The organism is Sphingomonas sp. RS6 (assembly GCF_054489705.1).
The window spans coordinates 57,672-113,525 of the sequence record NZ_JBTMWM010000003.1 but is presented as its reverse complement, the minus strand read 5'-3'; the positions used below and the strand labels follow the sequence as shown (position 1 = coordinate 113,525).

Sequence of the window (55,854 nt, the reverse complement as noted above, 5' to 3'; positions counted from 1 at the left end):
TCCTCGACCGCAGTGTTGCCGCCGCCGATCACGGCAACCTTCTTGCCGCGATAGAAGAAGCCATCGCAGGTGGCGCAGGCGCTGACGCCCTTGCCCTTCAGCAGTTCCTCCGAATCGAGGCCTAGCCAGCGCGCCTGCGCGCCGGTGGCGATCACCAGCACGTCGCCCAGATAGACCGTGCCGCTGTCGCCCACCATGCGGAACGGCCGCTGCGACACGTCGACCTCGACGATCGTGTCCCACATCATCTGCGCGCCGACATGCTCGGCCTGCGCCTGCATCTCCTGCATCAGCCACGGCCCCTGGATAACCTCGCGGAAACCCGGATAATTCTCGACGTCGGTCGTGGTGGTCAGCTGGCCGCCGGGCTGGATGCCCTGGACGACGATCGGGGCGAGTCCGGCCCGGGCGCCGTAAATGGCGGCGGACAGCCCGGCGGGGCCGGAGCCGAGGATGAGCATGCGCGTGGAATGAGTGGCGGTCATGGTGCTTTCCGAAATGTCTTCGATGCGCCTTCTAGGCAGGGCATCACAGGAAGCAACATGGCGCGCGCGATCGCGGATGCAATGCGTGCCGCGACAGCAAAAGCTGTGCGGCCGCAAAGCGCAATTTCACGGCTCAGTTCAGACGATCAGTACCGCGATCGTCGCCCAGAACAGCACGCTCGCCATCGCCATGATGAGCAGGCTGCGCGAGGCGCCCGGATCGACGCCTTCGTCCTCGACCCGCTCGCGGGGCAGTTCATGCAGTGTCCGCATCGTCCGGCACTCCGTTACAAGTCGCCCCTGCCCCTCCCCCCCTTATAGAGCGGCGGGGGCGCCAAGAACTTCCGGTAAAATGCCTAAGACGATGCGGGATCAGATACTTGTCGGCGTCGTAATGTGACAGATGCGCAGCGCGTTCACGAGCGCGATCTGCACCGCATTGGTGATCAGCAGCCGCGCTTCATTGACGCCGCCGTCGCTCAACACGGGCGCAGCCGTGTAATAGGAATTATAGGCCATCGCAATGTCGAGCAGATGGCGGATCAGATGCGTCGGGTTCGCCCGCGCCGCCGCTTCGGCAACCTTCACCGGCGTCTGCTGGAGCTTGAGCAGCAGCTCGACTTCCTGGTCGGTCAGCTCGAACGCGCCGATCGCGTCGACCGGCTTGGAGGGCTGGCCATGGCGCCGCAGAATCGATCGCGCGCGGCAGGCGGTGTAGACAGCATAGGCGCCGCCCGCCTTTTCGAACCCCTGAATGGTGTTCTCCAGGCTCGACACGTCGATATCGACCGAGCCCTTGATGTCCTGCTTGAGGTCGTTGAACACCAGCGACCCGACGGTCAGCTGCCGCGCCGCAAGGTCACGATCGGCCTCGGTCACGCCGTCGCGCTCGGAAAGACGCGCGCGGAAATACTGCTCGGACATTTCGAGCAGCGTCATCACGTTCGACACGCTCTGCCGGCTCGAAAGTTTCTTTCCCGTCTTTTCATCGACATAGAAGCCGAAGTAGAGGTGCTCCAGCTGCGGAATGCCATCCTTTACCAGCCCGATCACCTCGGCCGCCGCGAACAGCCGCTCGAAATGCGAACGCTGTTCCTGCCCCACGACATACTGAACGAGCGTCGGCGCGAACAGCGCATTGCGGCGGGCGATCGCGCCGATATCGCGCGTGGCATAGATGCTGCGGCCGTCGGTGCGGAGCAGCACCAGCCGCTCGCCGCTGGGAAGCCGTACGATCGTCGCGCCGATATCCTTGCGCACCGCCTGGATGCGAACCTGTGCCTCGGCGTCGCTGATCTCGCCGGCGTCGCGCAGCGCCCCGACGGCGGCAATCTCCGCCTCTGCCTGCGCTTCGGAGAACACCTCAGCCGTGCCATCGGCCAGCGCCCTGGCGATGACGTCGAGCCCGTCCTGATAATAGAAGCTCTCGCCGATGACGAAATCGATGTCGATGTTGAGCAGGCGATAGAATTCGTCGAACGCCGCCATGCTCCAGTCGACCATCTGTTCCCACAGCGCGACTTCGTCGGCGTCGCCGGCCTCCAGCGCGGCGAAGCGCGCATCGGATGCCGCAGTGAAATCGGCGAATGCCGCCCGCGCGCTCGCCAGATCCGACACCTCGGGGAAATAGCGATCGAGCACCGCGCGGTCCTCGTCCGTCCAATCGGCCGCCTCGATATTGCCCTGGACGATGCGTTCGAGCGTCCGGCGGATGCCATAGAGCGCCAGCAGCCGATCGTTCGGCGAGAATTCGGCCGGCATGCGATCGGCGAAGCGGCGATAGCCTTCGAGCGTGAAGCCGAAACCGCCGAAATCGTTGATATGGTTCAGCCGGAACACCGTCGCCGCACACGCATCATAGAGGTTGGCGAGCACATGGCCGGTGATCGTCGAGCGGATATGGCCGGCGTGGAGCACCTTGGCGACGTTGGGCGACGAATAGTCGACCACCACCCGCTGCGACGCCATCGTGTCGTTGAGGCAGAAGCCGGTATCGAGCCGCACCACCGATTCCGCCGTGCGCAGCAGCCAGTCGTCGGTGAGCACGAGGTTGATGTACATGCCCTTCAGCTCGATCGAGCGGATCACGCCCGAAAGCGCCTCGCTTTGCAGCGCCGCAGCGATCGCCGGCTGGAACTCGGCGACGAAGCGCTTCGGCCCGCCCTGCTTGAGCAGGCTCGGCACCTTGAGCGCGATGTCGCCGCCGAACTTGTCGCGCGCGATCAGGTCCAGCTGGATCTGCGCATCCGCCACCCCGGTCGCCTCGCGCACCGTCTCGGTCAGCAGCGCCTCGAGTGCGGGCAGCGCATAGTCGCGCATTGCCGGAAACGCGGCCGCATCGTGCGCCGCCACCAGCGCATCACGCTTCGCCTCAACGGCTTCCTGACGCAGCCTCACTGCGCGCTCTAGCTGGGACATCCCGATATTATCCTTGTTGGACATAGGGCGCAGCCTCGGCGGTGCCGCGATCGACGCGGCCGCGATGCGCCTGTCCGGTTCATCATTCAGTGCGCGCGTCCATATCACGGCGCCCAGCAGCCTCCAGCACTTTCTTTGGCGGCGCTCAGAGGTGGCGCTTGTCCAGCTTGCGCGCAAGCGTGCGGCGGTGCAGGCCCAGCCGCCGGGCCGCTTCGGACAGGTTGTAATTGGTGTCCGCCAGCGTCTGGTGGATATGCTCCCATTCCAGCGTGCGGATCGATGTCGGCCGCGCGACCAGCGCCGTGTCGGCATCGCCTTCCACCCGGTCGAACGCCGCCTCGATATCGTCGGTATTCGCCGGCTTCATCAGATAGTTGTTGGCGCCCAGCTTCACCGCCTCCACCGCGGTGCTAATGCTGGCGAAGCCGGTCAGCACCACGATCCGCATTGCCGGATCGCGCTCGTGCAGTTCCTTGACGCAGGCGAGGCCTGATGTGCCGCCCAGGCGCAGGTCCACCACCGCCCGGGTCGGCGAAAAGCGCTCGACCACCGCCGCCAGGCCCTCTGGTGAATTGAGCACCTCGACGCTGTAGCCGCGCCGCTCGAACGATCGGGCCAGCGTCCGTGCGAACACGACATCGTCCTCGATGATCAACAGCTTTTCGCTACTCACGACTCGTTCTCCTCCAGCGCCAGCGCCGTTACCGGAACGCGCAGCACCACCTCCGCGCCGCCGCCCTCGCGATTCCATGCCTCGATCGTCCCGCCCAGCGTGCGCAACACATTGTGCGCCAGAAACAGGCCCAGCCCGGCGCCCTGTCGGCCCTTGCTGCTGTTATAGGGGTGGCCGATCCGCGGCAGGATCGCCTCTGGAAAGCCACGGCCGTCATCGCGCACCGCCAGCGCCAGTTCCTCGCCGTCACGCGAAATGGAAAGGCGGATGCGTTCGGCCCCAGCCTCGACTGCATTGTCGAGCAGGTTCACGATCGATTGCCCCAGCGCCCGATCTGCAACGATCGGCAGGTCACTCTGCACGCGATAGTCGAGCGTCACGCAATCGTTGCGCGACCATCGCTCGAGCAGGCTGGTGATGAAGCGGCGCAGCGTCGTGCGCTCGGGCGCCTCGCCGCTCACCTCGCCCGCGGCGAACAGCACGCCCGCGACGATCGATTTGCACCGTGCGACCTCGGCCTGCATGTCGGCCACTTCGGCGCTCAGCTGTCGGTCCTTGCCGATCCGCGGATCGGCGCGCCAGTCGCCAAGCGCCACCGAGATCGAGGCGAGCGGCGTGCCGAGTTCGTGCGCCGCCCCGCTGGCGAGCAGGCCCATGCGCACGATATGCTCTTCCTCGGCGGCACGCTGCCGCATCGTCGCCAGCCGCGCGTCGCGATCGCGCAGGTTGCGCGCGATCCGCGTCACGAACTGGACGAGCAGCGTCGCGGTGAGCGTGTAGTTGAACCACAGCGCGAACACGAACGGGCCGGAAAGGCTGCTCGCCAGCGGCTCGGGCAATGCCAGCGGCCGATGCACGATCGCCAATCCCGCAAACGCGCCGCTGGTTAGCGCCACCAGCGCCCAGCTCGATGCGGTGTCGAGCAGAACCGCGCCGAGCACGACCTGAAGCAGATAAAGTGCGACGAACGGGTTGGTCGCGCCGCCGCTCAGGTACAGCAGCGCCGTCAGGCACGCGACGTCGACCAGCAGACCACCCAGCACCTGCGCATTGCTCGCCGGTCGGATCGCACGGGTCGGCACCATCAGCAGGTTGAGCGCGATCAGGATGCCGATCGTGATCAGCATCGGCACCAGCGGCAGCCGTACCCCGAGGATGAGATGGACAATCAGGATCGTCGACAGCTGACCGGCAACGGCGAGCCAGCGAAGCTGTGCCAGCAGCAGCAGATTGCGCCGGGCGGCATCTTCCGGTGCGGTCACGGCGGCGGCCATGGTCATTCGCTGCCCTTGCCGCGAACGGCCCGCCACGTCATCCAGCCAAACAGCCCGGCCAGCGAGAACCAGGTGATCGCATAGACCAGATGATTGTTCGGGAACTTCACCACCGTCATGCCGCCACGCGGCCAGCCGTCGCCGGTGCGATCCGCATCGATGAAATAGGGCGCGAGCGGTCTCAGTCCCTCACCCATCGCCGCCACGTCGCGGGAATACCAGCGGCCCGCCGCGGGGTCGTTGCGCCGCAGGAAGCCGCCGCGCGGTTCGCTCAGCCGCAACAGCCCCGTCACGGTGACGGACGATGGATCGGCCTGCTGGCACGGCGGGAGCGTCTTGCCGTCAGGCAGGAAGCCGCGATTGATGAAGATGATGAAGCCACGGTCGCTCACCAGCGGCGTCATCACCCATTTGCCCGGGCCGATCGATGTCACCGCCTGGGACAGGCGGGTGCGGCAGGGGAGATAGCGACCGGTGATGCGCAGCCGGCGATAGCTGTCGTCACGGCCGATTGCGGCCCAGTCGGCGGGTCCAGGGGCGGGAACCGGCATCGCCGCCAGTCCCCGCTCGACCCGATCGATCAGCGCCAGCTTCCAACTGCGGCGCTCGATCTGCCACACGCCCAGCCCGATCAGCAGGATCACCGCCGCCAGCAGCAGCGCGATCGCCAGCCCTCGGCGGAGCCGCCGGTTCACATGCCTGCGCTCGGGTCCATCCCGGGCATCATGTGGAGGTTCATGTTGTACATGACCCATAGCGAACCGATCAACGCGATCACGACGATGATGACCGTGAAGATCAGCGCCATCAGCGTCCAGCCCTGCTCGGACTTGCTGTTCATGTGGAGGAAGTAGACCATGTGCACGATGACCTGAACGAGCGCCATCGCCATGCAGATCCCTGCCGCCAGATGCTTGTCGGCGATATAGCCGCCCATGACGATCGCGAACGGGATCGCCGTGAGCACCACAGACAGCAGGAACCCCATGAGGTAGCCGCCGCGCGTCGAGTGCGGCGCGCCGCCGTCGTGATGGCCGTCATGATGATCGTGGTGGCCGGCATGGCCGTGGACATCCGCGCTCATCGCAGCACTCCAAGCAGATAGACAAAGGTGAACACACCGATCCAGATCACGTCCAGAAAGTGCCAGAACAGCGACAGGCACTGCAGGCGGCGCACATTTTCCGGCACCAACCCGCGGCGCGCAACCTGTACCATCAGGACGGAAAGCCAGATGATGCCGAAGGTCACGTGCAGGCCGTGCGTGCCGACCAGCGTGAAGAAGGCGGAGAGGAACGCCGACCGCTGCGGCCCCGCGCCCTCGTGGATCAGGTGCGAGAATTCGTAGAGCTCGATCGCGAGGAAGGCCGCGCCGAACAGCGCGGTCGCCGCCAGCCAGGCCTGCATCGCGCCCTGCCGCTCTTCCTGCACCGCGATCATCGCGAAGCCATAGGTGATCGACGAGAACAGCAGCATTGCCGTGTTCACCGCGACCAGCGGCAGATCGAACAGCTCGGCGGGGGTCGGTCCCCCCGCATAGCTGGCGCCATAGACGCCCCAGGCCGCGAACAGCATCGCGAAGATGAGGCAGTCGCTCATCAGGTACATCCAGAAGCCCAGCAGCGTGCTGCCGCCGCCTTCGTGATGATGCTCCTCGGTCTGGTAGAAGACGGGCGCCTCGCCCGCCGTTGCCGTTTCGGCGCTCATCGCGTCATGCTCCCAGCCGCGCCAGCATCTGCGTGCGCGCATTCTCGGTTTCGGTCACGGTCTCCACGGGGATGTAGAAATCGCGGTCGTAATTGAAGGTGTGGACGATCGCCGCGACGATCAGGCCGACGAACGAGGCTGCGGCGAGCCACCAGATGTACCAGATCATCGCCAGGCCGCAGACCATCGACAGGCCGGCCAGGATGATGCCGGCGCCGGTGTTCTTCGGCATGTGGATCGGCAAGAAGCCGTTCACCGGCCGCACCGCGCCCTTCGACTTCATGTCGTACCACGCATCCAGGTCGTGGATCACCGGCGTGAAGGCGAAGTTATAGTCCGGCGGCGGCGACGAGGTCGCCCATTCCAGCGTGCGCGCGTTCCACGGATCGCCGCTCTCGTCCTTCAGCGCCTCGCGATTGCGGACGCTGACGAAGATCTGCATCAGGAACGCGGCGATGCCGACGGCGATGATCGCGGCGCCGATCGCGGCGATCACGAACCAGATCTGCAGGCTCGGATCCTCGAAGTGACGCAGACGGCGGGTCACGCCCATCAGGCCCAGGATGTAGAGCGGGGTAAACGCGACCCAGAAGCCCACGACCCAGCACCAGAAGGACACCAGGCCCCACTTCTTGTCGAGCTTGAAGCCGAACGCCTTGGGCCACCAGTAGTTGATGCCGGCGAACAGGCCGAACAGCACACCACCGATGATCACGTTGTGGAAGTGCGCGACCAGGAACAGCGAGTTGTGCAGCACGAAGTCCGCAGGTGGCACCGCGAGCAGCACGCCGGTCATGCCGCCGACCACGAAGGTCAGCATGAACGCGATCGTCCACATCATCGGCAGCTCGAAGCGGATGCGACCCTTGTACATGGTGAACAGCCAGTTGAAGATCTTCGCACCCGTCGGGATCGAGATGATCATCGTGGTGATGCCGAAGAAGCTGTTCACGCTCGCGCCCGAGCCCATCGTGAAGAAGTGATGGAGCCAGACGAGGTAAGACAGGATCGTGATGACCAGGATGGCGTAGACCATCGACGTATAGCCGAACAGCCGCTTGCTCGAGAAGGTCGAGGTGACTTCGGAGAAGATGCCGAACGCCGGCAGGATCAGGATGTAAACTTCCGGGTGGCCCCAGATCCAGATCATGTTCACGTACATCATCGGGTTGCCGCCGGCGGTGTTCGTGAAAAAATGCGTGCCGACATAGCGGTCGAGGCTGAGCATCGCCAGCACCGCGGTCAGCACCGGGAAGGCGGCGACGATCAGGATGTTGGTGGCCAGCGCGGTCCAGGTGAACACCGGCATCTTCATCAGGCCCATGCCCGGCGCGCGCATCTTGACGATGGTGGCGACCAGGTTGACGCCCGACAGCAAGGTGCCGACGCCGGCCACCTGCAATGCCCAGATGTAATAGTCGACCCCCACATCGGGCGAATAATCGAGCCCCGAAAGCGGTGCCATCGCCAGCCAGCCGGTGCGCGCGAACTCGCCGACGAACAGGCTGGCCATCACGATCGCCGCGCCCGCCGCCGTCATCCAGAAGCTAAAATTGTTCAGGAACGGGAAGCTGACGTCGCGCGCGCCGATCTGCAGCGGCACCACATAGTTCATCAGGCCGGTGACGAACGGCATCGCCACGAAGAAGATCATGATGACGCCGTGGGCGGTGAATATTTGGTCGTAATGGTGCGCGTTCAGATAGCCCTCGTTCGGGCCGAACGCCATCGCCTGCTGGAGGCGCATCATGATCGCGTCGGCGAAGCCGCGCAGCAGCATGACGAGGCCCAGCACCATGTACATGATGCCGATCCGCTTGTGATCGACGCTGGTGAACCACTCTTTCCAGAGATAGCCCCAGACGCGGAAATAGGTCAGCGCGCCGACCAGCGCGGCGCCGCCGAGCGCCACCGCGGCAAAGGTCGCGACGACGATCGGTTCGTGCAGCGGCAGGCTCTCGAGCGAGAGCCGGCCGAAGATCAGGGAAGTTGCTGTGTCAGACATGGGTGCTCACGCCTTGCGCGCGGTCGGGCGGCCGGGCGATACCGGACGATCGACGCTCGTCATATTACGGTTCGCATCGCTGCCGGGCGCGGTCTTGCCCGCGGGCTCGCCATGCGGATGCGTCAGATGGGGGCTGTTCTCGATCTCGTCGGGCGCCTTCATCAGCGCGCCCTCGGCGCCGTGGCCGGGATGATTGTTGACCGGCGGCACCGGCGCGCCGTGGCCCTTCATCGAATGCCCGTCCATATGGCCCATGCACGGCGTGCCGGGCTGGACGCACATCTGGACGATGCGATCGAACAGGCCGTTGTCCACCGCGCCATAGCGGATCATCGGCACCTTCTCGCTCGGCGCTTCGAGCTTGAGATAGGTGGCGCCGTCGAGGCGACCGGCGACGCCCTTGGTCTGCGCGACCCAGCGGTCGAAGCCGGCAGCATCGGTGGCGATCGTCGGGAAGCGCATGTCGGAGAACCCGGCGCCGCTGTAATTGGCGCTCACGCCTTCGAACGTGCCCGCCTTGTTCATCACCGCGTGGAGCTTGGTCTCCATGCCCGGCATGGTGTAGATCATGCCCGCCATCGCCGGCACATAGAAGGTGTTCATCACCGACGAGGAAGTCAGCCGGAACCGCACCTGGCGGTCGGTCGGCAGCACCAGTTCGTTGACGGTGGCGATACCCTGCTCGGGATAGATGAACAGCCACTTCCAGTCGAGCGAGACGACCTGGATCTCGAGCGGCTTCGCATCCGCCGCGATCGGCTTGCCCGGCGCGATGCGGTCGAGCGGGCGATAGGGATCCAGCTTGTGCGTCGCCAGCCAGGTGATCGCGCCCAGCGCGATGATGATCAGGAGCGGCGCCGACCAGATCACGAGTTCGATCCGCGTCGAATGATCCCATTCGGGGTCGTAATCGGATTCGGTGGCGCGATTTCCGGCGCGATATTTCCACGCAAACAGCACCGTCAGCATCATCACCGGAACGATGATCAGCAGCATCAGAAAGGTCGACCACAGGATCAGGTCGGCCTGTTGCCGGGCGACGTCGCCTGCGGGGTTCATCACGACCATGTCGCACCCGCCCAGCAGGACCGGCGCCGCGAATGTGGCGAGGATCGCCGGCAACCGGAAAGTTGCCCGACGCAAAGTGGGTATGGATCGATACATAGCGGCCGCGAGTTAGGGATCGTTCTGCGGGTGCGAAATAGGACAATTTGTCCCATGGCTGCAACTCGCGTCTTTCCCTAGGTGCTTTTCCCAAAGCTTTGCAGTACAGGTATCCCATGGCCAATGCATCGCTCGGTTCGACTCAAATCGAACATGACGCCCGCCTGATCAACACCTCCAAGGGTGACGATCATCTCCGCCCCGGCGATATCGCCATCGGGGTGATCATCGGGCGAACGTCCGAATTTTTCGACTTCTTCGTCTATGCGATCGCGTCGGTGCTGGTGTTCCCGGCGCTGGTGTTCCCGCATCTCGATCGCGTGACCGGCACGCTCTGGTCCTTCGCGCTCTTCCCCCTCGCCTTCATCGCCCGCCCGATCGGCACGCAGATCTTCATGCGGATCGATCGACGCCACGGCCGCGGTGCGAAGCTGACGCTCGCGCTGTTCCTGCTCGGCACGTCCACCGTGTCGATCGCCTTCCTGCCCGGCTATGCCCAGGTCGGCCTCTGGTCCGCCGTGCTGCTTGCGCTGTTCCGCGTCGGCCAGGGTCTCGCGCTCGGCGGTGCGTGGGATGGCCTCGCCTCGCTGCTCGCGCTCAACGCGCCCGCGGACCGGCGCGGCTGGTATGCGATGGTGCCTCAGCTCGGCGCCCCGCTCGGCCTGATCGTGGCGAGCGGCCTGTTCGCCTATTTCCACGCGCTGCTGGCGCCTGCCGACTTCATGTCCTGGGGCTGGCGCTATCCGTTCTTCGTCGCCTTCGCGCTCAACGTCGTCGCGCTGTTCGCGCGGCTGCGAATGGTCGTCGCGCCCGAATATGTGAAGCTGTTCGAAAGCCGCGAGCTCACGCCTTCACGCGTCACCGCGACGATCAAGGCGCAGTGGCGCAACATCATCCTCGGTGCCTTCGCGCCGCTGGCCAGCTTCGCGCTCTTCCACATGGTCACCGTGTTCCCGCTGTCCTGGGTGTCGCTCTACACCGAAGAGAGCCTGACTCGCTTCCTCCTGATCGAAATGGGCGGCGCCGCCTGTGGCGTGGTCGCGATCGTGATCTCGGGAATTCTGGCGGACCGGATCGGGCGTCGCTCGCTGCTCGGCTATACCGCCGCCGCGATCGCCGCCTTTTCCGGTTTCGCGCCGCAGCTGCTCAGCGCCGGCGGCCTTGGCGAGTCGATCTTCATGGTCGTCGGCTTCATCCTGCTCGGCCTGTCGTTCGGCCAGTCCTCGGGCGCGGTGACGAGCAACTTCCCGAAGCGGGCACGCTATACCGGGGCGGCGCTCACCTCCGATCTGGCCTGGCTGTTCGGCGCCGGCTTCGCGCCGCTCGCCGCGCTGCTGCTCGCTAGCAATTTCGGCCTGCTTGCCGCCGGCGGCTATCTGCTCTCGGGCGCGGCGGCGACGCTGATCGCGCTCTATCTCAATAAGGAACTTGCCCGCCGGCTCGATTGAGCGGGCACCGGGCGGCTTGCATGCGCCGCCCGGTCGTTGCACGGGACGGCGGTGGCCGTCCCGCGCTGCGCAAGGAAGCTGTTGCATGACCTCCCCCACCGGTATCGATCGCCTCGTCGCCATCATGGCTCGCCTGCGCGACCCCGATCGCGGCTGCGAGTGGGACGTTGCCCAGACGTTCGAGACGATCGCCCCCTATACGATCGAGGAAGCCTATGAAGTCGCCGACGCGATCGAATGCGGCAACCTTGCCGAGCTGAAGGACGAGCTCGGCGATCTGCTGCTCCAGGTGGTCTTTCACAGCCGCATCGCCGAGGAATCGGGCCAATTCGCCCTCGCCGATGTCGTCGCCTCGATCAGCGACAAGATGGAGCGGCGCCATCCCCATATTTTCGGCGACGTTGCCGAGGGCGGCCATCACCTCTGGGAAGTCATCAAGGCCGAGGAGCGTGACGCCAAGGGCGCCTCGAGCGCGCTCGACAACGTGGCGATCGGCCTGCCTGCCCTGCTCCGCGCCGAAAAGCTCCAGAAGCGCGCCGCGCGCACGGGCTTCGACTGGCCCGATCCGGCGGACGCCCGCGCGAAGATCCTCGAGGAACTCGACGAAGTCGATGCCGCCGAAAACGACGCCCATCGCGCCGAAGAAGTGGGCGACCTGCTGTTCGCGGTGGTCAATTATGCCCGCAAGCTGGGCATCGAGCCCGAAGCGGCCCTGCGCGCAGCCAACGGCAAGTTCGAGCGCCGCTTCAAGGCGATGGAGGAACGCGCCGGCGAAGCCTTTCTCGGGCTGGATCTGGAGGGCAAGGAAGCGCTCTGGCAGGCGGTGAAGCGAGGCGGCTGAGGGCGTCGGTCACCCTCGCCCTCCCCGCTCCCCCAAAGGGGGTAGCGAGCAGCGAAACCGCGGAAGGATGAGGATGAACGAAGGTGCGGCGGAGACTAGCCCCGCGTCGCGAACCGCTCATAATCGCGCGGCGCCATCCGCACTTCATACACCGCTTGATCGTCCTCGATATGCTGGTCGATCACTTCGCCATGCTGGTGCAGCCATGCCGCCGCCGCGCCGTCCGCCGGATTGAGCCGCAGCGTGTATCGCCGATGCCCCTGGGTCAGCCGTGCCGCGACGCCTTCGACCAGAGCGTCGACGCCCTCGCCGGTCAGCGCGGAAATCACCCGAACGTCCGGTCGCCGCGCCGCATCCGCCAACGCTTCCTCGCGCCGTTCGTCGTCCAGCAGGTCGAGCTTGTTCCATGCCTCGAAACGCGGCGTCTGCGGCGAAACGCCGATTTCCTCCAGCACCTTCTCCACATCGGCCCGCTGCGCCTCGCTGTCGGGATGGGCGATGTCGCGGACATGGATCAGCAGATCGGCCGACACCACTTCTTCCAGCGTCGCCTTGAACGCGGCGACCAACTGGGTCGGCAGTTCGGAGACGAAGCCAACCGTGTCGGACAGGATCGCCTTGTCGATACCGGGCAGCGAAATCTGACGTAGCGTCGGGTCAAGCGTGGCGAACAGCAGGTTCTCCGCCATCACCCCGGCGCCAGTCAGCCGGTTGAACAGCGTCGACTTGCCGGCATTGGTATAGCCGACCAGCGCTACCACGGGCCACGGCGCACGCTGGCGCCGGTCGCGGTGCAGCGTGCGGGTACGGCTCACCTGATCGAGCTCACGCCGAAGCCGCGCCATCCGATCGCGGATCAGCCGGCGGTCGGCCTCGATCTGGGTTTCGCCCGGGCCGCCGAGGAAGCCGAAGCCGCCGCGTTGCCGCTCCAGATGGGTCCAGCTGCGCACCAGCCGGCCCGCCTGATAGTCAAGATGCGCGAGTTCGACCTGCAACCGGCCTTCCGCGGTGCGGGCACGCTCGCCGAAGATTTCGAGGATCAGGCCGGTGCGGTCGATCACCTTGCAGCCGAGCGCGGTTTCAAGGTTGCGCTGCTGCACCGGCGTCAGCGCCGCGTCGAACACGGCGAGCTGCAACTCACCGTCGCGCACCGTTTCGGCCAGCGCGTCCACCTGCCCCGATCCGATCAGCGTGCCGGGCTTTGGCTGGCGCAGCCGGACCGCGACGCGCTCGACCACGTCGACGCCGATCGCCGCGGCAAGCCCGGCGGTTTCCTCCAGCCTTGCCTCGGCATCCCGCGAGCTTGCGCCCATATCGGGATAGACGACGAGCGCGCGTGCGCCCCGCGCGAATTCGTCGGGGTCGCGCTCGAAACCTGTGCTCATGCGAACGTCAATCGTCGTCGCCGCTATTGGTTTCGTCGGCGAGGTTGAGCGGGTGCGCGGGCTGGATCGTCGAAACAGCGTGCTTGTAGACCAGCTGGGCCATGCCCTCGCGCTGGAGCAGCATGCAGAACAGGTCGAACGCGGCGATCTGGCCCTGAAGCATCACCCCGTTGACGAGGAACATCGTCACATTCTCTTCCGCCTTGCGCACAGCATTGAGGAAGATTTCCTGAAGCACGGGATTCTTGTGCTGATGCTCGCCCGCGGCATCGAGCAGCGCGGCGATATCCACCGGGCCAGACGGCATCACCGTCGAAATCGCGTGCTTGTAGATCAGCTGCGACTGGCCGTCGCGGCGGAGCAGCACCGAAAAATTGTCGAACCAGGTGACGATGCCCTGCAGCTTGACGCCTTTGACGAGGAACATGGTCACCGGCACCTTCGACCGGCGCAGCGAGTTGAGGAACAGGTCCTGAAGCGAGGTTTGCTTTTCAGCCACCACAAGGGCTCCTTCTATTCTTGGCGGGATTTGTCCCGCGGCGCGCCGTTCCCGGCGTCGGGTGGCGCCACCTTGGCGCCGCCGCCAATCTAGGCGGTCGGCGGCGCGACGTCCATAGCGGCGCTCAAACGCTCGCTCAGTCCTCGCGCGTGTCGGTGATTCCCAGCAGCTTCAGCTTGCGGTGCAGCGCCGATCGCTCCATCCCGATGAAGCTCGCGGTGCGAGAGATATTGCCCGAAAATCGGCGGATCTGGACGCGCAGATATTCGCGCTCGAAGCTCTCGCGGGCCTCCTTCAGCGGCGAACCCATGATCGCGCTCGATGCGACGCTGCTGCCGCTTTCGCCGGGGCGGCCGAGCACTTCGGGCGGCAGCAGGTCGATGTCGATCCGGCCGATCCGGTCGCCCGGGGCCAGGATCACCGTGCGCTCGACTGCGTTGCGCAGCTGGCGGACATTGCCCGGCCAGTCATAGCTTTGCAGCGCAACCATCGCATCGGGTGCGATTTCGGGCGTCGGCACGCGGCGTTCGGAGGCATAGTGCGCGACGAAATGCTCGACCAGCACCGGGATGTCCTCGCGGCGCTCGGTCAGCGGCGGGATCGCCACAGGCACGACGTTCAGTCGGTAATAGAGGTCTTCGCGGAAACGGCCTGCTGCGATCTCGGCCATCAGGTCGCGCGCCGTCGCCGAAACCACGCGAACATCGACCTTCACCGTGCGGGTGCCGCCGACGCGGTTGAAGCTCTGGTCGGTCAGCACGCGCAGGATCCGCGCCTGGGTCGCGACGGGCATGTCGGCGATCTCGTCGAGGAACAGCGTGCCGCCATGCGCCTGTTCGAGCAGGCCGGTACGGACCAGATCGCCGCCTTCCTCAACGCCGAACAGCTCTTCTTCGACGCGCTCTGGGGTCATGCGGGCAGCGCTGACGATAACGAACGGCGCCTCGGTGCGCTGGCTCCAGCCGTGCAGCAGCCGTGCCGCGACTTCCTTGCCGACGCCGGCGCCGCCGGTGATCAGCACGCGGCTCCCCGTGGCGGCGACGCGCTTGAGTGTCGCGCGCACGGTGTTGATCGCGCTCGATGCGCCGATCAGATCGGTGTCGCGTCCGGCGGACGCGCGAAGGGTTGCGACTTCGCGCCGCAGCCGCTCGGTCTCGGTCGCGCGCGCCACCATCAGCAACAGACGCTCGGCCTCGAACGGCTTTTCGATGAAGTCGGCGGCGCCGCGCCGGATCGCCGCGACGGCAGTGTCGAGATTGCCATGGCCGGAGATGACCAGCACCGGGATCGACGGGTCGCGGCGCTTGATCTCGTCGAGCAGGTCCAGCCCGTCGAGCCGCGAACCCTGCAGCCAGACATCGAGCAACACCAGGCTCGGGCGCCGTTCGGCGATCGCCTCCAGCGCGGAATCGCTGTCTGCGGCCGCGCGGGTGTCGTACCCTTCGTCCTCGAGCACGCCCGCGACGAGCTCGCGAATATCGCGTTCGTCGTCGACAACCAAGATATCGAGGCTCATGATTTTGTTCCGGTTCTAGTTAACGCCGCCGGGCGCAGGTCGTTGGCGCCCGCGGCAGCGTCGTCGGTTCTGACGCTGGCGAGCATGGTCGTATCGAAACACAAAGTGACGCAGGTGCCGCCGCCGGGGCGGTCGGCGAAGCTGATCGTGCCGAAATGTTCTTCGACGATCTTCTTGACGATCGCGAGGCCCAGGCCGGTGCCGCGGCTGCGGGTCGTCATATAGGGTTCGACGATCCGGTCGCGCTCCACGGGCAGGCCGACGCCATTGTCCGAAAGCGTCAGCAAAATGCGGCCATCGGTCTCGGGCTCGATCACCAGATGGATCTCCCCCGGCGGCGCACCGGCCTCGCGCGCCTCGATCGCCTCGACCGCGTTCTTGACGACGTTGGTCAGCGCCTGGCCGATCTGGCGGCGATCGCAGACCAGAGGCGGCGCGGGATCGGGCGCGTCGAGCGTGAAGCGGATCGCGGGATGGGCGACTTCGTGGAGGAACATCGACTGGCGAGCGATGTCGAGCAGCGACTCGCTGCGGAACAGCGGCTTCGGCATTCGCGCGAACGAGGAAAATTCGTCGACCATCCGCCTGAGATCCCCGACCTGGCGAACGATCGTCTCGGTCAGCCGCGCGAACACGCCGTCGCCCGCATCGACCTGCTTGCCATAGCGGCGCTGAAGCCGCTCGGCGGCCAGCTGGATCGGGGTGAGCGGGTTCTTGATCTCGTGCGCGATCCGCCGCGCGACGTCGGACCATGCCGCGCGACGCTGGTCGTTGAGCTGCTGGGTGATGTCGTCGAAGGTCAGCACCTGCCCGCCCTCGTCCGACGTCACCTTGACCGCGAGCGTCCGCGCCTCGCCGCCGGTCACGAGTTGCACCACCCCCTCGCGCGCGCCGCTGACCAGCAGCGTGTCGAGTTCGGGCGCGACCGCGGCAAGCGGCTGGCCGACAGGATCCTCGGCATTCTGGCGGAGAAGCGCCTTGGCCGAGGCATTGATCAGCCGGACGCTGCGATCGGCCGCGATCGAGATCACGCCCGCCGACACGCCGGACATCACCGCCTCGATCAGCGCGCGGCGGCTGTCGAGTTGGGCATTAGCGGTGACGAGCGCATTGGTCTGCTCGCCCAGCCGCTCGGTCATGCTGTTGAAGGCGATGCCGAGCGTCGCAATCTCGTCGGTTCGCTGCGGCGTCGGCACGCGCGCGCTGAGGTCGCCGTCCGCCACCCGCCGCGCCGCCGTGACGAGCTGGTTCACCGGCCGTACCAGCCGGTCAGCCACCGCCAGCGCGATCCAGGTCGCGATGCCGACGATCAGCAGCGCGACGCCGAACAGGATCGCGTTGAACCGAAGCTGGAGCGACCGCGACCGTGCGATCAGCGCCGAATATTCGTTGCCGATCCGATCGGAAGCGAGGTTCTGGCGATTGAGGAAATCGACATTGTTCGGCGTCGCGACATAGAGGAACAGGTTTGCCGAACGATCGACCGGCGTCACCACCCACACCATTTCCGAATCATAATTGGTGTAGCGGTCCTCGTTGCGAAGCACCTTGAGCACATTGCCCGAGACCCGGCGGGTAAAGTCCGCTGCGGCCGGCGCTTCATAGGCGTACAGCGCCTCGGCCCGCTTGCCATCGACGACGCGGAACAGCACCGACTGGAAGAACTGGCGGAAATAGGTCTGGCGAAGGAACCAATCCTCGAACGCCGGCGATCCCTCCGGTACCTTGGGCCAGGTTTCGAGCATATCGCTGACCATCTGGCGCGCCTCGCCCGTCCAGCGCTGGATCACCAGCGCCTTGCCCTCGTTCGCCAGCGCCTGGGTTGATTCGAGCGCACTGCGCGCGCGCTCCGATCCCCAAAGCTGGATGCCCGACTGGAACATCACCGATGCGGCGATTACGGTGAGCACGATCGGCACGCTGGCCATCAGCGTGAACACCGCAACGAGGCGGACATGAAGCTTGCCACCCCCGGCCAGCGCCGAGCGCGCCGTGCGATGGAGCGCAACGCGCCGGCCGATCAGCACGATCAGCGCGACATAGGGCACCAGATTGACCAGCAGCAGCAGCGCCGCAACGCCTGGACTGAACAATTGCTGATGCGCCTGGGCGACGACGAACCGATAGGTGGCGACCGGCGTCGCCAGTGCGAACGCGACCACGGCAAGTTCGGCAATGCGGACCACCGCGTCGTGGCGCGATGTCGCAAGCGATCCCTCCGGCGGTGTCTCGGTCAAACCGTCCATTGCGGTCTGGATACAACGAGATTGTGGCCGAAAGAACACATAATATCGACCGAGTGTAACCGGCCGGCCATAGCGCACCCCTCGTCGCAGCGGTTCCGCTCAGTCCGAGCCCACACCCCGCCCTGCCGTGGTGATGCCGAGCGTGTCGAGCCGCTTGCGCAGCGTGTTCCGATTGATGCCGAGCGCCCGCGCGGCCCGAAGCTGGTTCTGCTGGTGGCGCGCCAGCACCGCCTCGATCAGCGGCCGCTCGACCTCCGCGATGATCCGCTCATAGAGGGTGCCGTCGTCCAGCGTCTTCGGTTCCTCGATCGCGATCCGCTCCAACCGACCACGGATCGCCGCTTCGATGCCGGCGTCGCGAACCGGCGGCGCGGCGGTGGAACCGTCGCCCAGCGCACGCCGCAGCGCATCGGCATCGATCCACTCGTCGCGCGAAAGCGCCGCCAGCCGCCGCATCAGATTTTCGAGCTCACGGACATTGCCGGGCCATTCGAGCGTCTCGAGCAGCAGGACCGCGTCCTTGTCGAGTTGCTTTCGCGGCAGCCCGTCTTCTGCCGCCCGTTCGAGGAAATGCCGGGCGAGCAGCGCAATGTCCTGACGTCGCTCGCGAAGCGCCGGCAAGGCAATCGGCACGACGTTGAGGCGGTAGAAAAGGTCTTCGCGAAACTGGCCGATCTGGACGAGCTGGGCGAGTTCCTTGTTGGTGGCGGCGACGATGCGGACATCGGCGCGGATCGTGCGCGCCCCGCCCACGGTGGTAAATTCGCCCGACTGGAGCACGCGCAACAGCCGCGTCTGCGCGTCCATCGGCATGTCGCCGATCTCGTCGAGGAACAGCGTGCCGCCGGCGGCCTGCTCGAACTTGCCGGCGACGCGGGCCTGCGCCCCCGTGAACGCGCCGCGTTCATGGCCGAACAACTCGGCCTCGATCAGTTCGCGCGGGATCGCCGCCATGTTGAGCGCGACGAAGGGCGCTCGGCGGCGCGGCCCGAGATCGTGGATCGCGCGCGCGACCAGTTCCTTGCCGGTGCCCGATTCGCCCGAAATCAGGACCGTCAATTCGTTCGACACGACGCGCGCGATCACTCGATAGACTTCCTGCATCGCCGGCGACCGGCCGATCAGCGAAAGTCCCCCGCCATGCGAGTCCTCCGCCGCTTCGGCGGGGCGGCGCCGGCCGCGCGCGAGCGCGCTCTTCACCGCTTGCGTCAGCACGTCCAGATCGAACGGCTTGGGCAGATAATCGAATGCGCCCACCTCGGTCGCGCGCACCGCCGTGGCAAGCGTGTTCTGCGCGGAAAAGACGATCACCGGCAGCGACGGGTTCTCGGCGGTGAGCCCTGCAACGAGATCGAGCCCATTGCCATCGGGCAGCACGACGTCCGTCACCAGAACGTCGGGCAATCCGTCGACCAGCATCGTATTGAGCTCAGCGAGGCTGCCGGCGGTCGCGACGCGGTGCCCCTCGCGCTTCAACGCGGCGGCGACGACGGTGCGGATCGCCGCATCATCGTCGACGACCAGGATGGTGCCGGGCAGGCTCATGCGCCGGCCCGCGGCAACAGGATGCGAAACACGGTGACCTCCGGCTCGCGCTCACGCGCATATTGAACGATTCCACCCATCGCGTTGACCAGCTTCTCGACTAGCGGCAGCCCGAGCCCCTTGCCCTCGGGCTTGCCCGAGACGAACGGCTCGAACAGATGCTCGGCGATGTCCTCGGGCGCGCCCGGTCCGTTATCGACCACCATGATCTCGATCGGCAGCGGCCGCCGCGGCTGCCCCGGCCCGGCATTGACCGACATGCCGTGGCGATAGGCCGTCGACAGGATGATGCGCGGCTCCGCAACCGTCTTCAGCGCCTCGGCCGCGTTCTTGAGTAGATTGAGGAGCACCTGCAGAAACGCGTCGCGGTCGATCAGCACATCGGGCAGCGACGGATCGAACCGCTCCTCGATGACGATCTCGCGGGCAAACCCCGCGAGCGCCACGCGCCGGGCATGATCGAGCAGCGAATAGACGTTGGTCGACACGAGTTGCAGCGGCCGCGTGTCCGTGAAGTCCTGCATCCGATCGATCAGGGCGGCGATCCGATCGACTTCGGTCGTGATCAGCCGCGTGAGTTCCACATTGCTCTGCGCATCGCCGCCGCTTTGCAGGAGCTGCGCCGCGCCCCGGATACCGGAAAGCGGATTCTTGATCTCGTGGGCCAGCATCGCCGCCGCGCCCACCGCGGCTCTCGCACCGGCGCCCCGATCGAGCCCCTGGGCCATGCGACGGGCATGCGGGGCATGATGCAGCGTCACGATCCGCCAGCCGGGATGATCGGCCAATTGTGCCTCGATAAAGTCGACCCGGAACCGCGCGCCGCGAACCGCCTCGATCTCGGTGTCGAACGCCGCAAACCCGCGCCCGTCGCGCCGCGCGGCATCATCCGAAGGCGCCACCAGAATGCTCGCCAGCGGCTGGCGCAACATGCTCGTCTCGCTATGGTTGAGCAGCAGTTCGCACGCGGCATTGGCATGCGCGATCAGCCCGTCGGGATCGACCACGAGCACCGCGATGGGCAGCGCGCCGAACAATTCGGCGAAGCCCGGCCCGTCCACGGTGCGCCCGCCAGAGCGCCTCAGGCTGCCGCGCGTGAACGCCACGGTGCGTAGAATTCGGCCAGCATGTCGAGCACCCGGACGTGATCCGCGACCTGATTGACCTTGTTGCGGAATTCGGCGGAGCCATTGAGCCCCTTGGTGTACCAGCCAAGGTGCTTGCGCATCATGTTGACGCCCACCTCGTTGCCATAATGGCTGAGCGTTTCGATGTAATGCTCAGTTATCACGCGATATTGTTCTTCGATCGACGGATCCGGGCGCTCGCCCTTGCCGGTCAGCGCATCCATCACCTGGCGCAGGATCCACGGCTTGCCATAAGCACCGCGTCCGATCATCACGCCGTCCGCGCCCGACTGCGCGAGCGCTTCGCGTGCGTCCGCCACCGAACAGATGTCGCCATTGACGATGACGGGGATCGACACCGCCTCCTTCACGCGGCGCACGAACCGCCAATCGGCACTGCCGCGATACATCTGGTTGCGGGTGCGGCCGTGCACCGTCACCAGCTTCGCGCCGAGATCCTGGGCGATGCGGGCGAGTTCGGGCGCGTTGAGGCTGTCATGATCCCAGCCCATCCGCATCTTGACGGTCACCGGCGTGCGAACCGCGTCGACACAGGCGCGGATGATCGAGCCGGCATGATCGAGATCGCGCATCAGTGCCGATCCGGCATCGCCGTTCGTCACCTTGCGGACCGGGCAGCCCATGTTGATGTCGATGATCGATGCGCCGCGATCCTCGTTGAGTTTGGCCGCCTCCGCCATCTCATGCGGGGTGCAGCCGACCAGTTGCATCGACACCGGCTCCTCGATCGGGTCCCAGGCCGCCTTCTGGATCGACTGGCGGGTCTCGCGGATCGCGGCGGCGCTGGCGATCATCTCGGTCACATTGAGGCCCGATCCATGGCGTCGCACCGCGCGACGGAACGGCAGGTCGGTCACGCCGGTCATCGGCGCAAGCAACACGGGGGCTTCGACCCGGACGGGGCCGATCTGGATGGGGGCGAGTTCGCTCATCATTCTGCCTGAAAATCAGGCACGCGATGTAGCGTTCCCGGCTGCCAAGGGCAAGGCAAACAGGAATCCGCGACAGTGACGAACCATTGCCGATCGGCTCCGGCCCTACCCCCTGCCATCAAACTTCGCTAGGCGCACCGGCATGACCGAGTTCAGGACCGCCGCGATCATCGTCGCCGCCGGCAGCGGCACCCGCGCCGGGGGCAATGTGCCCAAGCAATATGCGCCGCTCGGCGGCAAGCCGCTGCTCGCCTATTCGCATCAGGCGCTTGCCGTCCATCCCGGAATCGATGCGGTGTTGACCGTGATCGGCGAAGGCCAGGAAGCGCTGCTGGAAGCGGCGATGGGCACCATCCCGTTCGTCACCGGCGGCGCGACGCGGCGGGAGTCGGTTCGCAGCGGCCTGGAGGCGCTGGTCGCTGGCGGCTTTGCCCGGGTGTTGATCCACGACGCCGCCCGCCCGTTCCTGCCGGCCCATGTGATCGACGATCTGCTCGCGACGCTCGATGCGCATGATGGTGCGTTCCCTGCGTTGCCGGTCGCCGACACGCTGGTGCGCTTCGATGGCAGGATGGGCGATACCGTTCCGCGCGACGGTCTGTACCGCGTGCAGACGCCGCAGGCCTTTTCGTTCGACGCGGTGCTTGCCGCCCATCGCGCCTGGCCGGCGGATCGCGACGCCACCGACGACGCGCAGATGGTGCGCGACACTGGTCATCAGGTCACGATTGTTCCCGGAGATTCGATGCTCGAGAAAATCACGCACGCCGCCGACTTTGCAGCGGCTGAGGCGAGGCTGGCGGCGGCGATGCGCGTCCGCACCGCGACCGGCTATGACGTCCATCGTTTCGCCGAGGGCGAGGCGCTGTGGCTCGGTGGCGTGCGCATCCCGCACCATCAGGGGCTTTCGGGGCACAGCGACGCCGATGTCGCGCTCCATGCGATCACCGATGCACTGCTCGGCACGATCGGCGCCGGCGATATCGGCATGCACTTCCCGCCGAGCGACCCCCAATGGCGTGGCGCCGCATCGGCACGGTTCCTCGAGCATGCGGTGGCGATGATCCATGTCGCGGGCGGCGTGATCGACTTCATCGACCTGACCATGGTCTGCGAAGCGCCCAAGATCGGGCCGCACCGCGAGGCCATCCGCGCGTCGATCGCGGCGATTGTCGGACTATCGGTCGATCAGGTGAGCGTGAAGGCGACCACCACCGAACGGCTGGGCTTCACCGGCCGCGGCGAAGGAATGGCGGCACAGGCGGTCGCCACCGTACGCGTGCCCGGGACGCCCTGACGGCACGAACAGACTCGTAACGCCGCCTCGCCGGTGGCAAGGGCTTAGGCATTATGGATACGATTCTTCCCCCCCAACTGATCGAAGCGGCCCGTAAGGTGCTGGAAGCGAACCGCGCGCTCGGGCGCCGCATCGCCGTTGCCGAAAGCTGCACGGGCGGCCTGGTCTCCGCGGCACTCACCGAACTGCCCGGCTCGTCCGACGTGTTCGAAGCGGGTTTCGTCACCTATTCGAACGAAGCCAAGATGGAGGTACTGAAGGTCAGCAGGGACGTTCTGGAGACCTTTGGCTCGGTGTCGATCGCCGTCGCCTGGAGCATGGCGCAGGGCGTGCTCCACCGCACCCAGGCCGATGTCGCCGTCGCGATCACCGGCATTGCCGGGCCGGATGGCGGCACCGAGAAGAAGCCGGTGGGAACGGTGGTGTTCGCGCGTGCGATCCGCGGGCGCGATCCCGACGACGTCGTCGCCGATGCGCGTCATTTCGAGAATGACGGGCGCGGCGGCGTCCGGCTTCAGGCGGCGTTGTGCGCGCTCGAACTGCTGATGCCGCGCGAATCGGAGGATGAGGCCGAGGACGACGCGTAAAGCGTCGCCGCGCGCGCCTCGAACGCGCCGATCATCTTGCGAAGCGCGCGATCGAACACCTGGCCGGCGAGCATCTCGAACACACGGTTCTTGAACGCGAAGTCGACGCAGAAATCGACGAGGCAGCCACCCTGGCCGTCGGGGCGGAACTGCCAGTCGTTGCTCAGATATTTGAGCGGACCATCGACATAGTCGACATGCAGCCGATCGGGCCGGTGCTTCTCGACCTTCGACGTGAACGTCTCGCGCAGCCCCTTGAACCCGACGATCATGTCGGCGACCATCTGGGTCTCGCCGTCCGAGCGGACGCGGATCGCGCTGACCCAGGGCAGGAACTCGGGATAGCACGCGACATCCGCGACCAGATCGAACATCTGCTCCGGCGTATAGGGCAGTTGCCGTGTCTCGCTGTGCTTGGGCATCAGGCCTTGGCACCCGCCTTCGCCAGCTTGGCCTCGCGCGCGGCGCGCATCTCCGCGAAATCGTCGCCCGCATGATAGCTGGACCGCGTGAGCGGCGAAGAGGCGACCTGGAGGAAGCCCTTGGCCCGCGCGATCGCGCCATAGGCCTGGAATGCCTGCGGCGTCACGAATTCCTCGACCTTGGCATGCTTCGGCGTCGGCTGAAGATACTGGCCCATCGTCAGGAAATCGATGTCGGCCGAACGCATGTCGTCCATCACCTGATGGACCTCCAGCCGCTGCTCGCCGAGGCCGAGCATGATGCCCGACTTGGTGAAGATCGACGGGTCGAGCTTCTTGACCATCTCCAGCAGGCGCAGCGACGCATAATAGCGCGCGCCCGGTCGGATCGTCGGATAGAGGCGCGGGACCGTTTCGAGATTGTGGTTGTACACGTCCGGCCGCGCCGCGACGATCGCCTCGACGGCGGCCTCGTGCTTGTTGCGGAAATCGGGCGTGAGGATCTCGATCGTCGTGCCCGGGCTGGCCGCGCGGATCGACTCGATCACCTTGACGAACTGCCCCGCGCCGCCGTCGGGCAGATCGTCACGGTCCACCGAGGTGATGACGATATGCTCGAGGCCCATCTGCACCGCCGCCTCTGCGACATGCTGCGGCTCCAGCGGGTCGACCTTGCGCGGCATCCCAGTCTTGACGTTGCAGAAGCGGCAGGCACGCGTGCACACGTCGCCGAGGATCATCACCGTCGCATGCTTCTTGGTCCAGCACTCGCCGATGTTCGGGCACGCCGCTTCCTCGCACACGGTGACGAGGTTCTTTGCGCGCATCAGCGCACGGGTCTTGGCGAACCCTTCCGACGTGGGCGCCTTGACGCGGATCCAGTCGGGCTTGCGGAGGCGTTCGGGCCGGGCCAGCGGAGTCTGCTCGTTCATGGGGGGCAGATAGAGCGCCGCACGACATTTCGCCAGTCCCGGAAAATGCAACCCTGCGCGCAAAACGCGAAAGGGGCGGCGCCGGTCGCCCGGCGCCGCCCCCGATCGATGTCAGAGCGCCGTTCAGGCGGTGGCGAAGGCCACCCGCGTACGACGCGCGCGCATTGCCGCGCCGGCCATGCCGAAGCCGCCGATCAGCATGCCCCAGGCAGCCGGTTCGGGCACGCCGCCCGGCGTCGAGGAGTTGATCGTGATCGCGGCGAACGCCACCTGGTCCGCCGAGCCGCCAAAGTCGACTGAGTGTGCGATGCCGGCAAAGCTGACGCCCGCGGCGACATAGGGGCAGAAGTTGGTGCCGAAGCAGCCTTCGGTGCCGGCACCGTTTGGCGTCAGAGCAAGATTGATGGTCGCGAGTAGATCGCCCGTCCCGTTCAGCCCCGAATAGACGTTCACGAATGCCGGGTTGTTGACGGCGCTGTAGAAGAACGAGAAGCCCGTCGAGAACCCACCCGCGACGTTCATCGTCGCCGCATCGCCGCCCAGGAAGAACAGCAGATTGCCACCTGTCGGGAGCGCAGCCGAGTTGCAGCTTCCGCCTGGCTGCACCGAGCAGGCGATCGCATTGTCGGAGAAGGTGATTCCATAGTTCGGACCGCCGGTGGAACCGAGGCTGCCCGCACCGCCTGCATAATAATCGAGGACAAGCTCCTGATTATCCCCGTCAAGTCCTGCGAAGTTGAGCGACTGCGCCGAAGCCGGAGCCGACGCAACGGCAGCGGCAATCAATCCCGCGATTACAACGATTTGTTTCATGTTTTCCCCCATGAAAACGATGTTCGAGACAGCATGGAAATTCTCTCCTTGAACCTCCACGCTGCTCGACTAGCTACGCCCCTGTTCATCTTTTGATAGGATATTTCCGACGCGTTTCAGGAATTGTGCCCGAACTGTCCCAGAATTGGCTTTCCGGTCGCATTCTCGTCGTAAAGGCGGCATGCCGCCCGAAGGTCGACACGCGGCGGCGGCGGGTCTAGGGACGCCGACATGGCTGGATTTGATGCGCTCGTTCATGGCTATCATCGCTTTCGCACCGACGGCTGGAGCAGCCAGCGCGCGCGCTGGGCCGAACTTTCGGAAGGGCAAAGCCCCAAGGTGATGGTGATCGCCTGTTCGGACAGCCGCGTCGATCCGGCGCAGATCTTTGACACCTCGCCCGGCGAAATCTTCGTGGTACGCAATGTCGCGAATCTCGTGCCCCCGTTCGAGACCGGGGGAGGCCGCCACGGCGTGTCCGCCGCGCTGGAATTCGCGGTGACCCAGCTCGAGGTGCCGGAAATCGTCGTGATGGGCCACGGCGCCTGTGGCGGCGCGCATGCCGCGCTGACGCAGCGATTCGCCGATGCCGAAAATGGCCAGGGCGGGTTCATCGCGCACTGGGTCGACATGCTGGAAGGCGCGCGCGAGCGGATTATCGCCGAGCATGGCGAAGGGCCGGCGGCAGTGCGGGCGATGGAGCAGGAAACGGTGCGCGTTTCGATCCGCAACCTGCGTAGCTTCCCCTTCGTCGCCGAGCGCGAGGCCGCCGGCAAGCTGACCATCCACGGCGCCTATTTCGCGATCGCCGACGGGATCTTGCACGTGATGGGCGAGGACGGGGTTTTCGCCGCGGCGTAACGCCTAAACTCCTCCCCGTACCGGGGAGGAATTGAGGTTCAGAACTTCCCCAGCGCCTCGATCGCGACCTTCACCACCTCCGGGTCGAGTTCGGGCGGGGCCATTGGTACGTGCTTTTCCAGCTGATCAGCGACCGCCGTCAGCGCCGCGATCCGTGCTGCCTTCTTGTTATTGCCATCGATCACCGTCCAGCGCGCATGCGGCGTGTCGGTTTCGTGAAACATCTCATGCATCGCATCGAGGTAATCCGCCCGGCGCGCGCGATTGCGGAAATCGGCCATGCCGGTTTTCCAGCGCTTCCACGGATGGGTCAACCGGTCGCGCAGGCGCTTGTCCTGCGTCTTCTGCGTCACGTGCAGGAAGACCTTGATCAGCGTCGTGCCGTTATTGACCTGTTGCGCCTCGAAATCGTTGATCTCCGCATAGCCGCGCCGCCACTCGGCCTCGCTGGCATAGCCCTCGACCCGCTCGACCAACACCCGGCCGTACCAGGTGCGATCGAATACCCCGATCTGGTGCTGGGCCGGCAGCCGCTGCCAGAACCGCCAGAGGAAATGGTGGGACAGTTCCTCCTGCGTCGGCGCCGAGATCGGCCAGACCTCATAGTAGCGCGGGTCCCATTCGGCGGTGAGGCGCTTGATCACCCCGCCCTTCCCCGCCGCATCCCAGCCCTCGAACGCCACGATCGCGCGGCGCTTGTGGATGATATGCGCGGTCTGGATATGGCTCAGCCGCTTCTGCAGCCGCGCAAGATCCTCGGCATAATCGCCGTCATAATGGTCGCCGGCTTCGTAATCGGAAAGATCGATCGTCATCGAGGCCCCTAACGTGCCGGCGCGATCAAGGCTGCATCGACCCGATTGGCGAGCGGCCTTCCCTCAGCAAAGTCGGTGATGCTCGCCAGTGTCGTCTCGGCAATCGCGGACAATGCTTCCTCGGTGAGGAACGCCTGATGGCCAGTGATGAGGACGTTGGGAAAGGTCAGCAGGCGCTGAAACAGATCGTCGGCGATGATCTCGTTCGACAAATCCTCGAAAAACAGGTCCGCCTCCTGCTCGTACACATCGAGCGCCACCGCACCGATCTTGCGCGACTTCAGCCCGGCAATCAGCGCCGCGGTATCGATCAGCGCGCCGCGGCTGGTGTTGACGATCACCAGCCCGTCTCGTGCCTCTGCGACCACCCCGGCGTCGATCAGACGATGGGTATCCGGCGTGAGCGGGCAATGCAGCGTGACGATTTCGGCGGTGCGCAGCAGCTCATCGCGGGGGACATAGCGAACGCCGATCGCCTCCAGCTCGGGATCGGCATGAAGGTCGCTCGCCAGCACCTTGCAGCCAAACCCGGCCCGCAGCGCGCGGGCGACCAGCGCGCCGATCTTGCCGGTACCGACGACGCCGACGGTGCGGCCGTGCAGGTTGCGACCGATTAGCCCGTCGAGCGCGAAGTTATTCTCCCTCACCCGCGACCAGGCACGGGGAATGGCGCGATCGACGGCGAGCAACAGCCCGATCGTGAATTCGGCGACCGCGTGCGGCGAATAGGCCGGCACGCGCACCACGGCGATGCCCAGGCGCTCCGCTGCCGCCAGGTGGACATTGTTGAAACCGGCGCAGCGAAGCGCCACCAGCCGGACTCCCGCCGCTGCCAGAACCGCGAGCACTTCGGCATCCACGCCGTCGTTGACGAAAACGCAAACCGCCTCGTGCCCCGCCGCCAGCGTGGCGGTGAGCGCATCGAGGCGGGGTTCGAGAAAGGTCAGCTCGTGCCCGAAGCGGGCGTTTGCTTGCGCGAGGAAGCGACGGTCATAGGCCTTGGTGTTGAACACCGCGACGCGCATGACCGCACTCCCCGCTTCAGCCCGCGGCCGGATCGACCGCTTCGGCAGTGTCCTTCTTTGCCAGCTCGGCGGCAACCCCCGGCGCCAGCCGGATGTGCAGTTCCTTGAGCTGCTTGTCGCTCACCGTCGACGGCGCGTGCATCATCAGATCCTCGGCCTTCTGCGTCATCGGGAAGGCGATCACCTCGCGGATGTTCGGCTCGTCGGCGAGCAGCATGACGATGCGGTCGACGCCCGGGGCCGAACCGCCATGCGGCGGCGCGCCGAACTTGAAGGCATTGATCATGCCCGAGAAGTTCGTGTCCACGTCCGCTTGGCTGTAGCCGGCAATCTCGAACGCCTTGTACATGATCTCCGGCTTGTGGTTCCGGATCGCGCCCGAGGACAGCTCGATGCCGTTGCAGACGATGTCGTACTGATAGGCAAGGATGTCGAGCGGATCCTTGGTCTCCAGCGCCTCCAGCTCGCCCTGCGGCATCGAGAAGGGGTTGTGGCTGAAATCGACCTTCTTCGCGTCCTCGTCATATTCGAACATCGGGAAATCGACGATCCAGCAGAACTCGAAGCGCTTCTTGTCGATCAGCTCCAGCTGCTCGGCAGCGCGGGTCCGCGCCAGGCCGGCGAGCTTCGCCGCCTGCGCTTCCTTGCCGGCGGCGAAGAAGATGCCGTCGTTCGGGCCGAGGCCCATCGCCTCGGCAATCGCCTTCATCCCGTCCTGGCCGTGATTGTTGGCGATCGGGCCGCCGAACACGCCGTCCTTCTGCGTCGCATAGCCGAGGCCGGGGAAACCTTCGCTCTGCGCCCAGCTGTTCATGTCGTCGAAGAACTTGCGGCTCTTCTCGTGCGTGCCCGGCGCCGGGATCGCGCGGACCACATCGCCGCCTTCGACGATCGAGGCGAAACGGCCGAAGCCGGAACCCTTGAAGAACTCGGAGACGTCGGTGATGACCAGCGGGTTGCGCAGGTCCGGCTTGTCGTTGCCGTACTTGAGCATCGATTCGCGGTACGGGATGCGCTTGAACGGCAGCGCGCTGACGCTGCGGCCCATGCCTTCCCAGTCGGCGAATTCCTCGAACACGCCGTGGAGCACCGGCTCGATCGCGGCGAACACGTCGTCCTGCGTCACGAAGCTCATCTCGAAATCGAGCTGGTAGAACTCGCCCGGGCTACGGTCGGCGCGTGCGTCCTCGTCGCGGAAGCAGGGTGCGATCTGGAAATAGCGGTCGAAGCCGGCGACCATCAGCAGCTGCTTGAACATCTGCGGCGCCTGCGGCAGCGCATAGAACTTGCCCGGATGGACGCGGCTGGGGACGAGATAGTCGCGCGCGCCCTCGGGGCTCGACGCGGTGAGGATCGGGGTTTGGAACTCGGTGAAGCCCTGGTCGATCATGCGCCGGCGCAGCGACGCGATCACGTTCGAGCGCAGCACGATGTTCTTGTGGACCTTCTCGCGGCGCAGGTCGAGATAGCGGTTCCGCAGGCGAATCTCTTCGGGATATTCCTGGTCGCCGAACACCGGCATCGGCAGGTCGGCGGCGGCGGACTGGACAACCACCTCGGCCGCGCGGAGCTCGATTTCACCGGTCGGCAGGTTCGGGTTCACCACGCTCGCATCGCGCGCGACGACCGTGCCGGTGACGGTGATTACCGATTCGGAACGCAGCGACTCGATCGCGGCGAAGGCGGGGCCGCTGACGTCGGTGACAATCTGGGTGATGCCATAATGGTCGCGCAGATCGACGAACACCAGGTCGCCATGATCGCGCTTGCGGTGCACCCAGCCCGACAGGCGGACGGTTTGCCCCACGTCCGCAGAGCGGAGCTGGGCGCAGTTGTGCGTGCGATAGGCGTGCATGATCCTGATCTTCCAACCTTGATCGCCGTCGGCCGCCGATGGCGGTGCCGGAGGGGCCAGCGCGACGATAGTGAACTCTTCAAGCCGCGCGCATTCCTGTCAGACCCCACTTTTGTCAACCCGAAGACCGGTATATGGCCGCTTGATGCACATTCATGGTTTGATCGAAGATTCCGCTTCCCTTGCCGATCTTTGCACCCGCCTCGCGCAGTCCGACTTCATCACGGTCGATACCGAATTCATGCGCGAGAACAGCTACTGGCCCGAACTCTGCCTGATTCAGGTCGCGAACGATCGCGAAGCGGCGGCGATCGATCCCAAGGCGCCGGACCTCGATCTCGGGCCGCTGCTCGACCTGCTGGTCGACAATGAAGACGTGTTGAAGGTCTTCCACGCCGGCGGGCAGGATCTGGAAATCGTCTACAACCTCACCGGCAAGACGCCCTATCCGCTGTTCGATTCGCAGGTGGCGGCGATGGCGCTGGGGCAAGGCGAGCAGATCGGCTATTCGAACCTCGTCGAAACCTATCTGGGCATCGTCGTCGACAAGGGCGCGCGCTTTACCGATTGGGCGCGCCGGCCGCTCGACAAGCGCCAGATCGATTATGCGATCGCTGACGTCACGCATTTGTCGACGATCTTCCCGAGGATGCTCGAGAAGCTGCGCAAGACGGGCCGTGGCGCCTGGCTCGACGAGGAGATGGAGCGGCTGGGCAATCCCGAAAACTATCGCAACGATCCCGACCAGGTGTGGCAACGCGTGCGGATCAACAGCCGCAAGCCCGATGTGCTCGGCCGGCTCAAGTCACTCGCCCGCTGGCGCGAGCTGGAGGCACAGGGCAAGGATCTGCCGCGCGGGCGCATCGTCAAGGACGAGACGCTAGCCGATATCGCCGCCAATCCGCCGCGCAAGCAGGCCGATCTTGCCAAGGTGCGCGGTCTTTCCGCTGCATGGGCGGGCAACGACATCGGCGGGCGACTGATGGCGGCGATCGAGGATGCCAAGCCGATGCCCGCATCCGAAATGCCCGGGCGTGACGATCGCAAACCGTCGCTGGGCAAGGATGGCGCACTGGTCGCCGATCTGCTCAAGCTGCTGCTCAAGATCCGCGCCAAGGAAATCAACGTTGCGGCGCGGTTGCTCGCCCGGTCGGAAGACCTGGAGTCGCTGGCGGCGGGATCGCGCGACGGCCTGTCGATCCTTCAAGGCTGGCGCTACGAACAGTTCGGCCGCGACGCACTGGCGCTGGTGGAAGGGCAGCTCGCCTTTGCGGTGCGCAACGGGAAGCTCAAGATGAGCCGCACGCAGGAGCCGTCATGAGCCGCGTGATCGCGATCCTGCTGGCCGCGCCGGTCGCGCTCGCCGGATGCGCGCCCAAGACGGCGCAGCCGCTGCCGCCGGGCATCCAGTGCAACGCGAACCCCGTGCTGGCGCTGAAGGGGAAGCCGCGCAGTGCCGCGACCGAGGCAGAGGCGTTGCAGCGTTCGGGCGCCAAGCGGGTCCGCTGGATCGAACCGGGATCGGCCGTCACGATGGATTTTCGGCCCGACCGGCTCAACCTCTCGCTCGATGAGACCGGCACGATCACCGACGCGCGCTGCGGCTGATCGGTGCGGCGCTCAGCCGGCCGTTACCGCGCGCAACCCCAGCGAGGATGCGAGCGCGCGGTGGCGCTTTTCCACCGCCTCGCCATACAGCGCCTCGTCGCCGGCGGCGAGGTGCAGCACCAGCCCGTCGCCGTCGATCCGCAGCCGCGAGCGTTTGAGCGGTGCCGCCACGCCGCCGCTGAGCCGCTGGCCGAGCCGCATCGCCAGTCCCCAGCGCTTCGCTTCGGCGAGCGCCTCGAACGAGGCGAGCTGCTCGAGCGGCGCTGGCGTGTCGGTCGCGCCGCCGAGCGAGGCGTAGAGCGCCTGCGCGATCATCGCCCGCCCCGCGGCGTCGATTCCCACCCAGTTGCCGTGCAGCCCGACCTCGAGCCCGCGCTCGGCGCGGAACTCGGGGTTCGCCCGCCAGCCGACATCGGCGAGCAGGCAGGCCGCATGGCGCAGCCGCGCCCAATCGGGCGCGTCATCCTTGAACAGCGGCGCGATCCAGGCGTCGAGCAGATCGCCGTGCTCGGGGAACCGGCCGAGCCGCTGCCCCTCCTCATGCGCGGCGGCGATCAGCGGGTCTTCCCGGCGCTGCTCGGGCGACAGCCGCTGATAGAGCAGCCCCTCGCGCAGGCCATAGGCTGACACGATCGTGCCGGTGCTGCCCAGCTGCTTGACCACCGCGAGGACGAGCGCGGCGGCGTCCGACAAGGTCGGGATGCGCCCGCTCGACAGGTCGGGCACGGTCTTCAGATCGGCCTTGGTCGCGCCTTCGACGCGCCTGCCCAGTTCGGCGATGCGATCGATCGCCAGCGGATATTGGTGCAGGATCGGCAGCGGATAGCCGCTGAGATGCATGTCGAGCTTGGCGAGCGACCGCCACGAACCGCCGACCATGTAGAATGGCAGCCCCTTGCCCAGCCCCTTCCAGCCGACCTCGGCGATACGCGCGGCAACCTCGCGATCGAGCGCACCCTTGCCGCGCGCGCGGATCGCGCCGATGCGGAGCACGCCCAGCGGAAACGAGACGCAGCCGGTAACGGTGCCGGCGACAACTCGGACCAGTTCGAGACTGCCGCCGCCGAGATCGCCGACGATCCCGTCGGCATCGGGAATGCCCGAAAGCACGCCAAGCCCGGAGGCCGTCGCTTCCTCCTCGCCCGACAGCAACTCGACCCCCAGGCCGATCGCCCGCGCCGCTTCGATCAGTTCGCCACCGTTCGATGCCTCGCGCACCGCAGCGGTGGCGACGGTACGCACCGCCGTCACCCCCATCTCGCGCGTCAGCAGCGCGAATCGGGCGAGCGCCGCTCGGGCCGTGTCGAGCGCCGCCGCATCGATCGCGCCGGTTTCGCCGAGTGAGCGCCCCAGCCCCGCCATCACCTTTTCGTTGAACAGGATCGCCGGCAGCCTCGCCGGGCCTTCATAGACGACCAGCCGGACCGAGTTGGAGCCGATATCGATGATCGCGACGCGCGGCCGTGCCGGTGCGGCATCGACGGGCGCGGCGCGCAAGCGGGTCGCCATGCCTCAGTCTTCCTTGGGGGCGCGGCGCTTGCGCGGCGACAGACGCGGTTGAGGCCGCCGCGCTTCGAGCGCCGCACCGCGCCCGGACAGCGAAGGATTTGTCATAAAGAAGCGGTGGAGGTTGAACACACCGCCTTCGCCCGGCTCGATCCGGTCATAATGGCCGTCCGGTTGCAGCAGCCAGCTCTGTTCATTGTCCAGCAGGTTCGCCACCATCACCTGATCGAGCACCTGATCGTGAACGGTGCGGTTGAGGATCGGCAACATGAACTCCACGCGCCGATCGAAGTTGCGCGGCATCCAGTCTGCCGACGAGATATAGACCTTGGCGCCGTCGTTGGGCAGCGCCTTGCCGTTGCCGAATGCCCAGATCCGGCTGTGCTCCAGGAAGCGCCCGACGATCGACTTGACGCGAATGCGCTCCGACATGCCGGGCACGCCCGGCCTCAAGCAACAGATGCCGCGGATCACCAGATCGATATCCACCCCGGCGCTGCTGGCCTCATACAGCTTCTCGATGATCGCTGGATCGACCAGCGAGTTCATCTTGGCCCAGATCGTGCCCGGCCGCCCCTCGCGAACATGCGCGATCTCCTCGTCGATCAGCGTGACGAGGCGGTTGCGCAGGTCACGCGGCGAAATGCCCAGCAGCTGAAGGTGCCGGGGCTCCACATAGCCGGTGACATAGTTGAAAATCTGCGCCGCATCGCTGCCCACCCGCGGATCGGCGGTGAAGAAGCTCAGATCGGTGTAGATGCGCGCGGTGATCGGATGATAGTTGCCGGTGCCGAAATGGCAGTAGGTGCGATAGGCATTGCCCTCGCGTCGGACCACCATCGACACCTTGGCATGCGTCTTCCAGTCGATGAAGCCATAGACCACCTGCACGCCCGCGCGTTCGAGCGCGGTCGCCCAGTAGAGATTCTGCTCCTCGTCGAACCGCGCCTTGAGCTCGACGACGGCGGTCACCGACTTGCCCGCCTCCGCCGCCGCGATCAGCGCGTTGATCACCGCCGGCTGCTTGCCCGCGCGATACAGCGTCTGCTTGATCGCCATCACGTCCGGGTCGGCCGCCGCCTGCTGGAGGAAGGAGAGGACGACGTCGAACGTCTCATAGGGGTGATGGACAATGATGTCCTTCGCGCGGATCGCCGCGAAGCAATCGCCGCCATATTCGCGGATGCGCTCGGGGAAGCGCGCGGCGAACGGCGTGAACTTCAGGTCCGGCCGATCCTCCTCGACGAGCATCGCGAGATCGCCGACGCCCAGAAAACCGCCGGTTTCGGTGAGCAGCGCTTCGCTGCCACCGAGTTCTTCCTTCAGGATCGCCTCCAGATCGAGTGCGATGCCTTCTTCCATTTCGAGACGGATCACCCGGCCGCGACGGCGACGCTTGATCGCCGAGCGGAAGGTCATGACCAGATCCTCCGCCTCTTCCTCGATCTCGATATCGCTGTCGCGCAGCACGCGGAACGCCGCCGCCGCCTGCACCTCATATCCGGGGAACAGCAATGTCGCGAAATGCTTGATCAGCGTCTCGATCGCGACATAGCGCGCCGGCGTGCCCGGCAGCCGCACGAATCGCTTGATCGTCGAGGGCAGCAGGACGAGCTCGCGGATCGGTTCGTGATCGGATTCGCGGAGCAGATTGAGGATGACGCTCGATCCCTGGTTCGGGATGAACGGAAACGGATGCGCCGGATCGAGCGCCTGGGGCGTCAGGATCGGGAAAATCTGTTCGCGGAAATGCGCTTCGAGCCAGCGTTCGTCCTCACCGGCGATCGCATCGGCCTCGAGAACGAAAATGTCGGCGAGCGCGAGTTCGGCGCGAATGTCGATCCAGACGTCTTGCTGCTCGTCGGCAAGCGTCGCCGCCTCGGCCGAAATCGCCTCCAGCTGATTGGCGGGCGTCAGGCCATCGGCGGAGCGCGTGTCGATATTCTGGAGCTGCTGGCCCATCAGGCCGGCGACGCGCACCATGAAGAATTCGTCGAAATTGCTGCCGGAGATCGACAGGAAGCGAAGCCGTTCGAGTAGGGGGTGCGCGGGATTGCACGCTTCCTCCATCACGCGCCGGTTGAACGCCAGCCACGATAGCTCACGGTTGAAATAGCGCGCGCCCGCGGGCGTCGACGGGGTGCTGGATGCGGAAGCCGATTCTGTCATTCCGTCTCGCTATCGCTGGATTGCGTCAAAAGGCTTGCAGCCTCGAGTGTAGCCTTGACCACCGGGAGCGACAAACGACCATCGGTTTCGGTTTCGAGAATGTCGGCCACGCGCAGGATCGCAACATGGCTGCGTTCGATGCGGCGGGCGATCCACGCGATCACCGCCGGCGGCGCGTGCAGCAGGTGCCGGGCAAAGGCGCGCTCGATCAGGCGCGGGATCAGCGCATCGTCCGGCGGCCCGATCTCGAGCAATGTCGAGGCGCCGAGCCGCGAGCGCAGATCGGGCAATCGCACCGGCCAGATCGGCGGCGGCGCATCGGCGACGATCAGCAACGGGCGATGTTCCTGCTGCGCCTGGTTCCAGGCGTGGAAGACATCGGTCTCGCGCACGCGCTCCGCGTCGTCGATGATCGTCGCGCCCGTCTTGGCGGCGAAGATGCGCGCGAGCAGGCTGCGGCCGGACTTGCGCGGGCCGACCAGCAGCGCGGCCATCACCGGCCAGCTTCCCCAATGTTCGAGCTGCTGGACGGCGTGTTGGTTCGATTCGCCGACCAGAAACTCCGTCTCGCTCGCATCGGGCAGCCCGAGGGGCAGGCGAAGCTGGCTCATTGGCCCCGCGGCGTTGCCGTCGGCCGCGGCGTCGGCGAGTTCTGCGGCGCTGTCGTGCCGCCGACGCCACGGCGGATCCGCAAGACGCCCGGCCCTTCCTGAACCGACCATCCGCGCGATTCGAGCGCGGCGCGGAGTGCCGCCTGCGATCCGTCGAACGCGACGCGCATCACCGATATGCCGCCAAGTGCAAGGCTGGTGGTGGTGGCGGAACGCACCCCGGGCACGCCGCGGATCGCGGTTTCGCTCGACGTCACCGACGCCGCGTCGGGGGTGTCCACCTGCACCGACAGCGTCGTCAGGCTGGCCGATTGCGGATCGGGCGTGGGCGTGGCGGACGGTTCCTCGGCGGGAACCACCGGCTGCGGCAGCGGCGGACGCGCGGCGAGCACCGAATCGGTCCGCAACACGCCATTGGCCAGCGCCTGCTGATAGGCCTTGTCGATTCGCTGGACGGCGGCATCGAGCAGCGCATCGAGCGCGTCACCATTTTCGATGCGGAGCGCGAAGCTGGTGATCGGCCGGCGATCCGGGCCGTGGCTCGCGGCGAACACGCCGACGATCGGCCCGCCGGGATATTCGCGGCGAAGCTGAACCTCGGCAACCAGCATGTCGCTGGCGCCATACTGGTCGAGGATGGTGCGCCACCAGTTGCGCCCGCGCCGCATCGTCTGGCCGGCATTGACCAGCAGCCGATCCGCGCCGGCGCCCCGCAGCCGGACATAATCGATCGTGGTGCCGCCGGTGCGGAACCGATTCCATGCGCGCGCCCATGCGGTCTCGCGCTCGAACACCTCGCCCACGCCGCCTGAAAACTGAAGCGGCACCAGCAGCATCGGCGGCGAATGGCTGACGGCGATCGATACGCCCAGGATCGAACCGGCTTTCGCCCGATCGAACAGCACGCCGAGCGTGGCGATATAGCGATTGGGGCCGATCTGCTCGCGTTCGACGACGATGCCCGTAACGATCGAATCGAGTGCCGAATCGGAAAGCGAGCCCGGCCGCCCCGTCAGCCGGCGCGACAGCATGTCCCAGCCCTTGCGCTGGGCGATCCGCCAGCCGCCCTGTCGGGCCTGCTCGGCCGACTTGCCCGACACGTCGACCGTCACGCCGCCCACTTCGAAGCTGTTGGAGGGATCGGAGACGGCCGCAGGGGCGCCGCCCTGCCCGTGCGCCACGACCGCACCGGCCCCCGCCAGAGCGAGGGCGGCGAGCGCGGCAACGGATTTTGGACGGCGAAATTGCATGCGGGCGCCCTTTTGGCGAAGCGGGCGTGGAAATCCAAGCGCGTTGTGGCTAGGCGCATTTGCCATGAGCGACACGAACGCGGGCGAAGGCCCCTACACCTATGCCCAGGCGGGCGTTTCCATTGCGGCCGGCAACGCGCTGGTCCGCGCGATCGGCCCGCTGGCGCGATCGACGCGGCGATCGGGCGCCGATGCCGATCTGGGCGGCTTTGGCGGGATCTTCGACCTGAAGGCCGCCGGCTTCAACGATCCGCTGCTGGTCGCGGCGAACGACGGCGTCGGCACCAAGCTGAAGCTGGCGATCGAGCATGACCGGCATGACGGCGTCGGCATCGACCTCGTCGCGATGTGCGCCAACGATCTGATCGTCCAGGGTGCCGAGCCGCTGTTTTTCCTCGATTATTATGCGAGCGGCAAGCTCGACAATGCGGTTGCCGAGCGGGTGATCGCCTCGATCGCCGATGGCTGCCGCCAGGCGGGCTGCGCGCTGATCGGCGGCGAGACGGCGGAAATGCCGGGCATGTATGCCGATGGCGACTATGACCTGGCCGGCTTCTGCGTCGGCGCGGTCGAGCGCGACCGGCTGCTCGACGGCAAGAAGATCGCGCCCGGTGACGTGCTGCTCGGGCTCGCCTCGAACGGCGTGCACTCGAACGGCTTCTCGCTGGTGCGGCGACTCGCGGCGGACAAGTGCTGGAAGCTCGATCGCCCCGCCCTGTTCGACCAGGAGCGGCTGCTGATCGACGCGCTGATGGCGCCGACTCGCATCTACGTCGCCAGCCTGCTGCCCGAGCTGCGCAAGGGCACGATCCACGGCCTCGCCCACATCACCGGCGGCGGGCTGCTGGAGAATGTCCCCCGCGTGCTGCCCGAGGGCACCCATGCCCGGATCGACGCCGATGCCTGGCCGTTGCCGCGGCTGATGGCGTTCCTGCAGGCCCAGGGCAATATCGAGCCCGAAGAGATGGCGCGCACCTTCAACTGCGGCATCGGCATGGTCGCGGTGGTCGCCGCCGACCAGGCCGAGGCGGTGTCGGACGCGCTGAGCGCGGCGGGCGAGACGGTGTTCACCATCGGCACGATCGAAGCCGGCGAGCGCGGCTGCACCGTGGTCGGTGGCGAGGAGACCTGGAGCGCGCGCGCACCGTGGAGCGCCACGCACCATGGGTGAGCCTTCTGGCGGCGCGTCCAGTCCCAAGAAGCGACTCGGTATTCTGATCTCGGGCCGCGGATCGAACATGGCCTCGCTGGTCGAGGCCGCCGCGGCACCGGACTGCCCCTATGCCGTCGCGCTCGTCGCCAGCGACAAGCCGGAAGCGGCCGGGCTCGCCTGGGCCGCCGAGCGCGGCGTGCCGACCTTCGCGCAGAGCCCCAAGGGCATGCCCAAGGCCGAATATGAGGCGAAGATCAATGCGGCGCTGCGCGAAGCCGGCGTCGAGGCGATCGCGCTTGCCGGCTATATGCGGCTGCTCTCCGACGATTTCGTCGCGCGCTGGCGGGGGCGGATCGTCAACATCCACCCCTCGCTGCTGCCCAAGTACAAGGGCCTCGACACCCACGCCCGTGCGATCGAAGCGGGCGATGCCGAGGCGGGTGCGTCGGTCCATATCGTCACCGAGGAACTGGACGGCGGCGCCGTGCTTGGCCAGGCGCGCGTGCCGATCCTTGCCGGTGACACGCCGGACGCACTCGCGGCGCGGGTGCTCGCCGAGGAGCATCGCCTCTACCCCCGCGTGCTCGCGGCGTGGCTGAACGGTCGCGGCTGATCTGTAGCCGGCGATAAAACAAGGATATTCCGGCGCCCGATCGCGTTGTTGATGCCGCCGCAGATCGCGGCGAACAGCGGGAGAACGGGAATGGCGGCGTCGACAGACCGGGCACTGGAGCCCGAACGGGTGGGCGGCGTTGCCTCCGCCGAGGATGGGCTCGTCCTGCTCGACGGGCCGAACGGCGTTGCCGTCGCGATGACGGTCGAGGCGGCCGAATCGACGGCGCGGAGCCTCTGCTCGGCGGCGACCGAAGCCAAGGCACAGCGTTCGGGCCAGTGACTGCGGCCGGGTCATCCCTTGCCTGTCACCTCTTGCCTGTCACCTCTTGCCTATCGCCCCCCGCGGCCGCGATAAGAGGCGTCGATGATCAAGGTCGCCAGCTACAATATGCGCAAGTCGATCGGAACCGATCGGCGCCGGCGCCCGGAACGGACATTGGAAGTGCTGCGCGAAGTCGATGCCGACGTCATCGCGCTCCAGGAGGCCGATCGACGTTTCGGCGCGCGCGAGGCGGTGCTGACCGCCAACCTGCTCGCCGAGCATAGCCCCTGGAAGCCCGTGCCGTTCGGCATGCGTGCCCGGTCGATGGGGTGGCATGGCAATGCGCTGCTGGTGCGCAAGAGCGCGCAGATCATCGATTGCGAAGCGATCCATCTGCCGACGTTGGAGCCGCGCGGCGCGGTAATGGCCGATCTTCGCATCGACGGACAGCCGCTGCGCGTGATCGGCATGCATCTCGATCTCTCCGGCCTGTGGCGGCGGCGGCAGGCGCATGCGATTCTGGCGCACCTCGCCGCGAGCACGAAGGCGTATCCGACGGTGCTGATGGGCGATCTCAACGAATGGAGCGCGCATTCGGGCTGTCTGCGCGACTTCGGAACCCATTTCGCCTTTGCGGATACCGGCAAAAGCTATCACGCCCGCCGCCCGATGGCGCGGCTCGATCGCATCATGGCGTCGGAAGCGCTGGAAATCGTCGAATCGGGCGTTCACACGAGCCTCGCCTCGCGAACCGCGTCCGATCACCTGCCGGTGTGGGCGACGCTCAGGCACCGCTGATGCACGAGGTTCACGACCGCGAACTGCGCCTCGCGCTCGTCTGCTACGGTGGCATAAGCCTCGCCGTCTACATGCACGGCATCACCAAAGAAGTCTGGCACCTCGCCCAGGCGAGCTGCGCGGCCCAGGACGGCGAGGGTCCGTCCAGCATCTATCGGGAGTTGATCGAGGAAATTGGCGCAAAAACCTGCGTCCGCCTTCGGGTGCTGGTGGACATCCTTTCTGGCGCCAGTGCTGGGGGCATCAACGCAGTGTTTCTGGCTCAGGCGATCAGTTCGGGTCAATCGCTCGATCCGCTCACACATATGTGGCTTGAACATGCCGATGTCGAAGCGCTGCTGGCGCCGACTCAGGCCCCCTCGCATCGCTTTGCCAAGCTGTGGGCGACGCCGATCGCCTGGCTGCTTGCCAACCGCACCGCCGCCATCGACGAGACAGTCGAGGCGTCGGCCCGCGACGAGGTGCGCGAGAAGCTGGAGCGGTTCGTCCGCTCGCGGTGGTTCGAGCCCCCATTCGGCGGTGCGCAGTTGCTCGGCACGATTCTGGACGCGCTCGACGCGATGGCGGCCGGACCGAAGGGGAAGCGCCTGCTCCCGCCGGGACAACCGCTCGACCTGTTCGTCACCGCCACCGATTTCCGCGGCCACCCGGAAGCGCTCCGCCTTCACTCGCCCCCCGAAGTGATCGAGACCGAGCATCGGCTGGTGCTGGCGTTCAGCGATCATGGCCAGACCGATTCCGGCCAGTTGGCGAGCCCGGCCGCGCTCGCCTTTGCCGCGCGCGCCACGTCGAGCTTTCCGGGCGCCTTTCCGCCCCTGACCGTTGCCGAGATCGACGCGGTCCTTGCCGCCCGCGGCACCGCCTGGCCCGAACGCGACGCCTTTCTCGCCCGCGCTCTTCCGCGCCAATGGGCCGATAACCAGGCGAAAAACGCGGTGCTGATAGACGGATCGGTGCTCGCGAACGCGCCGTTCGGCCCGGCGATGGAGGCACTGCGCGAACGGCCGGCGCGGCGGCAGGTCGATCGCCGGTTCGTGTTCATCGACCCCGCACCCGGTGCGCGCTTCGACTTCTATGGCAAGCCGCAGGAGCAGCCCGGCTTTTTCGGCACGATCATCGGCGCCCTCTCCGAACTCCCGCGCCAGCAGCCGATTCGCGACAATCTGGAGGCGATTGCCGAGCGTTCCGATCGGATCGAACGAATGCTGACAATCATCACGGAGATTCGCAGCGAAGTCGAAACTCAGGTGGAATCGCTGTTCGGCTATACGCTGTGGCTCGACTATCCGACGCCGAAGCGACTGTCCGCGTGGCGCCGCCGTGCACAGATCGCCGCCGCCACGAAAGCGGGCTATGGCCACACCGCTTACGGCCTGTTGAAGGTGGAAGGCGCGATCATCCGCACGGCGCAACTGCTCCATGCGCTCGGGCCGGACCAGGGACCGGAACGATTGCGGACGATCCGCGCGTTCCTCGCAGCGAACGTCCATGAGCGCGGCGCCGATCGGTTCGGCGCAACCTATGCCAATGGCGCATCCGAACCCGCGCTCGAGTTTCTTCGTAGCCACGATCTCGGGTTCAGGATCCGTCGACTGCGACTGCTCGCTCGGCGTCTGAGCGAGCTTGAGCGACAGGCGGGCCGCGCTGGCCTGCGTCCGATGCGCGACGCGATCTATACCGCGCTGTCAGCCTATCTGGAGCTCAAGCGCACCGACACCTTCGCGGGGCTAGCGCGCATCGTCGATCCGGTGGTCGGCGGGGCCAATGCGGCGCTCGATGCGGTGGCCGAGAAAATGCAGCTGAGGGCGCTCGACGGCAAGACCGACGAATGGCTGTCGGCCGGCTTCAGTGCGCTGTCAAAAGAGCTGCGGCGGCCGATGCTGCTTGCCTATCTTGGCTTCCCCTTCTTCGACATTGCGACGCTGCCGCTGCTCCAGGGCGAGGGCATGGACGAATTCGACCCCATTCGCGTCGACCGGATCGCCCCTGACGATGCCTGTGCGATCCGCAGCGGCGGCGCTGGGGCGACGTTGAAGGGCATCCAGTTCAATAATTTCGGGGCGTTTTTCAGCCGCGCCTATCGCGAGAACGACTATCTTTGGGGCCGGCTGCACGGCGCCGACCGGCTGATCGACATCGTTCTCTCGGCCGTCGATCCTGCCACGACGCCCGATGCGGCGCGTCTCGCCACGCTAAAGCGTCGCGCATTTCTGGCGATTCTCGACGAGGAGGAGCCGCGGCTGACGACCATCCCCGGCCTATTCGAGGAACTGCGCGCGCTGATCGGCTGACCCACCCGTTGCCGTGGATCGGCACGGCGCCTAGAATGCTCCCGATTTTCCTGGAAAGGTGCGGAATGCGATTTCTGAAGGTGCTGCTGTGGCTGTTGCTCGGCGGCGTGATTGCGGGCTTCGTGATCTACAATGGTGGCGAAAAGGTCAGCATCCAGCTGTGGGGCGGTATGGTCGCCGATGTCAGCCTGCCGATGCTGCTGATCCTCGTGTTCCTGGCGGGCTTCCTGCCAATGCTGATCGCCTATCAGGCACTTCGCTGGCGGATGCGGCAGCGTTTTGCGGGCCTCGAGCGCGCGCTGGCCGATCTCCGGACGATGAACACCACAGCCGTGCCTGCGGCGCGCTGGGAAGGCCCAGCGCTCGACTCCCCGCCCGCGCCACCGCTGATCAGCGAGCCGCGCGCATGAGCGGCCGCATCTATGTCGCGCTCGACACGCCCGAGCTGGAAAAGGCCAAGGCGCTCGCGCAAAAGGTCCGTCACCATGTGGGCGGCATCAAGCTGGGCCTCGAATTCTTCATGGCAAACGGCCGTCACGGCGTGCACGAGATGGCGGAGATCGGCCTGCCGATCTTTCTCGACCTGAAACTGCACGACATCCCCAACACCGTTGGCAAGGCGGTGCAGGCCCTGCGGCCGCTCAATCCGGCGATCCTGACGGTCCATGCCGCCGGCGGCCGGGCGATGCTCGAAGACGCGAAAGCCGCCGCGCCCGAGGGCACCAAGGTGGTGGCGGTGACGATGCTGACCAGCCTTGACGGCGCCGACATGACATCGATCGGCCTGAAGCCCGACCCGCACGAGCAGGTGATGCGTTTGGCCGAGCTGGCGCGTTCGGCGGGCGTCGACGGCATCGTCTGTTCGGGCGAGGAAGTGAAGGCGGCGCATGCGGCGTGGAAGGACGGCTTTTTCGTCGTGCCCGGCGTGCGGCCTGCGGATGCGCATGTCGGCGACCAGAAGCGGGTGGTGACACCGCGAAGCGCGGTGGATGCAGGGGCTTCGATCCTTGTGATCGGCCGGCCGATTACACAGGCCGCCGATCCGGACGCGGCCGCCCGCGCAATTGCCGCGACGCTTTGATAGGTAACGGGTTTTCCCTCCTACAAGGGAGGGGAAATTTCCGGAACGCCGATGCCCGTCACTATCCGTCCTGCAGTCGTAGCCGACCTTCCGGCGATCCACCCCGTGATCGAACGCGCCTATCGCGGCGAAACCGCCCGCCAGGGCTGGACGCATGAGGCCGACTTGATCGCGGGGCCGCGCACCGACCTCGAAACGCTGACCGCGATCGTCGAGGATGCCGCGCAGGTGCTGCTCGGCGCCTGGGAGGACGGCACGGCGATCGGCTGCGTCAACGTCGCGAAACGCGGCGGAGGTACTGCCTATCTGGGTCTGCTGTGCATCGAGCCGCTCCGCCAGGCGGGCGGGCTCGGCCGCCAGTTGATAGCGGCCGCCGAGGTGCACGCCCGCGACGTGTTCGACTGCACCCGCATCGAGATGATGGTGATCGAGGAACGCCGCAAGCTGATCGACTATTATGTGCGCCGCGACTATGCCGAAACCGGCGAGCGCCGCGACTTCCCGCTTCCGCTCGTGCCTCCGCTGTTCATGACGGTGCTGGCCAAGACGCTCGTCTAGTTCCGCAAAGGCCCTAATACCGCCAATGCATGGTGAGTGAACCTTGGGTCGCGAGCGGTTCTCCGTGCTCACCCACAGGTGGTCGGAATCGCGCACGCTGAGCCAGGAGGCGGCACGTGCGCGTGGCCGTTTCCGCGTTGTTACCGGGTGCAAAGGCACAGCTGGTCAGTCGCCCCTCATGGCCAATGTCGAAGGTTAGATCGACATCGCTGTCGCCGCGCTCTTGGGTTACGGCCCGGTAATCATCGTCCGTCATCCAGGAGCCGGGGCTGCCAAGAGGCATAGCGCCGCCAAACTGGCTTTTCAGCAGGATCACTCGGTTCTCGGGGTTCCAGCGCGCGGTCAACTCTCCTCGCTCGCAACCGGCATTCCTTTCGCATTGTACGCCGGCACGTAGCGGGCGCGTTGCTCGACGAGTGCGCATGACAGGCGAGCAAGGGCTGCTGGGGCAGTCGCGTACAGAGGCTTGCAGGCTTGTACCGTCGCGAAAATGGGACAACTAGACGGGCATGCCCGCAACCGCGAAAATCTGTGGCCTGTCCACGCCCGAAACGCTCGATCCCGCTGTTGACAGGGGGGCGAGCCATATCGGCTTCGTCTTCTTCCCGCCCAGCCCGCGCCACCTGAGTTTCGACAAGGCGGAGGGGCTAGCCGCGCGGGTGCCCGGCTATATCGCGCGAGTCGGGGTGTTCGTCGATCCGGATGACGGCCTGCTGGATGCCGCCATTGCCGCCGGTCGGCTGGACGTGATCCAGCTCCACAAGGTGACCCCCGAGCGCGCCGCCGCGGTCAAGGCGCGCACCCGCCTCGAAATTTGGGCGGCGCTGGCGGTGAAGACCCGCGCCGATCTCGCGCCCGCTGCCGCCTTCCGCGGTGCCGCCGACCGCCTCCTCTACGATGCCAAGGCGCCCGAGGGCGCCAGGGTGCCCGGCGGCACCGGCCTGCGCTTCGACTGGAAGCTGCTCGACGGATTCGCGCACCCCCTGCCCTGGGTCCTTTCCGGCGGGCTGGATGCGGGCAATGTCGGCGAGGCGATCCGCTTCACCGGTGCCCGTCTGGTGGATGTCTCTTCGGGCATCGAGGCCGCACCGGGCGTCAAGGATGTGGACAAGATCGCAGCATTCCTTAAAGCCGTGGCCCGATCATGAGCACACCCAACTCCTTCCGCGCCCAGCCCGACGAACGCGGGCATTTCGGCCAGTTCGGCGGACGCTTTGTCGCCGAGACGCTGATGCCGCTGATCCTCGACCTGGAGCGCGAGTACGAAGCCGCCAAGGCGGATCCCGCCTTCCAGGCCGAGTTCGACGACCTGCTCGAACATTATGTCGGCCGCCCCAGCCCGCTTTACCATGCGGAGCGGCTGACCGAGGCGCTTCGCGAGAACGCGCCCGAGGGCATGGGCGCGGAGGTCTGGTTCAAGCGCGACGAGCTCAATCACACCGGCGCGCACAAGATCAACAACTGCATCGGCCAGATCCTGCTCGCGATGCGGATGGGCAAGACGCGGATCATCGCCGAAACCGGCGCGGGCCAGCACGGCGTGGCCACCGCCACCGTCTGCGCGCGCTTCGGCCTGCCTTGCGTGATCTATATGGGTGCTACCGACGTGGCGCGGCAGCAGCCCAATGTGTTCCGCATGAAGCTGCTCGGCGCCGAAGTGGTGCCGGTCACCTCGGGCGCAGCGACGCTCAAGGATGCGATGAACGAGGGCCTGCGCGACTGGGTCGCGAACGTCCACGACACCTTCTACATCATCGGCACCGCCGCCGGCCCGCACCCCTATCCGGAGCTGGTCCGTGACTTCCAGTCGGTCATCGGCCGCGAGGCGCGCGCACAGATGCTGGCACGCACCGGCAAGCTGCCCGACCTGCTGGTCGCCGCGATCGGCGGCGGATCGAACGCGATCGGCCTGTTCCACCCGTTCCTCGACGATGCCGAGGTTAAGATGCTCGGCGTCGAGGCGGCCGGCGAAGGGCTCGACAAGCGCCATGCCGCCAGCCTTGCCGGCGGCGCGCCGGGCATTCTCCACGGCAACCGCACCTATCTGCTGCAGGACGAGGACGGCCAGATCACCGAGGCGCATTCGATCTCGGCGGGTCTCGACTATCCGGGCATCGGGCCGGAACACGCCTGGCTGCGCGACATCGGCCGCGTCGACTATACCGCGGTGACCGACACCGAGGCGCTCGACGCCTTCCAGCTGCTCTGCCGCACCGAGGGGATCATCCCCGCGCTCGAGCCGAGCCATGCCATTGCCGCGGTGGCCAAGGTCGCCCGCACCATGCCGCGCGACAAGGTGATCCTCGCCAACCTCTGCGGTCGCGGCGACAAGGATATCTTCACCGTCGCCGACGCGCTGGGAGTGCAGATGTGACCCGGCTCGCCAACGCCTTTGCCCGCGCCGCCGACCAGGGCCGCGCCGCGCTGGTGACCTTCGTCACCGCCGGCGACCCCACGCCCGGCGCCACCGCTGCGATCCTCGACGCGCTCGTCGCGGGTGGCGCCGACGTGATCGAGCTCGGCATGCCGTTCACCGATCCGATGGCCGACGGCCCGGCGATCCAGGCGGCGAACCTGCGCAGCCTCGCCGCCGGTACCACCACGGCGGACGTGCTCGCCATCGCCACCGCGTTCCGCGCGCGCCATCCGGAGGTGCCGCTGGTACTCATGGGCTATGCCAACCCGATGACGCGCCGCGGTCCCGAGTGGTTCGCGAACGCCGCACGCGATGCTGGTGCCGACGGCGTGATCTGCGTCGACATTCCGGCGGAGGAAGACGACAGCCTCGGCGAAGCGCTGCGCGCCGCCGACGTCGCCAATATCCGCCTCGCCACCCCCACCACCGATGTCGCCCGGCTGCCGGCGGTGCTGGCGGGTGCCTCCGGGTTCCTCTACTATGTCTCGGTCGCCGGGATCACCGGGTTGCAGCAGGCGGCCACCGCCTCGGTCGAGGCAGCGGTCGCCCGCCTCAAGGCCGCGACTGATCTGCCGATCGCGGTGGGCTTCGGCGTCCGCACCCCCGAACAGGCCGCCGCGATCGGCCGCATTGCTGACGGCGTGGTCGTCGGATCGGCAATCGTCGAGCTGGTCGGCTACCACGGCGCCAATGCGGCGGCACCCGTCCGTGCCTATATCGAAACATTGAAGACGGCGCTGGTCGCCGCACGCAAGGAAATCGCATGAGCTGGATTTCGCGCGTCCGTAACGCGCTCGCCTATGTCACCACCCGCGGGGAAGAGAGCCCCGACAATCTCTGGCACAAGTGCAAGGGATGCGGGCAGATGGTGTTCATGAAGGAGTTCGAGGCGAACCTGAACGTTTGCCCGCACTGCAACCATCATGATCGGATTGGCGCCGCCAAGCGTTTCGAGCATATCTTCGATTCGGGCAGCTTCAAGTTGCTGCCCAGCCCCAAGGTGGCCGAGGATCCGCTGAAGTTCCGCGACTCCAAACCCTACCCGGCGCGGCTGAAGGCGGCGCGGGCGAGCACCGGCGAGCAGGACGCTTTCCAGAACGCCAGCGGCACGATCCACGGCCACAAGGCGGTGATCGGCGTGCAGGATTTCGCCTTCATGGGCGGATCGATGGGCCAGGCCGTGGGCGAGGCGTTCATCGCCGGCGTGGAAGCGGCGATCGCGGCCCGCGCGCCCTATACCGTCTTCACCGCCTCGGGCGGCGCGCGCATGCAGGAGGGCATTCTCAGCCTGATGCAGATGCCACGCACCACCGTGGCGATCGAGATGCTGCATGATGCAGGCCTGCCCTATATCGTCGTCCTGACCGATCCGACCTCGGGCGGCGTGATGGCGGCCTATGCGATGCTGGGCGATGTCCAGATCGCCGAGCCGGGCGCGACCCTCGCCTTCACCGGCCGCCGCGTGATCGAGAACACGATCCGCGAGAAGCTGCCCGACGATTTTCAGACCAGCGAATATTATCGCGACCACGGGCTGGTCGACATGGTGACGCACCGCAAGGAACTGCGCGACACGCTTGGCCAGTTGATCGGCCTGCTGTGTGAGGCGCGCGCGGCGGCGTAAGTTCGACCTTCTTAGCCCCTCCCCTTCAGGGGAGGAGTTGGGGTGGGGCTGTGCCTCGCAGAGACCAACAAGCGTTCTGGAATCCCTCCACCCCCAACCCCTCCTCCAAGGAGGGGGGGCTTAAGCAAGCGCGACATGCCTGACTTCGCTCGCTCCACCGATCCGGCCGTCCAGGCCCAGCTCGACCGGCTGACCCTGCTCTCCCCCGGCGCCGACATCCTCGGCCTCGATCGCATCACCCGCCTGCTGGAGCGGGTCGGCAATCCGCATCTCCGCCTGCCGCCGGTACTCCACGTCGCCGGCACCAACGGCAAGGGATCGACCTGCGCCTTCCTCCGCGCCGCGCTGGAGGCGGCGGGCTTGCGCGTGCATGTCTATTCGAGCCCGCACCTCGTCCGCTTCAACGAACGCATCAGGCTCGCGGGCCGGTTGATCGACGATGCCGTGCTCGCCCCGCTGCTCGCCGAAGTGCTGGATGCCGGCGGCGATATCGGCGCGAGCTTCTTTGAAGTCACGACCGCCGCCGCCTTCCTCGCCTTCGCCCGCACGCCTGCCGATGCCTGCGTGATCGAAGTGGGCCTGGGCGGTCGGCTGGACGCCACCAACGTCATTCCCGCGCCGATCGTCACGGGCATCGCCCAGCTCGGCATCGATCATCAGGCATTTCTTGGCGACACCCTTCCCCAAATCGCCGGGGAGAAGGCGGGCATCGCCAAGCCCGGCGTACCGATGGTGACGATGCGCTACGAGCCGGAGATCGCCAACGTGATCTCCCGCACCGGCGCCCCAATCCTTGCGCAGGGCACCGCCTGGGACATTGCGGAGGAAGGCGGGCGCCTGGTCTATCGCGACGGCCAGGGCAGCATCGAAATGCCCATGCCAAGCATGGCCGGGCCGCACCAGCCGGGCAATCTGGGCCTCGCGGTAGCGATGCTGCGCCATCAGAAAGCGCTCGCCATCCCGAACGCGGCGTTCGCCACAGCCGCCACCGAAACAACCTGGCCGGCACGAATGCAGCGGCTGCAAGCAGGACCATTGGCGGCGATGGCCCCGGCCGCGGCGACGATCTGGCTCGACGGCGGTCACAACCCTGCCGCCGGCGCGGCAATTGCGGGTACGCTTGCCGCGTTGAGCGACGCGCCGGCGCCTTCTTGCCACCTCGTGATCGGCATGCTCGCCAACAAGGATCCCACGGGGCTGCTGCAACCGCTGGTGCCGCAGCTGGCAAGCGTCACGGCGTTGCCGGTGCCCGGACACGACCACCACGCCCCCGCCGCGCTCGCGGCACTGGCCGAGTCCCTGGGCGTTCGGACGACGGCCATGGCGGCGGACGTGCCCGCGGCATTGCGCGGCATCGCCGATCGAACGCCGAATGCATCGACGATCCTGATCCTCGGTTCGCTCTACCTTGCGGGGACGGTACTGGAGGCCAACCGGCAGCTGCCCGACTGACCCCGGCAACCATCGATCATATTGCGATTGACTATCAATAGCGGATACGCATGATGCTCCCATCACTGCTCGGGAGAATCGAATTGACCGTGTCCGCTCAGAGCTTGGCAACCGCCCTTCCCGCGCTGCAGCCGGAAGACGCGGGCGCGCGGCTGTTGCTGTTCGCGATCCGCCAGACGGGGGCGCACGGACTCAGCGATGCCAGCACCGCGCACGCATTCGTCGTCGCGTTCGGCAAACATTTCCGCCGGCCGCTCGTGCTGGTGCGGGCGCTGATGCAGGAAATGTCGGCCATGGCGGGCGGGCCGGTTCAGATCGCACCCTGGTGCTGCCCGCGGATGACCGCACCGGAGGCGGCGCTGCTCGACGCGCTCGGCAAGGTTCGCACGAACCCGATGGGCGCGCAGTTGCTGCTCGCCGATCTGCTGTCGGTGCGCGATGCGAGCGGGCTGTTGCCGACCGCCCATGCACTGGCCGAAACCTTCGCGCAGCTGATGCTGCCGCTCGAAGGCTAGGATTGCCCCCCCTGGCGGGCGTCGCCCTCGCCGAGCTTTCCCGCGCTGCCGATCGAGCGGTCGACCAATCCGGTCCGCATCATCCACCAGTAAATCGCGACTCCAGGTAGCGCGATGACGGTGGTGAACAGATAGAAGTCGACATAGCCCATCGCCTTGATCAGCGCGCCGGCGGTCGTGCCGGTGATGAAGCGCCCGACGATGCTCGCCCCGGCTGAAATCAACGCATATTGTGCCGCCGTGAACCGCAGGTCGGTGAGCGCCGAGAAATAGGCGATCACCACCACGCCGCCAAAGCCGCTGGCAATATTCTCGAATCCGATCGCGGCGGCCATGCCCGCATTGGAATGGCCGACCGCTGCCAGCCCCGCAAAGCTGAGGTTCGACACCGCCATCAGGATCAGGCTGAGCATCACCGATCGCTTCATTCCCATCCGCGCATAGAGCACCCCGCCGATGAACACGCCGATCATATAGGCAAGGAAGCCGAGGGAGACGTCGAAAAAGGCGATCTCGTCATTGGTAAAGCCGAGATCGTTGAACAACAGGCGAAAGGTGAGATTGGCGAGGGTGTCGCCGATCTTGTGGACGAAGATGAAAAGAAGGACGATCAGCGCGCCTTCGCGGGCGAAGAACTGCACGAACGGGCGCCAGATCGATGCCGCCACGGTCGCGAGGCTGCGTCGCTCGGCAGCGGCGCGGCGCCGTTCGGGCTCGCCGACGATTAGCCCCGTCGCGATCGCCGGGAGCGCGAACAGCGCACAGGCGATATAGGCAACCTCCCAACCGATCCGGGCGGCGATGACCAGCGCGAGAGCGCCCGCCCCCGCCGATCCGATCCGCCAGCCATATTGCGACATGCCCGACCCATAGCCGAGCTGACGCGGCTCCAGGATCTCGATCCGGTAGCCGTCGATGACGATGTCGTAGGTGGCGCCCGCCGCGCCCATCAGCACCGCCGCGACGACCATCGGCAGGATATTGGCCGGATCGGGCTCGATCAACGCCAGGTTGGCGGTCGCCGCGATCACGAGCCCGCCAGCGACGATCAACCACGAGACACGCTGGCCGAGCCGTCCGAGCAGCGGGATCGGCACGCTGTCGACGACCCACGCCCAGATGAACTTGAAGTTGTAGACCAGAATCGCGAGCGTGAAGGCGGTGACGGTGCTCTTGTCGATCCCGCTCTGCGCGAGACGGGTGGTGAGCGTCGCGCCGATCATCGCGAACGGGAAGCCGGAGGAAAGCCCGAGCGCGAAGGCGGCGAGCGGCCCACGCTCGAAATAGGGCCGAACGGCCTCGGGCAATTCGCCGCGCCATTCGGGGCCTGCCGCAGCGCGACCGGCGAAGAACGCAACCACCAGCGCAAGGACGGCGGGCGCCACACCCCAGCCGAGCATCGGCACGCCACCAGCAAGCGACTTGGGCGGCGCGAAGACGACGAACAGCGTCGCCAGCATCAAAAGCACGGCGCCGACCAGGGCACCGGCGACGATCAGGCTCCCACCCCCGCGGCCCCGCCACGCGACGCTGAGGCCCAGCGATGCCGCAAGCGCAAGCAACCCGAGGACGAACGTCATCGAAGGCGCAAGCACCGCGCCGCCAGGCCCCTGCCAGCCTAAAACGATCGAATAGCCGTGAACCACCGCGGTACCGCTGTCCGGCAGGGCAATCGTCAGCCACGGCAGGGCCAGCGCGGCGAGCGCGACGGCGATGGCGAACTGACCGATGAGATAGAGGGCGCGCGCCGGGCGGTCGGGATGCATTCGTACATGTTCCTTCGGCATTGGCGCGGAAACTAGCTGAAAATCGGCGCGAGGATAGCCGCGAACGACGCGCAGCACGCAGGATTCTCGCGGTGGCCCGCGCTCCCTTTCGCATGTAAGGCCATCGCGGGTTGCGCGGTCGGGCCAGGGCGTGCCGGACATACGCCGGATCGGGGCAACGATCGCGGGTGCGGAAATATGCGGAAGGGTCTCGTTCAGCTGCGGCCGCTATAGTGAGGGCAACGCAAAAGGAGACGATCGAATGCGCAGGACCGCGAGCCACAGCAAAGCCGCCAAACCCCAGATGTCGGCGGGCGAAATGATGGCGCAGCTTGCCACACTCGCCGCGGTCTTCAGCTGGATCGGCGTCGTGGTGATGCTGCTCTGGCGCTAGGGCGCGTTCAGCGACCGACGAACAGGCTGAAGCTCGAGGGAAGCCGGCGCGGCAGTGCCGTGCCATCGAGCGCCGCCTCGATCGCGTCGATCGCTGCCAGCAGGTCCCTTTGCTGATACGGCTTTGACAGGCAGCCGGCGGCGTATATCCGGGCTTCATCGGGAAAATTGCCGGTGACGAACAGCACGGGCACCCCCCGTGCGGTCGCCGTTCGCGCCACCTCGATCCCGCTGCCGTCGGCGAGGTTGATGTCAGCGAGAACAAGATCGAGCTCGTCCTCACCGTCTAGCACCCGGCTCGCATCGATGATCGAATCGACGGTAGCGACGATCTGAAAGCCCGATTCGCGCAGAAAATGCTCGGTATCGAATGCGACCAGCGGCTCGTCTTCGACCACCAGCACCTGTTCGATCCGTCGCTTCTTCCTGCCGAACAACATCAATTCCAAATCCATCTCGATTGCGCGTCATCCCATGAACGCGTAAAGGCGCCTGCGGTAGCGCATAATTTTTTGCCCCCCGCGCCAATCCCGCTATAGCGCCCGGGTGTCGACCACCAAGCCTCCCAAATCCGATGCCGATGGGCAGCGTATCGCCAAGCTGCTCGCCCGCGCCGGCGTCGCATCGCGCCGCGAGATCGAACGCATGATCGCCGAGGGGCGCATCGCGCTGAACGGCGTCGCGCTCGATACGCCCGCGACGATCCTGAAATCGCTGCACGGGATCACGGTCGATGGCAAGCCGGTTGCCGAGCCCGCCCCCGCACGTCTGTTTCGCTATCACAAATCCGCCGGTCTGCTGACCGCCGAGCGCGACTTCAGCGGCCGCCCGACCATTTATGATCGCATGCCCGAAGGCTTGCCCCGGGTGATGCCGGTCGGCCGGCTCGACCTCAATACCGAAGGTCTGTTGCTCCTGACGACCGATGGCGAACTGAAGCGCCAGCTCGAACTGCCGGCAAGCGGCGTGGAGCGCAGCTATCGGGCCAGGGCCTATGGACCTGTGACCCAAGAGCAGCTCGAGGATCTGATGCTCGGCGTCGAGATCGACGGCGTGCGATACGGGCCGATCAACGCGAACATCGAACGCCGCACCGGCGCGAACCTGTGGATCGAGCTGACGCTGACCGAGGGCAAGAACCGCGAAGTGCGGCGCGTGCTGGAGTATCTCGGACTCGAGGTCAGCCGCCTGATCCGCACCCGCTATGGCCCCTTCTATCTGGGCGACCTGCCTGTCGGTGATGTCGACGAGATCCGGAGGACGGACCTGATCACCTTCCGCACGGTGTTGTCGAAGCCAGGTGGCGGCAAGGCGGCGTCAAACCTGCAATTCGCGGTGCGGCAGCGCGTCGAGGCGCTCAAGCCAAAGCCGACGCCGGTGGTCGAGCCAGAGGGTCGACGCCGCATCGCCAAGCCTGTCGCCCCCCCGAAAAAACCCTCCTTCACGCCGCGCAATACGCCGAAGCCGGGCTCGACCGGCGACGATCGGGCACCCGCAGCCGGCAACCGGACAAGCGCCGATCGGCGGCCGCGCCGCGGCGGCGACGCCGAGGCGCTTCGCCCCATACGCAAGACGATTCGCGACGGGCGGCCGGCGAACCGATCGGATGCGGCTACCGATCGCCCGGCGAGGTCACGGCCCCCACGTGGTGGCGAGGGCGAAGCACGGCCGTCGCGGACCGGTACGCTCGGTCTGCGCGAACAAACGGCGCGTGACAGCGAGTTTACCGATCGCGCCGGCGCCAAGCCGCGCCGGACAGGACCGATGCGCGATGGTGGCAAAACCGCATCGTCTCGCAGGCAGCGACCGGCACCGGGCGGGGATCGCCCCGGCGGGCCGCGCAAGCCCCGGCCGGGTGGCGGCCGCCCGCCGCGGGGGCGTGGCTGATGCGAATCATTGCCGGCGAGTGGCGCGGGCGGCTGCTGGTCGCGCCGAAGGGCGATACCACGCGGCCGACCGCCGATCGCACGCGCGAGGCATTGTTTTCGATGCTGGCGTCGCGGCTCGGCAGTTTCGAGGATCTCGCCGTCGGCGATCTGTTCGCCGGCTCGGGCGCGCTGGGCCTTGAGGCGCTGTCGCGCGGCGCGGCATCCTGCCTGTTCGTCGAGCAGGATCGCGCGGCGCTCGATACGCTGAAGGCGAATGTCGCGGCGCTGGGCGCCAAGGGTGCCGACATCCGGCCGAGCTCGGTGCTCGCGCTCGGTCCTGCGCGGGCGCCGCTCGACCTGATCCTGATGGACCCACCCTATGGCAGCGGTGCGGGCGCCGTCGCGCTCGACAAGCTGGCACGGCTCGGTTGGGTGGGGCCGGCGACCTGGATAAGCATCGAGACAGGCCGGGACGAGATGGTTTCGGTGGCGGGCTTCACCGTCGACGCCGATCGCGTCCACGGCAAGGCACGGCTTACCCTGCTTCGCGCCGACTGAGCGACCAGCGCGTCATCATCAGGCCGCCGAGGCTGAGCAGCGCTGCGGCAGCGAGATACCAGCCAACCATGCCGATCCCGCCGCGCCCCACCAGCGTCTCGGCGATCAGTGGCGTCAGCCCGCCGCCCAGGATACCGCCGAGGTTGAACGTCACGGAGACGCCCGTGTAGCGAACCTGGGCCGGGAACAGGCTCGGCAGCCAGCCGCCGAGCGGCCCGTAAACGAAACCCATCACGAACAGTGCGGCGGCGAGCCAGACGAACACCGCCGGGAGGGAGCCGGGGATCAGCAGCCAGGGCATGGCGATGCCGAGCGGCGCCATCGCCAGACAGCCGAGCGCCAGCACGCGCCCGGCGCCTACATGATCCGCCATCCATCCGGCCAGACCGATCCCGATCGCCATGAACAGGATCGCGGCAAGCTCGATCCCCAGAAACACCTCGCGGTCATAACCGAGCGTCTTCGTGCCGAAACCGATCGCGAACAGCGTCGCGACATAGAATAGCGCGAAGCACGCGACCGTGCCGAGCGTGCCCGCGAGCGTCGGGACCAGATGCCGCTGGACGAGTTCGCCGAACGGCACGGCGGGCGGCGGCGCATGTTCGGCGGCCTCGACGAACGCCGGCGTCTCGGCGATACGCAGCCGCACCCACAGCCCAAGCCCGACCAGCACCGCACTCGCGATGAACGGCAGGCGCCATCCCCAGTCGCGGAACTGGGCATCGTCGAGAAAGGCACCCAGCAGCAGGAACAGCCCGTTGGCCGCGATAAACCCCACCGGCGCCCCCAGCGGCGGGAAACTGCCATAGCGATAGCCCCAGCCCTTTGGCGCATATTCGACCGCCAACAGGCTCGCCCCACCCCATTCGCCGCCGAGGCCGAGGCCCTGTCCGAACCGCAACAGGCAAAGCAGCACCGGTGCGACCCAGCCGATCATCGCATGTGTCGGTAGGCAGCCGATCAACACGGTCGAAAGGCCCATCAGCATCAGCGATGCGACGAGCGTCGACTTGCGCCCGAGCCGGTCGCCGAAATGGCCGAACACCAGCCCGCCCAAAGGCCGCGCGAAAAAGGCGACGCTGAAGCTGGCATAGGCACCCACCTGTTGCAGCCACGGCTCCTGCGCCGGGAAAAACAGCGGGCCAAAGACGAGTGCAGTCGCGGTGGCGTAGATATAGAAATCGTAGAACTCGACCGAGGTGCCGACCAGGCTGGCGAACAGGATGCGCCGGTTTGAAACGGCGGCGGCGGCGTTGGTCATGGTCGATCCTCCCTGGCCCTCCCCTCGCCGCGGCTGGACCGCTGGTCAAGCGGCGTTCAGCATCGGGTCAGTTTTGCAAGGTTAACCCGACAAGGCACTCGCAACGCCGGATAAGAGGGAGACGGACATGCGCGATTCGCCAATCAAGCGATTGGTCTATGCGACCTTCTTCTCATTGATGGCCGGCGCGACGGTCGCCTGCTACA

At 66.6% G+C, this 55,854-nt stretch carries 55 protein-coding genes (2 of these 55 running past the window's edge); 25 read left to right on the top strand and 30 right to left on the bottom strand.

The genetic code is table 11. The features are described 5' to 3' along the window. From trxB to cyoA, 10 genes are all read right to left on the bottom strand, one after another. On the bottom strand, positions 1-485 hold the beginning of the coding sequence (gene trxB, locus ACX40Y_RS07755; protein WP_459118982.1) for a thioredoxin-disulfide reductase. The gene continues 487 nt to the left of window position 1, outside the view; only the first 485 of its 972 coding nucleotides appear in the window; the start codon lies at positions 483-485; the stop codon falls past the left edge of the window. A 138-nt stretch (positions 486-623) separates the two neighbouring features. After that, positions 624-758, bottom strand: coding sequence for a hypothetical protein (locus ACX40Y_RS07750; RefSeq protein ID WP_459118981.1), 135 nt, complete (start codon positions 756-758; stop codon positions 624-626). A gap of 99 nt (positions 759-857) precedes the next feature. Continuing rightward, the gene (gene argS / locus ACX40Y_RS07745) at positions 858-2,903 is read right to left on the bottom strand and encodes an arginine--tRNA ligase domain-containing protein (protein WP_459118980.1); all 2,046 of its coding nucleotides are present in this window, start codon (positions 2,901-2,903) and stop codon (positions 858-860) included. Positions 2,904-3,048: 145 nt separating this feature from the next. Next, entirely contained in the window at positions 3,049-3,576 is a 528-nt protein-coding gene (locus ACX40Y_RS07740) for a response regulator transcription factor (protein ID WP_459118979.1), read from the bottom strand. Continuing rightward, on the bottom strand, positions 3,573-4,856 hold the full coding sequence (locus tag ACX40Y_RS07735) for an ATP-binding protein (RefSeq protein WP_459118978.1): 1,284 nt from the start codon (positions 4,854-4,856) through the stop codon (positions 3,573-3,575). The genes ACX40Y_RS07740 and ACX40Y_RS07735 overlap by 4 nt, the downstream gene beginning before the upstream one ends. Next, a complete protein-coding gene (locus ACX40Y_RS07730) occupies positions 4,853-5,545 on the bottom strand; it encodes an SURF1 family protein (protein ID WP_459118977.1) in 693 nt (230 codons plus the stop codon). The genes ACX40Y_RS07735 and ACX40Y_RS07730 overlap by 4 nt, the downstream gene beginning before the upstream one ends. Further along, the gene (cyoD, locus tag ACX40Y_RS07725) at positions 5,542-5,934 is read right to left on the bottom strand and encodes a cytochrome o ubiquinol oxidase subunit IV (RefSeq protein ID WP_459118976.1); all 393 of its coding nucleotides are present in this window, start codon (positions 5,932-5,934) and stop codon (positions 5,542-5,544) included. The genes ACX40Y_RS07730 and cyoD overlap by 4 nt, the downstream gene beginning before the upstream one ends. Beyond that, complete coding sequence (gene cyoC / locus ACX40Y_RS07720) at positions 5,931-6,557, bottom strand: cytochrome o ubiquinol oxidase subunit III (RefSeq protein WP_459118975.1); 627 nt, start codon at positions 6,555-6,557, stop codon at positions 5,931-5,933. Before cyoC ends, cyoD begins: the two co-directional genes overlap by 4 nt. Before the next feature lie 4 nt (positions 6,558-6,561). Next, complete coding sequence (gene cyoB / locus ACX40Y_RS07715) at positions 6,562-8,562, bottom strand: cytochrome o ubiquinol oxidase subunit I (protein ID WP_459118974.1); 2,001 nt, start codon at positions 8,560-8,562, stop codon at positions 6,562-6,564. 6 nt (positions 8,563-8,568) lie between these two features. Then, positions 8,569-9,726: a ubiquinol oxidase subunit II gene (gene cyoA / locus ACX40Y_RS07710; RefSeq protein WP_459118973.1), complete on the bottom strand. Its 1,158-nt coding sequence runs from the start codon at positions 9,724-9,726 to the stop codon at positions 8,569-8,571. A gap of 116 nt (positions 9,727-9,842) precedes the next feature. Between cyoA and ACX40Y_RS07705 the strand changes: the two genes are divergently transcribed. Together ACX40Y_RS07705 and mazG are read left to right on the top strand one after the other, a co-directional pair. Continuing rightward, entirely contained in the window at positions 9,843-11,174 is a 1,332-nt protein-coding gene (locus tag ACX40Y_RS07705; RefSeq protein ID WP_459118972.1) for an MFS transporter, read from the top strand. 85 nt (positions 11,175-11,259) lie between these two features. Next, on the top strand, positions 11,260-12,015 hold the full coding sequence (gene mazG / locus ACX40Y_RS07700; protein ID WP_459118971.1) for a nucleoside triphosphate pyrophosphohydrolase: 756 nt from the start codon (positions 11,260-11,262) through the stop codon (positions 12,013-12,015). Between the two features lie 95 nt (positions 12,016-12,110). Here the strand turns inward: mazG and hflX are convergent, their stop codons facing one another. The 7 genes from hflX to dusB form a co-directional block, all read right to left on the bottom strand. After that, positions 12,111-13,400, bottom strand: a complete 1,290-nt coding sequence (gene hflX, locus ACX40Y_RS07695) for a GTPase HflX (RefSeq protein ID WP_459118970.1) — start codon at positions 13,398-13,400, stop codon at positions 12,111-12,113. A 7-nt stretch (positions 13,401-13,407) separates the two neighbouring features. Further along, positions 13,408-13,899 carry an RNA chaperone Hfq gene (gene hfq / locus ACX40Y_RS07690; protein WP_459118969.1) on the bottom strand — a complete coding sequence of 164 codons (492 nt, stop codon included), beginning with the start codon at positions 13,897-13,899 and terminating at the stop codon, positions 13,408-13,410. 136 nt (positions 13,900-14,035) lie between these two features. Further along, positions 14,036-15,415, bottom strand: coding sequence for a nitrogen assimilation response regulator NtrX (ntrX, locus tag ACX40Y_RS07685; RefSeq protein WP_459118968.1), 1,380 nt, complete (start codon positions 15,413-15,415; stop codon positions 14,036-14,038). Beyond that, complete coding sequence (locus ACX40Y_RS07680) at positions 15,412-17,661, bottom strand: sensor histidine kinase NtrY-like (protein WP_459118967.1); 2,250 nt, start codon at positions 17,659-17,661, stop codon at positions 15,412-15,414. Before ACX40Y_RS07680 ends, ntrX begins: the two co-directional genes overlap by 4 nt. Before the next feature lie 99 nt (positions 17,662-17,760). Next, positions 17,761-19,206, bottom strand: a complete 1,446-nt coding sequence (gene ntrC, locus ACX40Y_RS07675; RefSeq protein ID WP_459118966.1) for a nitrogen regulation protein NR(I) — start codon at positions 19,204-19,206, stop codon at positions 17,761-17,763. Beyond that, positions 19,203-20,312, bottom strand: a complete 1,110-nt coding sequence (locus ACX40Y_RS07670; RefSeq protein ID WP_459118965.1) for a two-component system sensor histidine kinase NtrB — start codon at positions 20,310-20,312, stop codon at positions 19,203-19,205. Before ACX40Y_RS07670 ends, ntrC begins: the two co-directional genes overlap by 4 nt. Further along, the gene (dusB, locus tag ACX40Y_RS07665; RefSeq protein WP_459118964.1) at positions 20,288-21,286 is read right to left on the bottom strand and encodes a tRNA dihydrouridine synthase DusB; all 999 of its coding nucleotides are present in this window, start codon (positions 21,284-21,286) and stop codon (positions 20,288-20,290) included. The genes ACX40Y_RS07670 and dusB overlap by 25 nt, the downstream gene beginning before the upstream one ends. Before the next feature lie 142 nt (positions 21,287-21,428). Between dusB and ACX40Y_RS07660 the strand changes: the two genes are divergently transcribed. Beyond that, positions 21,429-22,583 (top strand): bifunctional 2-C-methyl-D-erythritol 4-phosphate cytidylyltransferase/2-C-methyl-D-erythritol 2,4-cyclodiphosphate synthase, encoded by a 1,155-nt coding sequence (locus tag ACX40Y_RS07660; RefSeq protein WP_459118963.1) that lies wholly within the window; start codon positions 21,429-21,431, stop codon positions 22,581-22,583. Positions 22,584-22,636: 53 nt separating this feature from the next. Next, positions 22,637-23,170, top strand: coding sequence for a CinA family protein (locus ACX40Y_RS07655; RefSeq protein WP_459118962.1), 534 nt, complete (start codon positions 22,637-22,639; stop codon positions 23,168-23,170). Here the strand turns inward: ACX40Y_RS07655 and ACX40Y_RS07650 are convergent. The 3 genes from ACX40Y_RS07650 to ACX40Y_RS07640 all read right to left on the bottom strand — a co-directional run bounded on the left by ACX40Y_RS07650 (position 23,098) and on the right by ACX40Y_RS07640 (position 25,337). Beyond that, the gene (locus ACX40Y_RS07650) at positions 23,098-23,592 is read right to left on the bottom strand and encodes a type II toxin-antitoxin system RatA family toxin (protein ID WP_459118961.1); all 495 of its coding nucleotides are present in this window, start codon (positions 23,590-23,592) and stop codon (positions 23,098-23,100) included. The genes ACX40Y_RS07655 and ACX40Y_RS07650 overlap by 73 nt on opposite strands. Then, the gene (gene lipA, locus ACX40Y_RS07645) at positions 23,592-24,524 is read right to left on the bottom strand and encodes a lipoyl synthase (protein ID WP_459118960.1); all 933 of its coding nucleotides are present in this window, start codon (positions 24,522-24,524) and stop codon (positions 23,592-23,594) included. Before lipA ends, ACX40Y_RS07650 begins: the two co-directional genes overlap by 1 nt. A gap of 123 nt (positions 24,525-24,647) precedes the next feature. Continuing rightward, the gene (locus ACX40Y_RS07640) at positions 24,648-25,337 is read right to left on the bottom strand and encodes a PEPxxWA-CTERM sorting domain-containing protein (protein WP_459118959.1); all 690 of its coding nucleotides are present in this window, start codon (positions 25,335-25,337) and stop codon (positions 24,648-24,650) included. A gap of 231 nt (positions 25,338-25,568) precedes the next feature. On the opposite strand from ACX40Y_RS07640, the gene ACX40Y_RS07635 reads away from it, so the two are divergent. Continuing rightward, positions 25,569-26,198 (top strand): carbonic anhydrase, encoded by a 630-nt coding sequence (locus tag ACX40Y_RS07635; RefSeq protein ID WP_459118958.1) that lies wholly within the window; start codon positions 25,569-25,571, stop codon positions 26,196-26,198. A gap of 38 nt (positions 26,199-26,236) precedes the next feature. Here the strand turns inward: ACX40Y_RS07635 and ACX40Y_RS07630 are convergent, their stop codons facing one another. Genes ACX40Y_RS07630 through aspS form a run of 3 tightly spaced genes read right to left on the bottom strand, consistent with a single transcriptional unit; the run spans position 26,237 to position 29,893 of the window. Continuing rightward, positions 26,237-27,013, bottom strand: a complete 777-nt coding sequence (locus ACX40Y_RS07630; RefSeq protein WP_459118957.1) for a polyphosphate kinase 2 family protein — start codon at positions 27,011-27,013, stop codon at positions 26,237-26,239. An 8-nt stretch (positions 27,014-27,021) separates the two neighbouring features. Continuing rightward, on the bottom strand, positions 27,022-28,038 hold the full coding sequence (locus tag ACX40Y_RS07625; RefSeq protein ID WP_459118956.1) for a 2-hydroxyacid dehydrogenase: 1,017 nt from the start codon (positions 28,036-28,038) through the stop codon (positions 27,022-27,024). Between the two features lie 16 nt (positions 28,039-28,054). After that, on the bottom strand, positions 28,055-29,893 hold the full coding sequence (aspS, locus tag ACX40Y_RS07620; RefSeq protein WP_459118955.1) for an aspartate--tRNA ligase: 1,839 nt from the start codon (positions 29,891-29,893) through the stop codon (positions 28,055-28,057). 145 nt (positions 29,894-30,038) lie between these two features. Here aspS and rnd point away from each other — a divergent pair, with 145 nt between their 5' ends. Both rnd and ACX40Y_RS07610 read left to right on the top strand, forming a co-directional pair. Then, positions 30,039-31,214, top strand: coding sequence for a ribonuclease D (gene rnd, locus ACX40Y_RS07615; RefSeq protein ID WP_459118954.1), 1,176 nt, complete (start codon positions 30,039-30,041; stop codon positions 31,212-31,214). Next, complete coding sequence (locus ACX40Y_RS07610; RefSeq protein WP_459118953.1) at positions 31,211-31,501, top strand: I78 family peptidase inhibitor; 291 nt, start codon at positions 31,211-31,213, stop codon at positions 31,499-31,501. The genes rnd and ACX40Y_RS07610 overlap by 4 nt, the downstream gene beginning before the upstream one ends. Before the next feature lie 12 nt (positions 31,502-31,513). Here the strand turns inward: ACX40Y_RS07610 and ACX40Y_RS07605 are convergent, their stop codons facing one another. From ACX40Y_RS07605 to ACX40Y_RS07590, 4 genes are read right to left on the bottom strand one after another with little or no spacing between them, the layout of a single operon-like run. Then, entirely contained in the window at positions 31,514-33,010 is a 1,497-nt protein-coding gene (locus ACX40Y_RS07605; RefSeq protein ID WP_459118952.1) for a Ppx/GppA phosphatase family protein, read from the bottom strand. A 3-nt stretch (positions 33,011-33,013) separates the two neighbouring features. Continuing rightward, a complete protein-coding gene (locus tag ACX40Y_RS07600; RefSeq protein ID WP_459118951.1) occupies positions 33,014-35,176 on the bottom strand; it encodes an RNA degradosome polyphosphate kinase in 2,163 nt (720 codons plus the stop codon). After that, entirely contained in the window at positions 35,173-35,787 is a 615-nt protein-coding gene (locus ACX40Y_RS07595; RefSeq protein ID WP_459118950.1) for a P-loop NTPase family protein, read from the bottom strand. The genes ACX40Y_RS07600 and ACX40Y_RS07595 overlap by 4 nt, the downstream gene beginning before the upstream one ends. Next, a complete protein-coding gene (locus ACX40Y_RS07590) occupies positions 35,784-37,037 on the bottom strand; it encodes a heavy-metal-associated domain-containing protein (RefSeq protein WP_459118949.1) in 1,254 nt (417 codons plus the stop codon). Before ACX40Y_RS07590 ends, ACX40Y_RS07595 begins: the two co-directional genes overlap by 4 nt. Positions 37,038-37,101: 64 nt before the next feature. Between ACX40Y_RS07590 and purM the strand changes: the two genes are divergently transcribed. From purM to ACX40Y_RS07520, 14 genes are all read left to right on the top strand, one after another. Continuing rightward, positions 37,102-38,208 (top strand): phosphoribosylformylglycinamidine cyclo-ligase, encoded by a 1,107-nt coding sequence (gene purM / locus ACX40Y_RS07585; protein ID WP_459118948.1) that lies wholly within the window; start codon positions 37,102-37,104, stop codon positions 38,206-38,208. Beyond that, positions 38,201-38,803, top strand: coding sequence for a phosphoribosylglycinamide formyltransferase (gene purN / locus ACX40Y_RS07580; protein ID WP_459118947.1), 603 nt, complete (start codon positions 38,201-38,203; stop codon positions 38,801-38,803). The genes purM and purN overlap by 8 nt, the downstream gene beginning before the upstream one ends. A 90-nt stretch (positions 38,804-38,893) precedes the next feature. Beyond that, complete coding sequence (locus tag ACX40Y_RS07575; protein WP_459118946.1) at positions 38,894-39,085, top strand: hypothetical protein; 192 nt, start codon at positions 38,894-38,896, stop codon at positions 39,083-39,085. An 84-nt stretch (positions 39,086-39,169) separates the two neighbouring features. Then, positions 39,170-39,865: an endonuclease/exonuclease/phosphatase family protein gene (locus ACX40Y_RS07570; protein WP_459118945.1), complete on the top strand. Its 696-nt coding sequence runs from the start codon at positions 39,170-39,172 to the stop codon at positions 39,863-39,865. Continuing rightward, positions 39,865-42,156, top strand: coding sequence for a patatin-like protein (locus ACX40Y_RS07565; protein ID WP_459118944.1), 2,292 nt, complete (start codon positions 39,865-39,867; stop codon positions 42,154-42,156). Before ACX40Y_RS07570 ends, ACX40Y_RS07565 begins: the two co-directional genes overlap by 1 nt. 65 nt (positions 42,157-42,221) lie before the next feature. Beyond that, positions 42,222-42,566 carry a LapA family protein gene (locus tag ACX40Y_RS07560; RefSeq protein ID WP_459118943.1) on the top strand — a complete coding sequence of 115 codons (345 nt, stop codon included), beginning with the start codon at positions 42,222-42,224 and terminating at the stop codon, positions 42,564-42,566. Then, positions 42,563-43,237, top strand: coding sequence for an orotidine-5'-phosphate decarboxylase (gene pyrF / locus ACX40Y_RS07555; protein ID WP_459118942.1), 675 nt, complete (start codon positions 42,563-42,565; stop codon positions 43,235-43,237). The genes ACX40Y_RS07560 and pyrF overlap by 4 nt, the downstream gene beginning before the upstream one ends. A gap of 51 nt (positions 43,238-43,288) precedes the next feature. Further along, positions 43,289-43,795: a GNAT family N-acetyltransferase gene (locus ACX40Y_RS07550; protein WP_459118941.1), complete on the top strand. Its 507-nt coding sequence runs from the start codon at positions 43,289-43,291 to the stop codon at positions 43,793-43,795. 509 nt (positions 43,796-44,304) lie between these two features. Then, positions 44,305-44,943, top strand: coding sequence for a phosphoribosylanthranilate isomerase (locus ACX40Y_RS07545; RefSeq protein ID WP_459118940.1), 639 nt, complete (start codon positions 44,305-44,307; stop codon positions 44,941-44,943). Next, positions 44,940-46,169: a tryptophan synthase subunit beta gene (gene trpB / locus ACX40Y_RS07540; protein WP_459118939.1), complete on the top strand. Its 1,230-nt coding sequence runs from the start codon at positions 44,940-44,942 to the stop codon at positions 46,167-46,169. The genes ACX40Y_RS07545 and trpB overlap by 4 nt, the downstream gene beginning before the upstream one ends. Next, the gene (gene trpA / locus ACX40Y_RS07535; protein ID WP_459118938.1) at positions 46,166-46,978 is read left to right on the top strand and encodes a tryptophan synthase subunit alpha; all 813 of its coding nucleotides are present in this window, start codon (positions 46,166-46,168) and stop codon (positions 46,976-46,978) included. The genes trpB and trpA overlap by 4 nt, the downstream gene beginning before the upstream one ends. Then, complete coding sequence (accD, locus tag ACX40Y_RS07530; RefSeq protein WP_459118937.1) at positions 46,975-47,835, top strand: acetyl-CoA carboxylase, carboxyltransferase subunit beta; 861 nt, start codon at positions 46,975-46,977, stop codon at positions 47,833-47,835. The genes trpA and accD overlap by 4 nt, the downstream gene beginning before the upstream one ends. Positions 47,836-47,970: 135 nt before the next feature. Then, positions 47,971-49,287 (top strand): bifunctional folylpolyglutamate synthase/dihydrofolate synthase, encoded by a 1,317-nt coding sequence (locus ACX40Y_RS07525; RefSeq protein ID WP_459118936.1) that lies wholly within the window; start codon positions 47,971-47,973, stop codon positions 49,285-49,287. Between the two features lie 89 nt (positions 49,288-49,376). Then, positions 49,377-49,802: a DUF6628 family protein gene (locus tag ACX40Y_RS07520; RefSeq protein WP_459119236.1), complete on the top strand. Its 426-nt coding sequence runs from the start codon at positions 49,377-49,379 to the stop codon at positions 49,800-49,802. On the opposite strand, the gene ACX40Y_RS07515 is transcribed toward ACX40Y_RS07520, so the two are convergent. Then, positions 49,799-51,202 (bottom strand): AmpG family muropeptide MFS transporter, encoded by a 1,404-nt coding sequence (locus ACX40Y_RS07515; RefSeq protein ID WP_459119235.1) that lies wholly within the window; start codon positions 51,200-51,202, stop codon positions 49,799-49,801. The two genes, ACX40Y_RS07520 and ACX40Y_RS07515, sit on opposite strands and share 4 nt — an antisense overlap. Positions 51,203-51,830: 628 nt before the next feature. On the opposite strand from ACX40Y_RS07515, the gene ACX40Y_RS07510 reads away from it, so the two are divergent. Further along, positions 51,831-51,962: a hypothetical protein gene (locus ACX40Y_RS07510; RefSeq protein WP_459118935.1), complete on the top strand. Its 132-nt coding sequence runs from the start codon at positions 51,831-51,833 to the stop codon at positions 51,960-51,962. Positions 51,963-51,969: 7 nt separating this feature from the next. Here ACX40Y_RS07510 and ACX40Y_RS07505 read toward each other — a convergent pair whose 3' ends face one another. Continuing rightward, positions 51,970-52,401: a response regulator gene (locus ACX40Y_RS07505; RefSeq protein WP_459118934.1), complete on the bottom strand. Its 432-nt coding sequence runs from the start codon at positions 52,399-52,401 to the stop codon at positions 51,970-51,972. A gap of 106 nt (positions 52,402-52,507) precedes the next feature. Between ACX40Y_RS07505 and ACX40Y_RS07500 the strand changes: the two genes are divergently transcribed. Further along, positions 52,508-53,848 carry a pseudouridine synthase gene (locus tag ACX40Y_RS07500; protein ID WP_459118933.1) on the top strand — a complete coding sequence of 447 codons (1,341 nt, stop codon included), beginning with the start codon at positions 52,508-52,510 and terminating at the stop codon, positions 53,846-53,848. Then, complete coding sequence (gene rsmD / locus ACX40Y_RS07495) at positions 53,848-54,387, top strand: 16S rRNA (guanine(966)-N(2))-methyltransferase RsmD (RefSeq protein WP_459118932.1); 540 nt, start codon at positions 53,848-53,850, stop codon at positions 54,385-54,387. The genes ACX40Y_RS07500 and rsmD overlap by 1 nt, the downstream gene beginning before the upstream one ends. Here rsmD and ACX40Y_RS07490 read toward each other — a convergent pair. Continuing rightward, complete coding sequence (locus tag ACX40Y_RS07490) at positions 54,365-55,648, bottom strand: MFS transporter (RefSeq protein WP_459118931.1); 1,284 nt, start codon at positions 55,646-55,648, stop codon at positions 54,365-54,367. The two genes, rsmD and ACX40Y_RS07490, sit on opposite strands and share 23 nt — an antisense overlap. Positions 55,649-55,775: 127 nt before the next feature. On the opposite strand from ACX40Y_RS07490, the gene ACX40Y_RS07485 reads away from it, so the two are divergent. Beyond that, on the top strand, positions 55,776-55,854 hold the beginning of the coding sequence (locus tag ACX40Y_RS07485) for a hypothetical protein (RefSeq protein ID WP_459118930.1). It continues 107 nt past the right edge of the window; 79 of the gene's 186 nt are visible here — the first part of the coding sequence; it begins with the start codon at positions 55,776-55,778; the stop codon falls past the right edge of the window.

What these genes read in the sequence shown, in the direction of transcription:
- ACX40Y_RS07750 (WP_459118981.1), bottom strand. Translation starts at nt 758, where the DNA reads ATGCGGACACTGCATGAACTGCCCCGCGAGCGGGTCGAGGACGAAGGC.
- argS (WP_459118980.1), bottom strand. Translation starts at nt 2,903, where the DNA reads ATGTCCCAGCTAGAGCGCGCAGTGAGGCTGCGTCAGGAAGCCGTTGAG.
- ACX40Y_RS07735 (WP_459118978.1), bottom strand. Translation starts at nt 4,856, where the DNA reads ATGACCATGGCCGCCGCCGTGACCGCACCGGAAGATGCCGCCCGGCGC.
- cyoD (WP_459118976.1), bottom strand. Translation starts at nt 5,934, where the DNA reads ATGAGCGCGGATGTCCACGGCCATGCCGGCCACCACGATCATCATGAC.
- cyoC (WP_459118975.1), bottom strand. Translation starts at nt 6,557, where the DNA reads ATGAGCGCCGAAACGGCAACGGCGGGCGAGGCGCCCGTCTTCTACCAG.
- cyoB (WP_459118974.1), bottom strand. Translation starts at nt 8,562, where the DNA reads ATGTCTGACACAGCAACTTCCCTGATCTTCGGCCGGCTCTCGCTCGAG.
- cyoA (WP_459118973.1), bottom strand. Translation starts at nt 9,726, where the DNA reads ATGTATCGATCCATACCCACTTTGCGTCGGGCAACTTTCCGGTTGCCG.
- ACX40Y_RS07705 (WP_459118972.1), top strand. Translation starts at nt 9,843, where the DNA reads ATGGCCAATGCATCGCTCGGTTCGACTCAAATCGAACATGACGCCCGC.
- mazG (WP_459118971.1), top strand. Translation starts at nt 11,260, where the DNA reads ATGACCTCCCCCACCGGTATCGATCGCCTCGTCGCCATCATGGCTCGC.
- hflX (WP_459118970.1), bottom strand. Translation starts at nt 13,400, where the DNA reads ATGAGCACAGGTTTCGAGCGCGACCCCGACGAATTCGCGCGGGGCGCA.
- ntrX (WP_459118968.1), bottom strand. Translation starts at nt 15,415, where the DNA reads ATGAGCCTCGATATCTTGGTTGTCGACGACGAACGCGATATTCGCGAG.
- ACX40Y_RS07680 (WP_459118967.1), bottom strand. Translation starts at nt 17,661, where the DNA reads ATGGACGGTTTGACCGAGACACCGCCGGAGGGATCGCTTGCGACATCG.
- ntrC (WP_459118966.1), bottom strand. Translation starts at nt 19,206, where the DNA reads ATGAGCCTGCCCGGCACCATCCTGGTCGTCGACGATGATGCGGCGATC.
- dusB (WP_459118964.1), bottom strand. Translation starts at nt 21,286, where the DNA reads ATGAGCGAACTCGCCCCCATCCAGATCGGCCCCGTCCGGGTCGAAGCC.
- ACX40Y_RS07660 (WP_459118963.1), top strand. Translation starts at nt 21,429, where the DNA reads ATGACCGAGTTCAGGACCGCCGCGATCATCGTCGCCGCCGGCAGCGGC.
- ACX40Y_RS07655 (WP_459118962.1), top strand. Translation starts at nt 22,637, where the DNA reads ATGGATACGATTCTTCCCCCCCAACTGATCGAAGCGGCCCGTAAGGTG.
- ACX40Y_RS07650 (WP_459118961.1), bottom strand. Translation starts at nt 23,592, where the DNA reads ATGCCCAAGCACAGCGAGACACGGCAACTGCCCTATACGCCGGAGCAG.
- lipA (WP_459118960.1), bottom strand. Translation starts at nt 24,524, where the DNA reads ATGAACGAGCAGACTCCGCTGGCCCGGCCCGAACGCCTCCGCAAGCCC.
- ACX40Y_RS07640 (WP_459118959.1), bottom strand. Translation starts at nt 25,337, where the DNA reads ATGAAACAAATCGTTGTAATCGCGGGATTGATTGCCGCTGCCGTTGCG.
- ACX40Y_RS07635 (WP_459118958.1), top strand. Translation starts at nt 25,569, where the DNA reads ATGGCTGGATTTGATGCGCTCGTTCATGGCTATCATCGCTTTCGCACC.
- ACX40Y_RS07630 (WP_459118957.1), bottom strand. Translation starts at nt 27,013, where the DNA reads ATGACGATCGATCTTTCCGATTACGAAGCCGGCGACCATTATGACGGC.
- ACX40Y_RS07625 (WP_459118956.1), bottom strand. Translation starts at nt 28,038, where the DNA reads ATGCGCGTCGCGGTGTTCAACACCAAGGCCTATGACCGTCGCTTCCTC.
- aspS (WP_459118955.1), bottom strand. Translation starts at nt 29,893, where the DNA reads ATGCACGCCTATCGCACGCACAACTGCGCCCAGCTCCGCTCTGCGGAC.
- rnd (WP_459118954.1), top strand. Translation starts at nt 30,039, where the DNA reads ATGCACATTCATGGTTTGATCGAAGATTCCGCTTCCCTTGCCGATCTT.
- ACX40Y_RS07610 (WP_459118953.1), top strand. Translation starts at nt 31,211, where the DNA reads ATGAGCCGCGTGATCGCGATCCTGCTGGCCGCGCCGGTCGCGCTCGCC.
- ACX40Y_RS07605 (WP_459118952.1), bottom strand. Translation starts at nt 33,010, where the DNA reads ATGGCGACCCGCTTGCGCGCCGCGCCCGTCGATGCCGCACCGGCACGG.
- ACX40Y_RS07600 (WP_459118951.1), bottom strand. Translation starts at nt 35,176, where the DNA reads ATGACAGAATCGGCTTCCGCATCCAGCACCCCGTCGACGCCCGCGGGC.
- ACX40Y_RS07595 (WP_459118950.1), bottom strand. Translation starts at nt 35,787, where the DNA reads ATGAGCCAGCTTCGCCTGCCCCTCGGGCTGCCCGATGCGAGCGAGACG.
- ACX40Y_RS07590 (WP_459118949.1), bottom strand. Translation starts at nt 37,037, where the DNA reads ATGCAATTTCGCCGTCCAAAATCCGTTGCCGCGCTCGCCGCCCTCGCT.
- purM (WP_459118948.1), top strand. Translation starts at nt 37,102, where the DNA reads ATGAGCGACACGAACGCGGGCGAAGGCCCCTACACCTATGCCCAGGCG.
- purN (WP_459118947.1), top strand. Translation starts at nt 38,201, where the DNA reads ATGGGTGAGCCTTCTGGCGGCGCGTCCAGTCCCAAGAAGCGACTCGGT.
- ACX40Y_RS07575 (WP_459118946.1), top strand. Translation starts at nt 38,894, where the DNA reads ATGGCGGCGTCGACAGACCGGGCACTGGAGCCCGAACGGGTGGGCGGC.
- ACX40Y_RS07570 (WP_459118945.1), top strand. Translation starts at nt 39,170, where the DNA reads ATGATCAAGGTCGCCAGCTACAATATGCGCAAGTCGATCGGAACCGAT.
- ACX40Y_RS07565 (WP_459118944.1), top strand. Translation starts at nt 39,865, where the DNA reads ATGCACGAGGTTCACGACCGCGAACTGCGCCTCGCGCTCGTCTGCTAC.
- ACX40Y_RS07560 (WP_459118943.1), top strand. Translation starts at nt 42,222, where the DNA reads ATGCGATTTCTGAAGGTGCTGCTGTGGCTGTTGCTCGGCGGCGTGATT.
- pyrF (WP_459118942.1), top strand. Translation starts at nt 42,563, where the DNA reads ATGAGCGGCCGCATCTATGTCGCGCTCGACACGCCCGAGCTGGAAAAG.
- ACX40Y_RS07550 (WP_459118941.1), top strand. Translation starts at nt 43,289, where the DNA reads ATGCCCGTCACTATCCGTCCTGCAGTCGTAGCCGACCTTCCGGCGATC.
- ACX40Y_RS07545 (WP_459118940.1), top strand. Translation starts at nt 44,305, where the DNA reads ATGCCCGCAACCGCGAAAATCTGTGGCCTGTCCACGCCCGAAACGCTC.
- trpB (WP_459118939.1), top strand. Translation starts at nt 44,940, where the DNA reads ATGAGCACACCCAACTCCTTCCGCGCCCAGCCCGACGAACGCGGGCAT.
- accD (WP_459118937.1), top strand. Translation starts at nt 46,975, where the DNA reads ATGAGCTGGATTTCGCGCGTCCGTAACGCGCTCGCCTATGTCACCACC.
- ACX40Y_RS07525 (WP_459118936.1), top strand. Translation starts at nt 47,971, where the DNA reads ATGCCTGACTTCGCTCGCTCCACCGATCCGGCCGTCCAGGCCCAGCTC.
- ACX40Y_RS07515 (WP_459119235.1), bottom strand. Translation starts at nt 51,202, where the DNA reads ATGCTCGGCTGGGGTGTGGCGCCCGCCGTCCTTGCGCTGGTGGTTGCG.
- ACX40Y_RS07510 (WP_459118935.1), top strand. Translation starts at nt 51,831, where the DNA reads ATGCGCAGGACCGCGAGCCACAGCAAAGCCGCCAAACCCCAGATGTCG.
- ACX40Y_RS07505 (WP_459118934.1), bottom strand. Translation starts at nt 52,401, where the DNA reads ATGTTGTTCGGCAGGAAGAAGCGACGGATCGAACAGGTGCTGGTGGTC.
- rsmD (WP_459118932.1), top strand. Translation starts at nt 53,848, where the DNA reads ATGCGAATCATTGCCGGCGAGTGGCGCGGGCGGCTGCTGGTCGCGCCG.
- ACX40Y_RS07490 (WP_459118931.1), bottom strand. Translation starts at nt 55,648, where the DNA reads ATGACCAACGCCGCCGCCGCCGTTTCAAACCGGCGCATCCTGTTCGCC.